The following is a 45103-nucleotide window of genomic DNA, read 5'->3' as shown; positions in this document are numbered from 1 at the left end:
CCTGTGGGGGGACGACCCCCCACACCCCCCGAAGCGCGGAGCATGCATCCTCACTCCGCTAGCGCTCCGTTCCGGTGCATCCTCCGCGCTGCGCGCGCCCGGCCGCTCGCCTGGCGGCTCGCGGCCGTGCGCGCGCGGGCAACCCCCGCGCCTTCACCAAGTTTGAGGGCGAAGAGCGCTCGCGGCCGTGCGCGCGGGCAACCCCCCCCTTTTGGTCGCTGATTGTTTTTGGCTGGCTCTTTGGATAATCGTGGTGTTCGGTGTTTATGGGGGGCCGGTCGTGTTCGTCGTGGCCTGGGGTTGGCCGCCGGTGAGGAAGCCGTATTTCGCGAAGAGCCTTGTGGCGGGCGGCGTCGTCAGCCAGTTCACGAACGTCGTCGCGCGGTCCTCGTGGTCGCCCTTCGCGACCGCCGCCGAGAACGTCGCCACCACGTTGTCGGCCGTGGGAATGGGGACGCTGGACGCCGCCACGCCCGCCGAGCGCAGGTCCGTCACGTAGACCAGACCCGCGTCGGCCTCGCCGGAGCGGACGCGGTCGAGGACCGCCCGCGAGCCGACCTCTTCGGCCGCCCAGCGCGCCGACACCCCGGCGCGGGCGGTGACCTGGCGCGCGTACCGGCCGACCGGCGTCACGGCCGCGCCGACGACCACGCGCAGCCCGGGCCGCGACAGGTCCGCGAGCCCCCGGATGCGGCGCGGGTTCCCCGGGGCGACGGCGATCGTCAGGCCCGTTCCCGCGACGGCACGGCGATGTCCCGTCAGCCGGTCCTGGACGGACGAGTCGAGCGAGCCCTGGTCAGCGGTGACGAGCACGTCCGCGGCGTCCCGCCCCGCGACGTCCGACGCGGCCTCGGCCGAGGGCATGAACCGCGCCGAGATCCGCACGTCCCGATGCGACTGCCCGTACGCCGCGCCCAGCTCGCCGAAGACCTCGGTGAGCGCGGACGACGCGAGGACCGTCACGGTCGTCGGCCCGGACGAGCCGCACGCGGCGGCGGCCGCGACGAGCGGGAGAAGCGACAGGGCGGCGGCGCGGCGACGCCAGCGGGGGGAGTCCGGCATATGGCGTGATCCTAGTTTCCGGGAGCGTTCGCTCCGGTGATTCGCGCGTGCGTGTCAGTGGCGTTCGTTAGGGTCATCGACGCTGGTCCAAACGTCCCGGAGGCCCCCTCATGTCCCTCGACCTCGTCGCGTCCCTGCCCGATGACTGGCGCGCCCGGCTCGAACCGCTGCTCGACCCGATCGGCACCGCCGCGCTGAACGCGTTCGTGGAGCAGGAGTACGAGCAGCAGACCGTCTACCCGCCGCGCGAGGACCTGTTCAACGCCTTCCGGCACTGCGCGTACGACCGCGCGCGCGTCCTGATCCTCGGCCAGGACCCCTACCACGGTCCCGGCCAGGCGCACGGGCTGAGCTTCTCGGTCCGCGACGGCGTGCGGATTCCGCCGTCGCTGCGCAACATCTTCAAGGAGCTGGCCGCCGACCTGGAGGTCCCGCCCGCGCCGACGGGCGACCTGACCCCCTGGGCCGACCAGGGCGTCCTGCTGCTCAACGCGGTCCTGACCGTCCGGGCGGGCGAGGCGGGCTCGCACGCGGGCAAGGGCTGGGAGGAGTTCACCGACGCGGCGATCCGGGCGCTGAACGACAAGCCCCAGCGGGTGGTGTTCGTGCTGTGGGGCGCGTACGCGCGCAAGAAGGCCAAGCTGGTGACGGGCCCGCAGCACGTGGTGATCGAGTCGGCGCACCCGAGCCCGCTGAGCGCGAAGAAGTTCTTCGGGACGCGGCCGTTCAGCGCCGTCAACAAGGCCCTGGCCGACGCGGGCGAGCCCGAGATCGACTGGGACCTGGCGCGCCGCTGACGGTCACAGCGCGAGGCCGACCGCCAGCAGCACGCCGTAGGCGATCTGGAGGCGGCCGGTCTCGCCGAGGACGGGGATGAGGAACGGCCCGTTCGCGCCCTGGAGGATCTTCTGCGTCGGCGGCACCGACAGCGGCGCGGACAGCAGCGCCAGCAGCGCCCACGGGTGCGAGATCGCCAGCGCGACGACGAACAGGAACGGCAGCGCCGTGCAGATCGCGTAGAGCACGCGGGTGTTGCGGTCCCCGAGGACGACGGCGAGGGTCCGCTTGCCGGAGACCTCGTCGGTCGGGATGTCGCGGACGTTGTTGGCGACGAGCAGCGCGCACGCCAGCAGCCCGATCGGGACGGCCGCCGCCCACGCCTCGGCGGGCAGCGTCTCGGTCTGCACGTAGACGGTGCCGACGACGGCGACGAGCCCGAAGAACACGAACACCGACACCTCGCCCAGCGCCCGGTACCCGTACGGGGTCTTCCCGCCGGTGTAGAACCACGCGGCGAGGATCGCGAACGCGCCGACGAGCAGCAGCCACCACGTCGTCACGGCGGCGAGGACGAGCCCGGCGACGGCGGCGACCGCGAAGCAGCCGAGCGCCGCCGCGAGCACCTGCTTGGGCTTGGCGACGCCGGACCCGACGAGCCGCAGCGGCCCGACGCGGTCCTCGTCGGTGCCGCGCACGCCGTCGCTGTAGTCGTTGGAGAAGTTCACGCCGATCTGCAGGATCAGCGCGACGACGGCTGCGAGCACGGCGCGCCACCAGACGGCGTGCCCGGCGCCGAGGGCGACGCCGGTGCCGACGACGACGGGGACGAGGGAGGTCGGGAGGGTGCGGGGCCGGGAACCGGCGACCCATTGGGAGAGCGTGGCCACAGTTACCGTGTTCTCGTTGGACGACAGGGGAGACTACGCCGCCGATTCTTCCGGACGCCGCGCGCCGCTCGGCCGGAGCCGCAGCGACAGCGCGAGTCCGCCCGCGAGGATCAGCGCGGTGACCAGCGCCCCGTCGCGGGCGGCGGCGGCCAGGCCCGCGTCGGCGGCGTGCGCGTCGGCGGCGCGGCGCGGGTCGGCGTGCAGTTCGCGCGCGTAGGTCCCGGCGCTGTGCCGGAGGTCGTGGGCGACGGCGGCCGCGTGCGCGGGCGGCGCGCCGTCGTCGGTGAGTCGGTCGGTGACGGTGCGGCCGAGGCTCGTCGCGAAGACGGTGCCGATGAGGGCGATGCCGAGGGCCGCGCCGATCTGCCGGGCGGTGGACTGCGTTCCGGACGCCTGCCCGGACTGCTCGGGCGGCACGTCGGCGAGGGACGCGTTGGTGAGCTGCGCGGACGTCAGCCCGAGCCCGATCCCGTACAGCAGCATCCACGGGGCGACGCCGAGCCCGCCGGTGTCCGGGGAGATGGTGACGGCGAGGCCGAGGACGGCGGCGACCTCCAGCGCCATCCCGACCTGGACGATGCGGTGCGGTCCGCGCTTGGCGCCCAGGTGCCCGGCGTACCCGCCGGACAGGAACGCTCCCACGGCCAGCGGCAGGATCGCGAGGCTGATCTGGATCGGGGACGTCCCGTGAACGCCGAGCATGAACAGCGGGAGGATGAACACCAGCCCGAGTTCCCCGACGTTGATCAGCGCGGACGCCAGGTTCCCGTTCCGGAAGTTCGGGATGCGGAACAGCGCGAGGTCGAGCATGACGGGCCGTCCGGCGGTGGCGCGGGCGCGTTCCACGAGCACGAGCGCGGCGATCAGCACGGCCCCGAGCGCGAGCACGACGGGGACGGGCGACGGCCCGCCGCGCGGGAAGTCGAGTCCGAAGGTGTGGAACGGCGCGGTGGCGGTCCACCAGCCGTAACTTTGGCCCTCGATGATCCCGCAGACGAGCGCGCCGAGGCCGAGCGTGGCGAGCGCGCCGCCCGCCCAGTCGATCTCGCGCAGCGGGTTGCGGGAGCCGGCGGCGCGGCCGCGCGTCTCGGGCATGAGGACGGCGGCCCCGGCGACGAGCGCCGCGCCGAGCGGCAGGTTGACCCAGAACGCCCAGCGCCACGTGCCGCCGGTGGCCAGGCCGCCGCCGATGAGCGGGCCGAGCGCGGCCATGCCGCTGAGCATCGAGCCCCAGATGCCGAAGGCGATGTGCCGGTCGCGGCCGGTGAACAGCGTGTTCAGCGTGGACAGCGCCGCGGGCATGATCATCGACGCGCCGACGCCCTGGAGCGCGCGCGCCCCGACCAGCGCCGATCCGCTGTGCGCGGCGGCGACGCCGAGGCTGGCGAGCGCGAACACGGCCGTCCCGGCCAGGAACAGGCGGCGGCGGCCGAACAGGTCCCCGGCGCGGCCCGCCGGGATCAGCAGCGCGGCGAACACCAGCGCGTACACCGACGTGACCCACTCGGCGTCGGTGCTGGTCAGCCCGAGGCCGCTCACCATCTGGGGGAGCAGGACCCCGACGACGGTGGCGTCCACGATGATCAGGGAGACGCCGAGGCTGATCACGCACACCCCGAGCCAGCGGCGGCGTGCGGAGGCGGGCGCGACCGGCGAGGTGGGAGGCGCTGTCAGGGTCGTCTCGGGCACGCGTCCAACATACGGCCGGCGGTCCGATGCCCCTCACCGACCCCGTGTTAGGCGGGTTCAGGCGGGATCGGGACCGATCGCGGTGTGCAGCCGGACCTGGCGGACCGGTTCGCCCATGTCCAGGGTGCGGGACGCGCCGTCGGGGGCCCAGCCCGCCGAGCCGAGGAACGCGCGCAAGATCTCGTCGCGCTCGAACACCCAGGTGACGAGCGTCTCGCAGCCGTCCTCGCGCAGCAGGTCGGCGGTGGCGGCGAGCAGGCGGCTGCCGTGCCCGGCGCGGACGTGGGCGGGGTCGACGTGCAGCGCGACGAGTTCGCCCGTGGCGGCCGGGTCGTGGTCGGCGTCCTCGGCGGGGGCGTGCGCGGCGAAGCCGGTGACGAGGTCGCGGTGGACGGCGACGAGCACCCGGTGCCGCGCGGTCGGCGGCGCGGCGACCGACGCGGCCCAGCGCTCCCGCCACGCGGCGCGGGCGTCGTCGCCGGTCACCTCGGCCAGGACGGGCGCGGGCAGCAGCTCCCGGTACCCGTGCCGCCAGGCGCGGACCTGGATGTCGGCGACCGCGGCGGCGTCGGCGCGGCGCGCGGGCCGCACGCCCGCGTCGGGAAGGACGTCCGGTGGGGGCATGGGGCCAGCGTAGGGGGTCAGGCGGGCGCGGTGCGGCGGGCGCGGTAGGCGCGGGTCTTGGTGCGGTTCCCGCAGACGCGCATGGAGCACCACGTCCGGGACCGGTTCTTGGACGTGTCGAGGAACGCCCACGCGCAGGTGCTCTCCGGGCACACCTTGAGCCGGGGCCACGATCCGTCGGCGGCGGACTCCATCAGCGCGGCGGCCAGGCGGCCGAGCCCGGCGCGGACGCCGGTCGCGGCGGGGACGAGCGCGGGCCCGTCGCCCGCGAGCGAGACGGTCAGCGGCAGCCCGGCGAGCACCGCGTCCAGCGCGGGGTGGTCGGCGGGCTCGGGGACGGTGCGGGGGCCGTGGTGCGCGAGCATCGCGGCCCGCAGCCCCTCGCGCAGGTCGAGCGCGGTGTCCAGGTCGGCGGGCGCGGCGGCGGCGTCGGCCGGGACCAGGCCGCGGCCGTGCAGCCAGAGCGCGAGCCGTCCGGGGTCGGTCAGCTCCTCGGTGCCCGCGTCGACGTCGAGCGTGTTGACGAAGTCCCGGAGGAGCAGGGCGGCGGGCGGGCCCGCCGGTTCCGCGGCCGTCATGGTGGCCCCCTCTCGGCAACGGCGAGTTTACCAGGGCGGACACCGGCGTTCCGGGTCAACACCAGCGTTCCGGTTTTGGCGGTTGCCAGGCGAAGACACCATCGTTATGGTTTCACCGGTGTCGACCGGGAAGGAAGCTCCCATGAAAGTCACGAACGTCGTGTACGACTGCACGGACCTGGACGAGATGGCGCGGTTCTGGAGCGCGCTGATCGGGATGAAGGAGACCTCGCGCGACGAGGACTGGATCGACCTGGAGCCGCTGGAGGGCGGACCGATCTTGTCGTTCCAGCTCGTGCCCGAGGGCAAGACCGTCAAGAACCGCGTCCACCTCGACCTCGCCGTCCCCGACGTCACGGCGGCGGCGGAGCGGGCGCGGTCGCTCGGCGCGACGCTCGCGGTGGAGCCCGACCCCGGGCAGGCGTTCCAGGTCTGGCGCGACCCGCAGGGCAACGAGTTCTGCCTCTGCGCCGACTAGCGGCGTGGCGGTCGGGGTCCTGGCGTGTGCGGGGGACGACGTGACGGCGGGGCTCGCGGTCCCCGCCGCCGTTTTCCGGTTCAGCCGGTGTTTCCCCCGGTCAGTCGCGGACGATCTGCGCGAGGACCGTCACGACCCCGACCGCGACCCCGATGGGGACCGCCGTGTCGGGTCTGACCACGGAGAACACCGCCGCGCCCACCGCCGCCAGCAGGATGACGAGGGCACGGGTGCTGAACAGGGGCGCCGGCTCGCCCGAGGGCCGCTCCGCGGAGCGGCCGCCGCGCCGCACGCGGCGCCGGTCACCGGCCCGGCGGACCGTCCGCCGGGGAACGGCGCGCCGGTCGGTCCGGCGCGCCTCGGTCTGGTGTCGCATGGTCGCTCGACCTCCATCCCGGACGGCGGCCCCGTCATGCCCGGGGCCCCGTCTGTGATCAAGGGGATACCCACCGTGCGCGATCCGGTCCGCGACACGCGGAACGATGACCGATCCTTGATCGTTCGGGTTCCCCGTCCCGGGTTGTGCCTGCGACGATGCACGCCATGCGACGACGGGGGACGCGCCGGGCGGTCGTGCGCGCGGCCGCCTGGACCGCCGCGTACGCGCTCGGCCTCGCCGTGCTCGTCCCGGTCGGCGCGTGGACGTGGTGGCAGCGCGCCCCGCACGCGCCCGGCACGAACGCCAACGCGCTGTGGGCCCGCCACCAGTGGGTGGGGGAGACCCACACCGACGCCGAGTACCGCGCGTTCGCCGACCTGCTGCGCCGCGCGCGGATCACCGACGTGTTCTTCCACGCGGGCCCGGTCGAGGCGGACGGCACCGTCCCGCCCGCCAAGTACCGCAACGCCGCCGCGCTGCTGGCCGCGATGCGCCGCTACGCCCCCGGCGTCCGCGCGCAGGCGTACCTCGGGCAGATCCGCGAGGTGGACGGCCACGGCGTCATCGACCTCGACGACCCCGCCGTCCGGAACCGCGTCCTGGCGACCGACGCGACCTTCCTCGACGTCGGCTTCGACGGAATCCACTACGACTTCGAGCCCGTCTACCGCGACGACGGCGCCTTCCTCGATCTTCTGACGCGCACCCGCGCGCTCACGCGGGCGCGCGGGCGCGTGCTGTCGGTCGCGGTGGAGCAGAAGACGCTGTGGGACGGCGTCCAGCCCGTCCTGGACGCGGTCGCCCCGCGCACCGGCCCGCTGCACTACCCGCCGCGCCCCACGGCCCGGTTCCTGCGCGCGCTCGCGGACCGCGCCGACCAGGTCGCGATCATGACCTACGACACCGAGCTGCCCACCCGCTCCCTCGTCGGCCTGCACTACGCGGCGCACACCCGGTGGACGCTCGACCTCATCGGGGACCGCGCCACCGTGTTCATCGGCGTCCCCACCTACCGGCCCGTGACCGGCTGGGCCGAGGACCTGGCGACCGCACTGCGCGGCGTCCGCCGGGGCGTGGACGGGCTGGACGCCCCGCCGACCCGCCCCTACGGCGTCGGGATCTACGCCGACTGGACCACCGGCGCCGCCGACTGGCGCGCCTACGACCGCGGCTGGCCCGCCCCCGGGTAACGCGCCGATCCCCGCGTCCGATGACGGGGCAGGAGACCGCCGCCGTGTCCCCCCGAGCACGGCGGCGGTCTTCAGGACCGCCGCGGAGCCCGCCGACCGGGGGCTGCGGGTCCGCGCCGCCCCCGCGGACCGGTACCGTTCGGTGCATGGCACCGAGCACAACCGCGGACGCCCCGTTCGGGCGGATGCTGACCGCGATGGTCACCCCGTTCCTGCCCGACGGCGGCGTGGACTACGACGGGGCCGCGCGGCTCGCGACCCACCTGGTCGACGAGCAGCGCCACGACGGCCTCGTCGTCAACGGGACCACGGGCGAGTCCCCGACCACCGGCGACGCCGAGAAAGAGCGGCTGCTGCGCGCCGTGGTCGAGGCCGTCGGGGACCGCGCGGTGATCGTGGCGGGCGCCGGGACCAACCACACCGAGCACAGCCTCCAGCTCGCCCGGCAGGCCGAGGCCGCCGGAGCGCACGGGCTGCTCGTCGTCACGCCGTACTACAACAAGCCCCCGCAGGAGGGGCTGATCCGCCACTTCACGGCCGTCGCGGATTCCACCGGCCTGCCGTGCATGCTCTACGACATCCCGGGCCGGTCGGGCGTCCCGATCGAGCGGGAGACGCTCGTCAAGCTCGCCGAGCACCCGCGGATCACCGCCGTGAAGGACGCCAAGGGCGACCTGTTCGGCTCGTCCCGCGTGATGGCGGCCACCGACCTGGTGTTCTACTCCGGCGACGACAACCTGAACCTGGCGTGGCTGTCGATGGGCGCCGCCGGATTCGTCAGCGTGGTCGGACATGTCGTCGGAGCCGACCTGCATGAGATGATCGACGCGTATCGCGCCGGTGACGTGGCGCGGGCGCTGCAGATCCACCGGCGCCTGCTGCCGGTGGTCACGGCCATCATGACCCGTACGCAGGGCGCCATCGCCGTCAAGGCCGCGCTGAACCTGCTGGGCCTCCCGGGCGGCGGCGCCGTGCGCGCCCCGCTGGTGGAGGCCCCGCCGGAGTTCGCGGCGTACCTGCGCGAAGAACTGATGATAGGGGGAGTCAAAGTGCCCGAGGCAAGCATTCCGGAGGTCGACAGGTGACCGCCGCGCGGCGGGAGCCGCGAACGCGCCCGAGCGGCGGGACCGCTCCACCGTCCGTCGTGAGCACCGCCGCGGAGGTACGCGCGTGAGCCATCCCCATCCGGACCTGTCGGCCCCGCCGCCGCTGCCCCCCGAGGGCCTGCGCATCGTCGCGCTCGGCGGGCTCGGCGAGATCGGCCGGAACATGACCGTCTTCGAGTTCGGCGGGCGGCTGCTGATCGTCGACTGCGGCGTGCTGTTCCCCGAGACCGAGCAGCCCGGCATCGACCTGATCCTGCCGGACTTCGAGTACATCAGGGGCCGCCTCGACGACATCGAGGCGATCATCCTGACGCACGGCCACGAGGACCACATCGGCGCGGTCCCGTACCTGCTGCGCGAGCGCCGCGACATCCCGCTCGTCGGGTCGAAGCTGACGCTGGCGCTGCTGGAGGCCAAGCTCACCGAGCACCGCATCAAGCCCGTCACCGACGTGGTGGTCGAAGGCCAGCACCGCGCGTTCGGGCCGTTCGCGTGCGAGTTCCTGTCGGTGAACCACTCCATCCCCGACGCGCTGGCGGTCGCGATCCGCACCCCGGCGGGCCTGGTGCTCGCCACGGGCGACTTCAAGATGGACCAGCTCCCGCTGGACGGGCGGCTCACCGACCTCGGTGGGTTCGCGCGGCTCGGCGCGGAGGGCATCGACCTGCTGCTGTCGGACTCCACCAACGCCGAGGTGCCCGGCTTCGTCACCAGCGAGCGCAACATCGGCCCGGTCATCGACGAGGTGTTCCGGACCGCCAAGGAGCGGCTGATCGTCGCGTGCTTCGCCTCGCACATCCACCGGGTGCAGCAGGTGCTGGACGCCGCGGTCGCCAACAACCGCAAGGTGTGCTTCGTCGGCCGCTCGATGGTCCGCAACATGGGCGTCGCGCGCGAACTCGGGTACCTGACGGTGCCCGAGGACGTCATGGTCGACCAGAAGGAACTGGACGACATCCCGGGCGACCGGCTCGTCCTCGTCTGCACCGGGTCGCAGGGCGAGCCGATGTCGGCGCTGTCGCGGATGGCCAACCGCGACCACCAGATCCGCATCACCGACCGCGACACGGTCATGCTCGCCTCGTCGCTCATCCCGGGCAACGAGAACGCGGTGAACCGCGTCATCAACGGGCTCACCCGGTGGGGGGCGCGGATCGTCCACAAGGGCAACGCGCTGGTCCACGTGTCCGGGCACGCCTCGGCGGGCGAGCTGCTCTACGTCCTCAACATGACCAAGCCCGGCAACTTCATGCCGATCCACGGCGAGTGGCGGCACCTGCGGGCGCACGCCAAGCTCGCCGCGGCGACGGGCGTGCCGGACGAGAACATCGTCATCGCCGAGGACGGCGTCGTCGTCGACCTCGTGGACGGCCAGGCCAGCATCGTCGGCGCGGTCCCGGCCGGGTACGTGTACGTGGACGGCCTGTCGGTCGGCGAGATCACCGAGACGTCCCTCAAGGACCGCCGCATCCTCGGCGAGGAGGGCTTCATCTCGGTCGTCGTCGGCCTGGACACCTCCTCCGGCAAGGTCGTCGCCGGTCCGGAGATCCACGCGCGCGGCGCGGGCATCGGCAACGAGGACTTCGACGAGGTCATCGACCGGATCGAGGCCGCGCTGACCGAGGCGGCGGGCAAGGGCGTCAACGACGTCCACCAGGTCAGCCAGATCATCCGCCGCACGGCGGGCAAGTGGGTGAGCGAGAACTACCGGCGCCGCCCGATGATCATCCCGGCGGTCGTCGAGGTCTGACGGCGCTCCGCCCCGGGCGTGCCGACACGCCCGGGGCGGCCGATCCTCGGCTCGCGCGCCTTCCTTGGCTACGCTCGCCAGCATGGCCACACGTGCGTCCGGTGGGGCGAAGTCCTCCTCCCGTGCCGGGGCCGACCAGGCACGGCGTCCGGCCGGCGACCGGCCGCCCGCCGCGCGCCGGGCCGGCGGCACCCGCCCCAAGGCTGCCCCGAAGACCGGGCCGAAGACGGCGAAGACCGCGCCGAAGGGCGGCGCGCGCACCGCGAACCGCCCGGCCGAGCGCCGGTCCACCGCGTCGGCGAACCCGTTCCTGGCGCTGCTCAGCCTGCTGTTCAAGCTCTACCACCTCGCGGCCGTCGCGGTCGGCTCGGTGTTCCGCGCCTACGGCAACGGCGCGCGCGGCCTGGACGCCGAGCACCAGCGCGACGGGCTCGGCCTGGCGCTGCTCGGCTCGTCCATCGTGCTCGCGTCGGTGACCTGGTTCCGGCCGGACGGCGTCGTGACGCGCGCACTGGAGCAGGTCGCGCGCGGCGGGATCGGCGTGCTGGCGATGGGCCTGCCCGTCCTGCTGGCCGTCCTCGCGTGGCGGACGCTGCGCCACCCGGGCGACGCCGAGGACACCGGCCGCGTCGTCATCGGGCTCACCGCGCTGCTGCTCGGCGTGCTCGGCGTCGTCCACATCGGCGCGGGCGGCCCGTCGCCCGCCGACGACATGGGCGCGGTGCGCGGCGCGGGCGGCGTCGTCGGCTGGCTGGTGTCCGCGCCGCTGGTGACGGCCCTCAGCGCGTGGGTCGCGGTGCCGCTCCTGCTGCTGCTGTCGGGGTTCGGGCTGCTGGTGGTGACCGCGACGCCGATCGCGCGCGTCCCCGAGCGGCTGGCCGACCTGTGGGCCGTCGCGACGCTCCAGCACCGCGCCGCGCCGCCCGGCCCGGCCGAGGACGAGGACGGCGCGAAGCCCAGGCGGCGCCGCCGCGCCAAGCCCGCCGACGACGAGCCCGCGCCCGAGGACGAGCGCGGCACGCACTCGCGGCCCTACGACACCCCGCTGCTGGACGAGAACGGCGAGCCGTCCGGCCGCGAGCTCGCCGACGACCTGTTCGAGCCCGACCCGTTCGGCCCGCCGCCCGTCCCGCCCGCCGACCCCGTCGAGACCGCCGAACCGGCGGACGGGCCGCCCGCGCCGCCGGAACCGCCCGCGCGCCCCGACCTGCCCGACCCGACGCCCGCGCCGCGCCGCACCGAGCAGCTCCCGCTGTCGTCGTCCGGCGAGATCTACGAGCTGCCCGACCCGGGCGAGCTGCGGCCCGGCAGCGTAGCCAAGCCGCGCACCAAGGCCAACGACCAGGTCGTGAACGCGCTGACCGGCGTGCTGGAGCAGTTCAACATCGACGCGCAGGTCACCGGCTTCACCCGCGGCCCGACGATCACCCGCTACGAGATCGAGCTGGGCCCCGCGGTGAAGGTCGAGAAGATCACCGCGCTGACCCGCAACATCGCCTACGCGGTGAAGAGCCCCGAGGTGCGGATCATCTCCCCGATCCCGGGCAAGTCCGCGATCGGCGTCGAGATCCCCAACGTCGACAAGGACATCGTCAGCCTCGGGGACGTGCTGCGCTCGCCCGCCGCGACCAACGAGCACCACCCGATGATCGTCGGCCTCGGCAAGGACGTCGAGGGCCGCACGGTCGTGGCGAACCTGGCGAAGATGCCGCACATCCTCATCGCGGGCGCGACCGGCGCGGGCAAGTCCACCTGCATCAACGGGCTCATCACCTCGGTGCTGATGCGCGCGACGCCCGACGAGGTCCGGATGATCCTCGTCGACCCCAAGCGCGTCGAGCTGACGATGTACCAGGGCATCCCGCACCTGATCACGCCGATCATCACCAACCCCAAGAAGGCCGCCGAGGCCCTGGAGTGGGTGGTGGGGGAGATGGACCGGCGGTACGACGACCTCGCCGCGTCCGGGTTCCGGCACATCGACGACTTCAACAAGGCGGTCCGCGCGGGCAAGCTCACCGCGCCGCCCGGCAGCGAACGCGTCTACACGCCGTACCCGTACATGCTCGTCATCGTGGACGAGCTGGCGGACCTGATGATGGTCGCGCCGCGCGACGTGGAGGACTCGGTCGTCCGCATCACGCAGCTCGCGCGCGCGGCGGGCATCCACCTCGTCCTCGCCACGCAGCGGCCCTCGGTGGACGTCGTGACGGGCCTCATCAAGGCGAACGTGCCGTCCCGGCTGGCGTTCGCGACGTCGTCCCTCGCCGACAGCCGCGTCATCCTCGACCAGCCCGGCGCGGAGAAGCTCGTCGGCCAGGGCGACGCGCTGTTCCTCCCGATGGGCGCGAGCAAGCCGATGCGGCTGCAGAACGCGTACGTCTCCGAGAAGGAGATCCACGCGATCGTCGAGCACTGCAAGCAGCAGATGGAGGCGGTCTACCGCGAGGACGTCACCGACGTCGCGGGCCCCAAGAAGGAGATCGACGAGGACATCGGCGACGACATGGACCTGCTCCTGCAGGCCGTCGAACTCGTCGTCTCCACCCAGTTCGGCTCGACGTCGATGCTCCAGCGCAAGCTCCGCGTCGGCTTCGCCAAGGCGGGCCGCCTGATGGACCTCATGGAGAGCCGCGACATCGTCGGCCCCAGCGAGGGCTCGAAGGCGCGCGACGTCCTGGTCAAACCGGACGAACTACCGGGCGTCCTCGCGGACATCCGCGCGTGAGGTCGTGAGGGGCCCGGCGAACGAGCAGCAACCGAAGGGGGTTCGCCCGCGTGCGCACGGCCGCGAGCGCTAGCGAGTGGCCGGGCGCACGCAGCGCGGAGGATGCACCGCAGCGAGCGCCAGCGAGTGAGGACGCATGCTCCGCGCTGCGGGGGGTGTGGGGGGTTGTCCTCCCACAGGCAACGCACGCACCGCAGCGAGCGCCAGCGAGTGAGGACGCATGCTCCGCGCCGCGGGGGGTGCGGGGGGGTCGACCCCCCGCAAGTAACAATGGGGAATCTTGGACCCTCCGAACGTGTCGGCCGTCGCACAGCGGGCATTCCCGTTCCTAGACTGGCGTCACCGCAGTGGGAGGGAGGCTCTCGTGAGCATCGGTGAGACCTTGGCGGACGCCCGCGAGCAGGCCGGTCTCACCATCGCGCAGGTGAGCCTCCGGACGCGGATCAGGGAGAGCGTGATCCGGTCCATCGAGCGGGACGATTTCGGCGCGTGCGGCGGTGACTTCTACGCGCGCGGCCATATCCGGACGATCGCGCGGGTGGTGGGCGCGGACCCCGAGCCGCTGGTGCGGTCGTACGACGAGGCGCACGGCGGCGCGCCGCAGCCGTCGTCGGCGTCGATGGCGTGGGAGACGGAGGGGCCGCTGGTCCCGTTCCGGGAGCGCCGGACGCCGAACTGGACGGCGGCGATGGGCATCGCGCTGGCGGCGCTGCTGGTGGTGGCGGGCGTGCAGTTCTTCGGCGGCGGTTCGGGCGGGCGGCATCCGGCCCGGCAGGTGGCGGACAAGCCGGTGCGGGCCGCGTCGTCCCCGGCCGCGCCGCGCGCGGCGGGCCCGGTGGCGGCCGCGCCGCGCAAGAACGTCGAGCTGCGGGTGAAGGCGCGCCGGGCGACGTGGGTGAACGTGCGGGGCGACAAGGGCCGCCAGCTCTTCAGCGGGCTGCTGCGCAGCGGCGCGTCGAAGCAGTGGAAGGCCAAGAAGAAGATCACGGTGACGATCGGCAACGGCGGCGGCGTCCGGCTGACGGTGAACGGCAAGGACCTCGGCACACCGGGGGAGACGGGCAACGTCGTCCACCTGGCGTTCACCCCGTCCGACCCCGAGTCCGCCTGAGACCGGGGCTGAACCGCGCGCCCTAGGGTCGGCACAGGCTTCGCCGCCCATTACCTTAGGGGGCATGCCCACACGCCGCACCGTCTCCCTCGTCACGCTCGGCTGCGCCCGCAACGAGGTGGACTCCGAAGAGCTGGCCGCCCGCATCGAGGGCGCCGGTTTCGATCTCACCGCGTCGGCCGACGGCGCCGACGTCGTGGTCGTGAACACCTGCGGGTTCATCGAGGCCGCGAAGAAGGACTCGATCGACACGCTGCTGGCCGCGCACGACTCGGGCGCGAAGGTCGTCGCGGCGGGCTGCATGGCCGAGCGGTACGGCGCGGAGCTGGCGGAGGCGCTGCCGGAGGCGGACGCGGTGATCGGCTTCGACGACTACACCGACATCGGCGCGCGGCTGGACGACGTCGTCGCGGGCCGCCGGCACGCGGCGCACACGCCGCGCGACCGCCGCACGCTGCTGCCGATCAGCCCGGTCGAGCGGCGCGCGTCCGACGTCGCGATCCCGGGGCACGGCGAGGCGCCGGAGCTGCCGGAGGGGCTCGCGCCCGCGTCGGGGCCGCGCGTGCTGCGGCGGCGGCTGGGCGGCGGCCCGGTGGCGCCGCTGAAGCTCGCGTCGGGCTGCGACCGGCGCTGCACGTTCTGCGCGATCCCGGCGTTCCGCGGCGCGTACGTGTCGCGGCCCCCGGCGGAGGTGCTGGCGGAGGCGGCGTGGCTGGCCGGGCACGGCGTCCGGGAGCTGGTGCTGGTCAGCGAGAACTCCACGTCCTACGGCAAGGACCTGGGCGACCTGCGGGCGCTGGAGCGGCTGCTGCCCGACCTGGCGGCGGTGGACGGGATCGACCGCGTCCGCGTCAGCTACCTGCAGCCCGCCGAGCTGCGGCCCGGCCTGATCGAGGTCATCGCGGGCACGCCCGGCGTCGCGCCCTACTTCGACCTGTCGTTCCAGCACGCGAGCGGGCCGGTGCTGCGCTCGATGCGCCGCTTCGGCGACCGGCCGCGGTTCCTGGAGCTGCTGGACCGCGTCCGGGAGCTGGCCCCGGAGGCGGGCGTGCGGTCCAACTTCATCGTCGGGTTCCCCGGCGAGTCCGCCGACGACTTCGAGGAGCTGGCGCTGTTCCTCCAGGAGGCGCGGCTGGACGCGGTCGGCGTGTTCGGCTACTCCGACGAGGACGGCACCGAGGCCGCCGCGCTCGACGGCAAGGTCGACCCCGACGAGGTCGCCCGCCGCGTCGAGGAGCTGACGGCCCTCGCCGACGAGCTGACCGCGCAGCGCGCCGAGGACCGGATCGGGACGGCGCTGCGCGTCCTGGTCGAGGAGAAGGCGGGCGACGGCGCGTTCGAGGGCCGCGGCGAGCACCAGGCCCCCGAGGTGGACGGCACGGTGCTGGTGCGCGGCGCGGGCTTGGCCGTCGGCGACCTGGTGGCGGTGACGGTGACCGGCAGCGACGGCGTCGACCTGGTCGCGGACGTCTCGTGACCGCGGGCGCTCCGGACCCCGTGCAGGGTTCCCCCCGACCGGAGGGCCCGTCCCGTCCCGACTCGGCCGCGCCGAGCCTCTACAACGTCGCGAACCTGCTGACGGTGCTGCGGATCGTCCTGGTCGCGCCGTTCGTGTGGCTGCTGCTCCTGGACGGCACCGGCTGGCGGCTGGGCGCGTTCGCGGTGTTCGCGGTCGCGTCCGTCACCGACAAGATCGACGGGGACCTGGCGCGCAAGCACGGCCTCGTCACCGACTTCGGCAAGATCGCCGACCCGATCGCCGACAAGGCGCTGACGGGGGCGGCGCTGATCACGCTGTCCGCGCTGGGCGAGCTGTGGTGGTGGGTCACGATCGTGATCCTGGTCCGGGAGATCGGCATCACTTTGCTGCGGTTCGTCGTGATCCGGTACGGGGTGATCCCGGCGAGCAAGGGCGGCAAGCTCAAGACGATGCTGCAGGTGTTCGCGATCGGGTTCTTCATCCTGCCCGGCCCGCTCGACCCGGTCCGGTTCGCGCTGATGGGGGCGGCGGTGCTGGTCACGGCCGTGACGGGCGCGGACTACCTCGTCCAGGCGTGGCGGCTGCGGAGCGCCGCGAGGCGGTCCCCGGCCGCGGAGTAGGTTCGGACGCGGAAACGGGAGGGCCGATGGGCGAGATGCGGGTCGAACTGCTCACGGTCGGGGACGAACTGCTCCTCGGCGACGTGGTCAACGGGAACGCGGCGTGGCTGGGGCGGCGGCTGGCCGACCACGGGGTGGACGTCACGCGTAGCGTGGTCGTGGGCGACGAGCTGGACGTGATCGTCGCGGCGGTCGAGAGCGCGCTCGGCCGCGCGGACGTCGTGATCACCACGGGCGGGCTCGGCCCCACCTACGACGACCTGACGCGCGACGCGCTGGCGCGGGCGGCGGGCGTCGAACTCGTCCGCGACCCGGCGCTGGAGCGGCGGCTGCGCGAGCGCGTCGCGGCGGCCGGGCGCGAGCTGCAGCCGATGGCGCTGCGCATGGCCGAGGTGCCGGTGGGCGCGCGGGTGCTGCCGAACTCGGCGGGCAGCGCGCCGGGGCTGCGGATCGAGCTGGGCGGCGGCACGGTGTACGCGCTGCCGGGCGTCCCGTACGAGATGCGGACGCTGGTGGACGAGCTCGTCCTGCCGGAGCTGGAGCGGCGGGCGGGCCTGCCGTCGGTGGCGCGGCGGACGCTGCGCACGGCGGGCGTGTGGGAGTCGGTGATCGCCGGGCGGCTCGCGGACGTGGAGCGGATGGCCGGGGTGAGCCTGGCGTATCTGCCGTCGCCGTCCGAGGTGAAGGTCCGGATCACCGCCGCCGGGGACCGGCCCGAAGCGCTGCTCGCGGACGTCGAGCGGACCGTCCGGGACCTGCTCGGCGACTGCGTGTACGGGGCGGGGGAGGAGGGCCTGGACCGCGTCGTCCACGGGCTCCTGGCCGAGCGCGGGGCGACGGTCGCGACGGCCGAGTCGCTGACCGGCGGCCTCATCGGCGGTGAACTGACCCGGATGCCGGGTTCGTCGGCGACGTACGCGGGCGGCGTCGTGGCGTACGCGACGGAGCTGAAGCACCGGCTGCTCGGCGTCCCCGCGGAGCTGCTGGCCGAGCACGGGGCCGTCCACCCCGAGGTGGCCGCCCGGATGGCCGCGGGCGTCCGGGACCGGCTCGGGGCCGACTACGGGCTCGCGGTGACCGGCGTCGCCGGTCCGGAGTCCCAGGACGGCCGCCCGGTCGGGACCGTGTACGTCGCGGTGGCCGGACCCGGGCCGGAACCGATCGTCGTCGGCCCGCGTCTCCCGGTGGCCGGAACGGGGCCCGAGGCGCGCGAGGTGGTGCGCCGCATGACCGTCGTCCACGGCCTTGACCTGCTGCGACGGGTCCTGCTGGGACTTGACGCCGAGCCCGCGGCGGGGGACGCTCGTCAAGATCCGGAAGAGTAGGGCTGATTACAGCGTTACGTTCCGAGCGAACACGAAATCGACGGTCTGCCATGCCCACCCCCCGGCCGGGTACGGTGGAAGCGGTAGATGGTCCGAACTGAGGGAGGGAGCGAGACGATGGTCCTGCTTCGCCAGCTGCTCGGTGACGTACTGCGGCAGCTGCGGCTGCGCCAGGGACGCACCCTCCGCGAGGTGTCCGCGGCGGCACGGGTTTCCCTCGGATACCTGTCCGAGGTCGAACGAGGGCAGAAAGAGGCGTCGTCGGAGCTGCTGGCTTCGATCTGCAAGGCCCTGGGGGTTCCGCTGTCGCACGTCCTGCGCGAGGTCGCGGACGCGCTGGCCCTCGCCGAACTGCAGCACGAGCCGGTCATGGCGGGCGCGCCCGAGCACGAGCGCATCTCCGCCGAGACGATTCCGGCCACGCCCGAGGAGATCACCGGCGACCTCCGCGCCGACATGGTCGCCGCCTGACGCGGTTCCGCCGCGCGGGGTGCTCGGGGCGGTGCGTCACGCGCCGTGCCCGAGTAAGGCGCGCCTCTGTGGGCGGCCTCACGAGTAAAGGCGGCATACCCGGGCAGGTCTGACGTTGTAACGGAGAGACCGGAACGACGTTGGAAGGAGCCCCACATGGCGGCGATCAAGGGCCCGCTGAGCGAGTCGGCGCAGAAGGTGACGGGGCAGGCGCTGCAGGGGGCGCTGGTCGACCTCGTCGATCTGTCCCTGTTCGCCAAGCAGGCGCACTGGAACCTCACGGGCCGGAACTTCAAGGTCGTCCACGAGCATCTCGACGAGATCGTCGACCTCGCCCGGCAGTCGATGGACGACGTCGCGGAACGGGCCATCGCCATCGGGGTCAACCCGGACGGCCGCGCGCGGACCGTCGCCGACCGCAGCGAGATCCCGCAGCTCGAAGCCGGGTACCTGGAGGACGACAAGGTCGTCGCCGCCGTGACCGACGCGCTCGCGCAGATCATCGCGCGGTTCCGCGAGCGGATCGCCGCGACCGACGAGCCGGACCCGGTCAGCCAGGACCTCCTCATCGGCATCTCCGCCGAACTGGAGAAGCAGCACTGGATGTTCCAGGCTCAGTCATAGGTCTTCCCTCGGTGGCCCTTCGCCTGGCGGCTCAGGGCCATTCGGGAAGACGTGCGAGTGCGCATCGCTTCGCGATCTTCGGAACGGGGCTCGCCTTCGGCTTCGCCCCGTTCCTCAGGGCACGCACTCGCGTGCTGGTACAGGGGGTGGGACGCTTCGGCGTTCCGCCCCCCTGCGTGATTTCGGCTGGTTGGAGCTTCGGCGTTCCGCCCCGTGTGTTTCGATGCTTCGGCGTTCCGCCCTTTGCGCGGTTTGGTGGGAAGGACTCTGCCGTGTCTTTCCTAGCTTGATCAGGGTTCGGGTTGGCAGCGGGGGCACCAGAACGTCACGCGGTCGCCCGCGTCGGAGGACTGGTCGGCGCGGCGGACGGGGGTTCCGCAGCGGCGGCACGGCTGGCCTGCCCGGCCGTAGACCCAGTGCGTGCGGCCGCGCCGCAGGTCGCCGGTGGTGACGTGGCCGTGGCGGGCCTTGTTGGCGTCCAGGAGCCGGTGCGCGAGGTCCACCAGGCCCGGGAGGTCGGGGACGTCGCGGACGGGCGTCCGCGGATGGACGCCGCGCAGGAACAGCAGCTCGGACTTGTAGACGTTCCCGATGCCCGCCAGGAGCCGCTGGTCGAGCACCGCCTCGCCGACCGCGCGATCCGGCCCGGCGGAGAGCCGGGCGACGGCCTCGGCGGCGAGTTCCGGACCCCACGCGGGATCGAGCAGGTCGGGGCCGAGATGGCCGACGACGCGGTCCTCTTCGGCGGTCTTGAGCACGTCCACCATGCCGAGGGACGTCCCCACGGCCGTCCGCTCGGTGTTGCCCAGGACGAGCCGCACCCGGTGCCCGCGCGGCGCGGCCCCCGCCGGGCCGACCCGGAACTCGCCCTCCATCAGCAGATGGACGTGGATCGTGACCCCGCCCTCGATCCGGATCAGCAGGTGCTTGCCGCGCGACTCGACGCCCAGCACCTCCCGGCCGCGCAGATCCACCGCCGCGTACCGGGGCACGCGCAGCTCGGCGCGCGTCAACCGCCGCCCGGCGAGCGCCTCGCGCAGGCGCCGGGCGGTCCACCAGACGACATCGCCTTCGGGCACGCCGTCAGATCACAGGAACGACGGGCTCTCCCAGGCGGCGGGGTCCTCGGTGAGCTTCTGGACGGGTTCGGGCAGCGCGCCCTCCGCGATGTGCTGGAGCGTCACCCGCTCCAGGATTCCGCGCTCGCTGGCGCGCAGCGCGATCCACACCTCCTGCAGGGAGCGGGCGGGGCCCTCGTAGCCGACGTGCTCGGGGCGCTCCCCGCGCACGCCCAGCAGCGGACCGTCGATCGCGCGGATGATGTCGGCGAGCGCGATCTCCCCGGCGGGCCGCGCGAGCCAGTAGCCGCCCTCCGGCCCCCGCTGGCTGCGGACGAGACCGGACCGGCGGAGCTGGCCGAGAATGTTCTCCAGGAACTTTGGCGGGATCTGCTGCGCCTCCGCGAGCTGGACGGCGGTCACCGGATGGTCTCCGGCGACGGCCAGCTCGGCGGACGCGCGCAGGGCGTAGTCGACCCGTGCGGACAATCGCATGCTCGTATTATCCCTTGCCGATCTGACTGGTGTGTCACTGCGCTGCCTGTGTGTGGGGGGCGTCGCGTCATTGTGGGGGGACGACCCCCCACACCCCCCGCGGCGCGAAGCGCCGCATCCTCGCTCGCTGGCGCTCGCTGCGGTGCGGCCCTTCGCGCTGCGTGCGCCCGGCCACTCGCCTGGCGGCTCGCGGCCGTGCGCGCGCGGGCAACCCCCTCCACGTCGCTTAGTGCTGTGCGGCGCACGGCCGCTCGCCTGGCGGCTCGCGGCCGTGCGCGTGGAAGGCCCGGTGACTCACGAGCTCCCTAGCGCGGGGTCGTGCGCGCGGTTCTCCGCGACCTTCTGATGCGGGCTGCGCGGGCGTGAGTCACCTACAGCCCTTGGCGTAGGCCGTGCGTGTGGAGGCCGTGACCCTTGCCTCCCACCGCGCGGTTTTGTGCGCGGGGCTTCCGCAACCTTCTGATGCGGGCTGCGTGGGTGTGAGCCACCTGCAGCTCCTGGCGTAGGCCGTGCGTGTGGAGGCCGTGACCCTTGCTCCCCGGTGCGGGGTCCTGCGCGCGGCCCTTGCAGCCCCTGGTGCGGGCCGCGCGCGGTTCCCTCAGGGCTTGAGCAGTAGTTCGGCGGCGGCGTGGGCGTTGGCTTCGGCCGCGCCGTAGGTCGCGATGTAGGTCGCTCCCTCGGGTTGCCAGACGGGGAGGCCCATCTCGACCAGGACCGCGTCGGGGCGGGCGGTGAGGAGGGCCGTGGCGAGGGCGCGCTGGCCCGCGTGGCGGTGGGCGTCGCGCAGGACGACCACCAGGCCGCGGCCCGTGGCACGTTCCAGGAGGGCGGGCGCCTCCGCCGCGGAACCGGCCGCGGCCACCGTCTCGGCGGCGTCGCCGAGGACCGGGCCGAGGCCCCACGGCGTCGGCCCGACCGCGATGTTGGTGTCCGCCGCGAGCTGCACGACGAGCGGCGGCCCGGCGAAGCCCGGCAGCGTGCCGGTGACGCGCGCCGCGCGCCGTGCCGCGTCGAGTCCGGCCGCCCGGTCCGGCTTCGCGCCCGCCCCCGCCGGGTCGGCGCGCAGCGCGGCGGAGCGCTCCGCCGCGTCGGCCAGCCGCGCGAGCGGCAGCCGTCCGGACCGGACCGCGCCGGTGATCGCGGCGAGGACCGCCGCGACGCTCTCCTCGTGCTCGCGCGGGCCGAGGCACAGCAGGTCCGCCCCGGCGAGCAGGGCCCGCACGGCGGCCTCGGGGATGCCGATCACGCCGCTCGCGCCCGCCATGTCGAGCGCGTCGGTGATGATCGCCCCGGTGAAGCCGAGCCGTTCCCGGAGCAGGCCGGTGATCGCGGCGTGCGACAGCGTCGCGGGGACGCCGCCGGTGACGGCGGGCAGGTTGAGGTGCGCCGTCATCACGGCCCGCGCGCCCGCCGCGACGGCCGCGCGGAACGGGACCAGCTCGCGCCGGTCCAGCAGCTCCAGGTCGGCGTCGACGACGGGGATGCCGAGGTGGGAGTCCTCGACCGTCGCGCCGTGGCCGGGGAAGTGCTTGGCGCACGCCGCGACGCCCGCCTCCTGCAGCCCGGTGACGGCGGCGGCCGCGTGCCGCGCGACGAGTTCCGGGTCGGACCCGAACGAGCGCGTGCCGATCACCGGGTTGTCGTCGGCGGTGTTGACGTCCACCGACGGCGCGAAGTCCACGTTGACGCCGACCTCGGCCAGCTCCGCGCCGAGCGAGCGGTACACGCGGCGGGTCAGCGCGGTGTCGTCCACCCGGCCGAGCGCGGCGTTGCCCGGGTACGGGCTGGCGGACAGGTGGCCGCTGAGACGGGTGACGTCGCCGCCCTCCTCGTCGATCGTGACGATCGGCGCGGCGGCCTCGCGCAGCCGCGCGGTGAGCGCCGCGAGCGCGTCCGGCCCCGGCACGTTGCCGTTGATCGCGAACAGGGTGACGCCGCCGAGGCCGCGTTCCAGCTCGGCCAGCAGCCAGCCGGGCGCGGTCGAACCGGTGAACCCGGGCAGCAGCGCGGCGCGGGCGAGCCGCGCGAGGTCGTCGCTCATCCCTTCACCGCCCCGGCGGTCAGCCCGGACACCATGCGGCGCTGGACGGCGAGGAAGAACACGATGACGGGGAGCGTGAGCAGCGTGGACGCGGCCATGATCGAGCCCCAGGCGTTGCCGTTGTGCCCGAAGAAGTACTGCATCATCATCGGCAAGGTTGCTTTGTCCTGATCGTCAAGGAACGTGAACGCGAAGACGAACTCGTTCCAGGCGGTGATGAAGGAGAAGATGCTCGTCGCGACCAGGCCCGGCGCGACCAGGGGCAGCAGCACGCTGAAGAACACGCGCACCGGCCCCGCGCCGTCGATGGCCGCGGCCTCCTCCAGCTCCTTGGGGACGGCCGCCACGAAGCCGCGCAGCATGAGGATCGCGAACGGCACCGCGAACCCGATGTAGACGAGGACGAGTCCGCCGAGGCTGTTCAGCAGCTCCAGCTTCTTCAGGTCCAGGAACAGCGGGATGACCAGCGCCTCCAGCGGCACCATCTGGACGACCAGCAGCATGATCAGGAACGTCGTCCGGAAGCGGAACCGGAACCGGGCGACGGCGGTCGCGGCGAGGAGCGCCAGCAGCCCGGACACCAGGACGGTGGCGAGCGCGAGGCCGAGGCTGTTGCGGAAGTACGTCCAGAAGGACACCTCGGCGACGTTGTCGTGGAGGACGGAGCTGAAGTGGTCCAGCGTGGGGTGCGCGGGCACGGGGTGCGGCGTGGTGCTGAAGATCTCGTCGTCCGGCTTGAACGCCGTCGAGACCATCCAGAAGACCGGGAACACCGCGGCGACGAAGACGATCACCCCGAGCGCGTTGAACCCGATCGCGCGCAGTTTCCGGTGTTTCATCGGGTCTCCCCCTGCCGCACCATGACCCGCACGTACACGGCGGTGACGACGAGCAGCAGCAGCGTGAGCACGACCGCGATGGCCGAGCCCATGCCGAGCTTCGGATTGAGCGAGCCGAACGCCTCGGAGTAGGCGTAGAGCGACAGGTTGAACGCGTCGCGGTTCGCCAGGCCGGACATGATGAAGAGCTGCGTGAAGACCTTGAAGTCCCAGATGATCGACATGACGATCAGCAGCAGGAAGATCGGCTTGAGGAGCGGGACGGTGATGCTCCAGAACGAGCGCCAGGCGCTCGACCCGTCCACCCGCGCCGCCTCGTACAGCTCGGACGGGACGCTCTTCAGGCCCGCGAGGACCGACACCGCGACGAACGGGCACGCCTGCCAGACGACGCAGATCGTCAGCACGGTGTAGGTGGACAGCGGCGTGGCGAACCAGTTGTGGTCGTCCCAGCCGCCGCCGACGAGCGCGTCCGGCAGCTTGTCCAGCGTCCAGTTGACCAGGCCGCCGGTGGAGCCGAACAGCCAGGAGAAGATGATCGCGGCCGTGACGGGCGGCGTCGCCCAGGCGACGAGCACGCCGCCGGCGACGACGTTGGCCATGCGGCGGCCGAGCTTGTTGAGCAGCAGCCCGATCAGCGTCCCGACCACCATCGTCAGGACGACGGCGACCACGGCGAACAGCACCGTGTGCCGCAGGGTCTGCCAGAAGAACGGGTCGTCGACGATCGTGCGGAAGTTGTCGAGGCCCACCTGTTCGGCGGGTTCGCCGCGGAGCTGGCGCGTGCCGACCTTCTGGAAGGACATGATCCCGATCTGGACGATCGGCCAGAACATGAGGACCGCGATGACCGCGACCGTCGGCAGGATCAGCAGGTACGGTCCCGGGCGGAACCGGCGGCGGGGGCGCGCCGGACCGGGGTCGTCCCGGTCCGGCGCGGTCCGCACCGCGGGAGCGGTGTCGAGCATCGGGTTCCCTACGGGTTCAGGAGGGTGTTGGCCTGCTCGTTGGCCTTCTTCAGCTCATCGTCGACCGACTTGCCCTGCACGATGGCCTTGAGGGCGTTGGGCAGGACCTTCTTGGCCTGCTCGAACTCGCCCCAGCCGGAGCTGATCGGCGCGAACTTGGTGTTGCCCGCGATGTCGGTGAAGACCGCCAGGCGCGGGTCGGAGAACTTCACGTCCGAGCGCATCGAGGAGAACCCGCTGATGTCCGCCCACGCGGCGGCGTTCTTGGCGTTGTTCAGCACGGTGATGTAGTCGAACGCCGCGGCCGGGGCCTTGGTGTCCTTCCAGACCGCGACGTCGGAGCCGCCCGCGAGCGCCGGGGCGTTGCCGCCGTCCTTGGCGGGGATCGGGAAGACGGCCCACTTGTCGGCGTTCTTCGGGGAGATCTTCTTCATCTGGGCGTAGGCCCAGCTCCCGTCGACGTACATGCCGAGCTTGCCGAGCGCGAAGTCGTTCTGCGGGCCGTCCAGCTCGTTCTTGCCGACGTACTTCTCCGGCGCGACCTTCTCCTTGGAGATCAGGCCGGTGTAGTACTCGACGGCCTCCTTGACCTGCGGGGAGTCGAGCTTGCCGACCCACTTGCCGCCCTCCTTGAGGGCGACCTCGCCGCCGTCGCCCCAGATGAAGCTGAGGAGCGCGTTGGTCTGGTCGGTCGGGACGCCGATGCCGGGGACCTTCTCCTGGTCCTGGATCTTCTTGGCGGCGGCGGTCAGCTCGGCCCAGTTCTTCGGCGCGGTCAGGCCGGCCTTGTCGAACCAGTCCTTGCGGTACCAGACGCCGCGCACGCCGCCGTACCACGGCACGGCGTAGGTCTTGCCGTCCGCCTTGTCGTTCTCCAGAGCGGTCTTGTTCAGCGTCTTCGCGTCGGCCCAGCCGGACACCCGGTCGCTGATGTCGTACAGGTTGCCCTGCTCGATGTGGGACTGGACGTCGGTGTTGCCGAGCTCGGTGACGTCCGGGCCCTCGCCGCCCGCCGCGGCCTTCTGGAAGGCGTTGGCGACCTGCGGCCACGGGACGTACTTGATCTGCACGTCCGTGTTCGGGTGCTTCTGCTTGAACTCGGTCTCGACGCCGTCGAGGAACTTCGTCTGCTCGGGCGTCCCGTCGCCCATCATCCAGACCTTGAGCGTCGCCGGGTCCTTGCCCGAACCGGCGTCGTCCTTCTTGTCGCCGCCGCAGGCCGTGGCGGCCAGGGCGATCGCGGTCACCGCGGCCGCAATCTTGATGTACTTCACTGGGGGTTCCTTTCCCGCATCGCCTCGCGTGGCCTCCGGCCCGCGGTGCTTGGTCCACCGGCGCGCGGACCCTTTAGGGTCCAGCCATGCCCGTTTCGTCCTGCACCGCTCGCGGGCGCCCTGCTCGCCGGTCGGCGCTCTGCGCGCTCCGCCACCCGGGGTGCCGGTCCGGCGGGAACGCTTGGCGCGTAAACTAACAAGAAACTTTCCTAAACAAAACCGCTCGTTAGCGGATTGAGACATCGAGGGGTTCCCGCATGGTCCGACGGCCCGGAACGCCCCGCCTGCTGCGGGAGCTGAACGACCGTGCCGCGCTGGATCTGCTCGTCAGCAGGGGTCCGCTGACGCGTGCGCAGATCGGCGAGCACACGGGGTTGTCGAAGGTCACCGCGTCGCAGCTCCTCTCCCGGCTGGAGGAACGGGGCCTGGTCGAGGTGGCGGGCGAGCAGGCCGGGGGTCGGGGGCCGAACGCGGCGCTGTACGCGGTCGTGCCGTCGAGCGCGTACGTCGCGGGGCTGGAGGTCGGGCCGCAGGGGGTCACGGCGGGCGTCGCGGACATCACGGGCCGTGTCGTGACCCAGGTTACCGTCGATCCGGACAAAACGGACGCGCCCGCGCCGCTCGTCCACGACGCCGTCGTCAAGGCGTGCCGGTCGGCGCGCGTCGCGCTGTCCCGGCTCAGCGCGTTCGTCATCGGAACGCCCGGCGTCGTCGACCCGCGCTCGGGCGACGTCCAGTTCGCGTTCGACCTGCCCGGCTGGCACCAGGGCGTCCTCGCCGCGCTCAGCGCCGACCTGCGGCGGCCCGTGACGCTGGAGAACGACGTCAACCTCGCCGCCGTCGCCGAACGCGCCTACGGCGCGGCGCGCGACGCCGAGGACTTCGCGCTGGTCTGGCTGGACCGCGGCATCGGCCTGTCGGTCACGCTCGGCGGGCGGCTGCACCGCGGCCGGTTCGGCGGCGCGGGCGAGATCGGCTACCTGCCGGTGCCCGGCGCGCCGCTGCCCGTCGGCGCGGCCCGGCGCGCGCCCGGCGGCGGCGAGGGCGTCACCGAGTCCACCTCGTGGGGCATCCCGGCGCTGGCGGGCGGCTACGGGTCGCTGGTCGGCGCGGACGCCGTCCGGCGGCTCGCGCACGCGCACGGCATCGCCGAGCCGACCGCCGTCGAGTGCGTGCGGGCCGCCGCCGCCGACGAGGACCGGGGCGGGGCGTTCCTCGACGAGCTGGCCGACCGCATCTCCTACGGCGTGACCTCGGTGAACATCGTGCTCGACCCCGGGCTCGTCGTCCTGTCGGGACGGCTCGGCCGCGCCGGGGGGCGGCCGCTGGCGGCCCGCATCGAACGCGTCGTCGGCCGGATCAGCCCGACCCGGCCCGCCGTGGCGGTCAGCGAGGTGGACGGGTCGCCGGTGCTGCGCGGCGCGCTGCACGCCGCGCTGGAACAGGCCCGCGACGAGGTGTTCAGCGCGGACTAGTCCAGCGCGGGCTGGTTCAGCGCGGGCTGGTTCAGCGCGGACTGGTCACGCGCGGACCGAGGAAGGGCCGCGTCCTCCGCCTGCGGGTGCGGAGGCCGCCGCCCGACTCTGGGGACGTCGCCGCCCCGCGTCCGGTTTACCGCGCCGGTTCCGCCCTGCCGGTGTCGGCCACGGCGGTGCGCCTTGGGTCGTGCATCGCGCGGTCGAGGACCGTGCGGCTGATGATCTGCAGCCTGCGCCGCCGCGCGGCGGCGAGCCGTGCCGTCGGTGTCATGTGCGACTCCCGTTCCGCGGCGGGCGTTCCCCGGCCCGCCGCAACCCCGTACCCCTCGATCGTCGCAGGTGGCGGGCGGGGCCGAATCCGCCCTGAGGATGAACCGCGGGTGCGACCTCGGGCCGATCCGGGCGGGACATAATGATCGAGAGCACCGCACGGCCGCCCGCCGTGCCGACCGGGGCGCGCCGCGCGCCCGCTGGAGGGGAAGGCCCGCATGCTTCGTGACCGGTTGCGGCGGCTCGTGCAGCGGCCGGGCAGCGCCGACACCGCGCCGCTGTCGGCGGTCGCGGCGGCGGCGGGCCGCCGGGAGGACGCGGTCCGGGACCTGGCCGACGACGAGCTCTCCGCCGCCGTCGCCGGTCTGCGCGCGGGTGGTCTGACCAGCGACGACGATCTCGCGGAGTTCTGCGCGCTCGGCCGCGAGGCGGCGCGGCGGACGCTGGGGGAGCGGCCGTTCGACGTCCAGCTCGTCGGGGTCCTCGCGCTGCTGTCCGGGCGCGTCGCGGAGATGGCGACGGGCGAGGGCAAGACGCTCGCCGGGGCCGTCGCCGCCGCCGGGCACGCGCTGCGCGGGCGGCGCGTCCACGTCCTGTCCGTCAACGACTACCTCGCGCGCCGCGACGCCGAGTGGATGGCGCCGCTGCACGCGCTGCTCGGCGTCACGTCCGGCTGGGTCGGGCAGGAGTCCACGCCGGACGAGCGGCGCGCCGCGTACGCCGCCGACATCACCTACGCGCCGGTCAGCGAGGTCGGGTTCGACCTGCTGCGGGACCGGCTGGCCGTCGAGCCGGACGCCGTCGTGCTGCCCGAGCCGGGCATCGCGCTGATCGACGAGGCCGACTCGGTGCTGGTGGACGAGGCGATGGTCCCGCTCGTCCTCGCCGGGTCCGTCGCGGACGCCGAGCCCGTCCCGGCCTACGCCGACCTCGCGCGGCGGCTGCGGCCCGGCCGCGACTACGCCACCGACGAGGACGCGCGCAACGTCCAGCTCACCCCGGCGGGCGCGCGGGCCGTGGAGGCGGCGCTGGGCGGGATCGACCTGTACGCCGTCGAGAACCTGGACACGCTGACGGCCGTCAACCTGGCGCTGCACGCGGAGGTGCTGCTGCACCGGGACGTGGACTACATCGTCCGGGACGGCGCGGTGAAGCTGATCAGCGAGTCCCGGGGCCGCGTGGCGCTGCTCCAGCGCTGGCCGGACGGGCTGCACGCGGCCGTCGAGGCGAAGGAGGCGCTGACCGCGTCGCCGGGCGGCGAGATCCTGGACTCGGTCACGGTGCAGGAGCTCATCGGCCGGTATCCGGTGCGGTGCGGGATGACGGGCACGGCGATGGCCGTCGCGGGGCAGCTCCGCGAGTTCTACGGGCTGGAGATCGTCGTCGTGCCGCCGAACCGGCCGTGCGTGCGGGAGGACGAGCCGGACCGGCTGTACGCGACCGCCGACGACCGGGACGTCGCCGTCATCGAGACGATCGCGGCCGCGCACGCCGCCGGGCGGCCCGTGCTGGCCGGAACGCTGGACGTCGCCGCGTCCGAACGGCTCGCGCGGCGGCTGCGCCGCGCCGGGCTGGAACCGGTCGTCCTGAACGCCAAGAACGACGCGGGCGAGGCCGCCGTCATCGCGGACGCCGGGGCGTACGGCGCGCTGACGGTCTCCACGCAGATCGCGGGGCGCGGCACCGACATCCGGCTCGGCGGCGCGGACGGCGCGGACCGCGACCGCGTCGCGGCGGCGGGCGGCCTGCTCGTCATCGGGACGGGCCACTACCACAGCAGCCGTCTGGACGATCAGCTCCGGGGCCGCGCGGGACGCCAGGGCGATCCCGGCGGGTCGGTGTTCCTGACGTCGCTGCAGGACGATCTCGTCACCCGGTACGCGCCCGACGAGACGTACAAGGGCGAGACCGGCGACGACGGCCTGATCACCGACAAGGGCGCGCACTGGATCACCGGGCACGCGCAGCGCGTCGCGGAGGGCGTGGACCTGGAGATCCACCGCAACACGTGGCGGTACAACCACCTGATCGGGCTGCAGCGCGCGGAGGTTCTGGCCGAGCGCGACCGCGTCCTGCGCGGCGACGCGGGCGACTCACTCCTGCGCACGCGCGCCGCCGACCACCACGCGTCTCTGGTGGACGCCGCCGGTGCGGCGGCCGTCGCCGCAGCGGCCCGCACGCTCGTCCTGTACCACCTCGACCGGGTCTGGTCCGACCACCTGGCGTTCCTCGCCGAACTGCGCGAGGGCATCCACCTGCGCTCCCTCGGCCGCGGCCTGGACCCCCTGGTCGAGTTCAACCGCGAGGCCGTCCCCGCGGGCAAACGCCTGCTCCCCACCGCCCGCGACAACGCCGTCGCCGCCTTCACCACCCTCACCGCGGGCCCGGACGGCATCGACCTCGCCGCCGCGGGCGTCCAACGCCCCTCCGCGACCTGGACCTACATCGTCCACGACAACCCCTTCGGCACCCTCGACGAACGAGCCTTCCGCGGCCTGGTGACCCTCCTCTCCCGCAAACGCCGCTGACCGAGGTCACGGGACGACGACGTACTCGTCCAGACTCCGAGCAACTGCACCCACCGAACACCCATCCCCACGGGGTCCGGTTGTTGTGAGGGGTTGGGTGGGGGTGAGGGGGCAATAACCGGTGGCGGGGGGGGGTGTCGGTGGATTTCGTTGGGGTTGTGGAGGGTGTCGGGCGGGGGGTGGATCTCGCCGGGGTGGTCGTCATCGCCGGCGGCGGGCTGCTGGTCTGCGGCGTGTTCGGGTATCGGGCCGTGCGCGCGGGCGGTCGCTCCGTCGATTACCGGGGATTCCGGCAGAGTCTCGGGCGGGCCATTCTGCTCGGGCTGGAGATCCTCGTCGCGGGCGACATCATCCGGACGGTCGCGGCGACGCCGACGCTCAACAGCGTCGCGGTCCTTGCCGCGATCGTGGCGATCCGGACCGTCCTCAGCTTCTCGTTGGAGGTCGAGTTGACGGGGCGGTGGCCGTGGCAGGGGCGGTCGCGGGGGTGAGACGGCGCGGTGGGCGGGGCGGTGTGAAGTAGATTTGGGGGTATGACCGCGTCCCCGCCCCCCACCGTCGCCGACGAGCTGCGCGGCGTCGGGCTGCGGGTGACCGCCGCCCGCGTCGCGCTGGTCGAGACCGTCCGCGCGGGCGACCATCTGGACGTCGAGACGATCGCGCGGGGCGTGCGCGAGCGCGTCGGGCATATTTCGCTGCAGGCCGTGTACGAGGCGCTGCACGCGCTCACGGCCGCCGGGCTGCTGCGCCGCATCGAGCCCGCGGGCAGCCCCGCCCGGTACGAGGGGCGCGTCGGGGACAACCACCACCACCTGGTGTGCCGGAGCTGCGGGACCGTCCGGGACGTCGACTGCGCGGTCGGCCGCGCGCCGTGCCTGCACCCGTCCGACGACGGCGGCTTCCTGGTGGACGAGGCCGACGTCACCTTCTGGGGGCTGTGCCCCCGCTGCCGCCCGCAGGACGCCTGACCGGCGCCCGGGCCGCGGACGGCCCGGACACCGGCGTGCTCAGGCCAGGTCGAACCGGTCCAGGTTCATGACCTTGTCCCACGCCGCGACGAAGTCCGCCACGAACTTCTCGCGCGCGTCGTCGGCCGCGTACACCTCCGCGACGGCGCGCAGCTCGGAGTTCGAGCCGAACACCAGGTCGGCGCGGCTGCCCGTCCACCGGACCGCGCCCGAGCCGTCCACGCCCTCGAACGTCTCGGCGTCCGCCGAGGTGGGCCGCCAGGTGGTGTCGAGGTCGAGGAGGTTGACGAAGAAGTCGTTCGTCAGCGTTCCCGGCGCGTCGGTGAGGACGCCGAGCGCCGACCCGCCGTGGTTCGCGCCGAGCACCCGCAGGCCGCCGACCAGCACCGTCATCTCCGGCGCGCTGAGCGTCAGCAGGTTCGCCCGGTCGACGAGCAGGAACTCGGCGGGCAGCCGCTGGCCCTTGCCGCGGTAGTTGCGGAAGCCGTCCGAGGACGGTTCGAGCGCCGCGAACGACTCCACGTCGGTCTCGTCCTGCGCCGCGTCGGTGCGGCCGGGCGTGAACGGCACCTCGACGGGGTGGCCCGCGTCGGCGGCGGCCTTCTCGACGGCGGCGGCCCCGGCGAGGACGATCAGGTCGGCCAGCGAGATCCGGACGTCCCCGGTCTGCGCGTCGTTGAACCCGCGCCGGACGTCCTCCAGCGTCCGCAGCACCGTCGCGAGCCGGTCCGGCTCGTTGACCTCCCAGTCCTTCTGCGGCTCCAGGCGGACGCGCGCGCCGTTGGCCCCGCCGCGCTTGTCGCCGCCGCGGAACGTGGACGCCGACGCCCACGCCGTCGTGACGAGCTGGGACACCGTCAGCCCCGACTCCAGCACGCGCCGCTTGAGGTCCGCGATCTCCGCCGGCCCGACGAGCGGGTGCGTCACCGGCGGCAGCGGGTCCTGCCACAGCAGCGTCTCGGCCGGGACCTCCGGGCCGAGGTAGCGGGCGACGGGGCCCATGTCGCGGTGCGTCAGCTTGAACCAGGCCCGCGCGAACGCGTCCGCGAACTCGTCGGGGTGCTCCAGGAACCGCCGCGAGATCGGCTCGTAGACGGGGTCGAAGCGCAGCGACAGGTCGGTCGTCAGCATCGTCGGCGCGTGCCGCTTCGCCGGGTCGTGCGGGTCGGGGACGGTGCCCGCGCCCGCGCCGTCCTTCGGCCGCCACTGCGCCGCGCCCGCCGGGCTCTCGAACAGCTCCCACTCGTAGGCGAACAGCGTCTCGAAGAAGCTGTTGTCCCAGGTCGTCGGGGTGGGCGTCCAGATGCCCTCCAGCCCGCTGGTGATCGCGTCGCCGCCCTTGCCGGTGCGGAACGAGCTCTTCCAGCCCAGGCCCTGCTCCTCCAGCGGCGCGGCCTCCGGCTCGGGGCCGACGTTGTCGGCGGGGCCCGCGCCGTGCGTCTTGCCGAAGGTGTGGCCGCCCGCGATGAGCGCGACGGTCTCCTCGTCGTTCATCGCCATGCGGCGGAACGTCTCGCGGATGTCGCGCGCGGCGGCGATCGGGTCCGGGTTGCCGTTCGGGCCCTCCGGGTTGACGTAGATCAGGCCCATCTGGACCGCGCCGAGCGGGCTCTCCAGGTCGCGGTCGCCGGTGTAGCGCTCGTCGCCGAGCCATGTCGTCTCCGGGCCCCAGTAGACGTCCTCGTCGGGCTCGTAGACGTCGGCGCGGCCCCCGGCGAACCCGAACGTCTCGAAGCCCATCGACTCCAGGGCGACGTTGCCCGCGAGGACCAGCAGGTCCGCCCAGGAGAGGTTCTTGCCGTACTTCTTCTTGACGGGCCACAGCAGCCGCCGGGCCTTGTCGAGGTTGGCGTTGTCGGGCCAGCTGTTGAGCGGGGCGAAGCGCTGCTGCCCGGACCCGGCGCCGCCCCGGCCGTCGCTGATGCGGTACGTGCCCGCGCTGTGCCACGCCATCCGGATGATGAACGGCCCGTAGTGGCCGAAGTCGGCGGGCCACCAGTCGTGGGACGTCGTCAGCGCCTCGGCGATGTCGCGCTTCACGGCGGGCAGGTCGAGGCTCGTGAACGCCGCCGCGTAGTCGAAGTCCGCGCCGAACGGGTCGGTGACCGGCGGGTTCTTGGCCAGGATGCGCAGGTTCAGCCGGTTCGGCCACCAGCCGCGGTTGCCGCCGCCCTGGGTGGGGTGCGGGGCGCGCGCGTGCGGGACGGGGCAGCCGTCCGCGCTCTCGTCGTTGGTCCGGTAGACGTTGGTTTCGTTGTCGGACATGTCGGTCCTTTCGGGGGCGGAGCGCATCACGGGGATGGGGAGCAGCCGGGGCACAGGCCCCAGTAGACGATCTCGGCCTCGTCGATCGCGAAGCCCCGGTCGTCGGCGGCGGTCAGGCAGGGCGCGGCGCCGGCGCGGCAGTCGGCGTCGGCGATGGCCCCGCACGACCGGCACACGATGTGGTGGTGGTTGTCCCCGACCCGCGACTCGTAGCGGGCCACGAGGCCGGAGGGCTGGACGCGCCGGACCAGGCCGGCGGCGGTGAGCGTCCGCAGCGAGTCGTACACGGCCTGGTGGGAGACCTTGGGCAGCCGCCCGCGCACGGCGTCGATGATCGCTTCGGTGTCGGCGTGCGGATGGGCGTGGACCGCGCTCAGTACCGCGACCCGTGGGCGGGTCACGCGCAGCGCGGCGTCGCGCAGCATCCGGCGGAAGGCCGAGTCCGAGGACACGTTCCTCAGACTCGCTCAGTTTCTGGAACCAGTCAAGATTACGGAAAGGGCGAGATTCCCGGGACGGGACGGACGTCAGGCGCGCAGCCGCAGCCCGCGCGGCGTCGGATGGAAACCCGCCGCCTCCAGCGCCGCCGCCAGCGGGGAGTCACCGATGGCCGCGCCGTCCGCGCGCTCGACCGTCAGCTTGCCGAGCGCGCCCTCGCGGACGGCCAGCGCCAGCGCGTCCACCGCCGGTTGCAGGACCGCAAGATCGTCCTCCCAGGTCAGCAGCGTCTTGCCGCCGCGTTCGACGTACAGGACCAGACGGCCGTCCGCCAGCACGACCAGCGCGCCCGCCTTGCGGCCCGGCTTGTGCCCCGACACCGCCTCGCCCGGCCGCTCCGGCCACGGCAGCGCCGCCCCGTACGGGTTCGCCGGGTCGGCGGCGGCCAGCACCAGCGCACGCGCCGCCGGGGGCGCGGCGGGCGTCTCCCACAGCGCGCCGAGGTCGGCGGGCGGCCCCGGATCGGCCGCCGGGCGCAGCGCGCGCAGCCGGTCCACCGCGCCGGGCAGCGCGAACTGCGCCGCGCCCAGACCCTCCACGAAGTACCCCCGGCGGCAGCGGCCGCTGTCCTCGAACGCCCGCAGCACCGGGTACACCGCCGCGAACCCGCCCGGCGCGCGCTCCGCCGCCACCGCGCCCCGGATGACGATCCCGTACCGCTCCAGCAGCGCCTCGGCCAGCGCGTGCGCGCGCGGCGTCGGCGCGGTCTCCCGCTCCGGCACGACCCACCAGCGCCCGGCGGCGGCGGGCGGGCCCGTCCGCGACGGCAGCACCGGGCGGCCCCGCCGCGTCGGCCGCGCCCGGTGCGCCGGACGGCCCGCGCCGAGCGCCGCCCGCAGCGGGGCGAGGGTGTCGTTGGTGAGGCGGCCCGCCCACACCAGGTCCCACACGGCGGTCAGGAGTTCCCGGTCGTTCGCCGTCGCCCGCTTCCGCACCCGGTCGGACAGGGCGCGGAAGAACAGCGCGCCGCCGTCGCCGAGCACGTCCAGCACGGCCTCGTGGACGGGCGTCAGCGTGATCTCGCCCGGCTCGGCCAGCAGCAGCGGCGCGGTGTCGGCCAAATACAGCGACACCCAGCCGTCGCCGCCCGGCAGCGCGCCCTGCCCCGCCCACACGACCTCGCCCGCCGACGTCAGCTCGTCCAGCAGCGCGGGGGAGTACCCCGGCACGCGCGACGGCAGGATCAGCGACTCCAGCGCCGACGCGGGCACCGCCGCGCCCTGCAACTGCTCCACGGCCTGCACCAGCGCGTCGATCCCGCGCAGCCGCGACCCGCCCGCGATCCCGTGCCACACCGGCAGGAACCGGCCCAGCGCCTCCGGCGGCGACGGCTCCACCTCCGCGCGCAGCCGCGCCAGCGACCGGCGGCGCAGCGTCCGCAGCACGCCCGCGTCGCACCACTCGCCGCCCAGCGGGCCGCGCGCCGCCTCGGCGGGCAGGAACTCGCCCGCCACCACGCGGCCCGCGCCCGCCAGCCGCCGCAGCACCTCCCCGACCACCGCGACGCCCAGCCCGAACCGCGCCGCCGCCTCCTCCGCGCGGAACGGCCCGTGCGTGCGCGCGTACCGGGACACCAGGTCGCCGAGCGGATCGGCCACCGGCTCCAGGAACGCCTCCGGGACGCCGACCGGCAGCGGCGCGCCGAGCGCGTCCCGCAGCCGCCCCGCGTCCTCGATCGCCGCGACGTGCTCGACCCCCGCGACCCGGACGCGGATCGCCCGCCGCGCCGTCACCAGCTCGCCCAGCCACCCGGTCGGGTCCGCCGTCGCGCGCTCCGCGACCTCGGCCGCCGTCAGCGGGCCGAGCGCGCGCAGCAGGTCCGCCACGCCCTCCACGTCGCGGGCGCGCCGGTCCTCCGCGAGCCGCTGCAGCTCCCGCTCGGTGTCGACGACGACCTCGGCGTCCAGCAGCTCCCGCAGATCCGCCTGGCCGAGCAGCTCCGCGAGCAGCGCCGAGTCCAGCGCGAGGGCCTGCGCGCGGCGCTCCGCGAGCGGCGAGTCGCCCTCGTACATGAACGCGCCGACGTACCGGAACAGCAGCGACCGCGCGAACGGCGACGGCTGCGGCGTCTCCACCTCGACCAGCCGGACCCTCCGGCCCGCCAGATCCCGCATCACCTGGACCAGGCCCGGCACGTCGAAGACGTCCTGAAGGCACTCGCGCATCGTCTCCAGCACGATCGGGAACGACGGGTACCGGCTCGCCACCGCCAGCAGCTGCGCCGCGCGCTGCCGCTGCTGCCACAGCGGCATCCGCCTGTCGGGGCGGCGGCGCGGCAGCAGCAGCGAGCGCGCCGCGCACTCGCGGAACCGGGCCGCGAACAGCGCCGAGCCGCCCAGCTCGTCCACCACGACGCGCTCGATCTCGTCCGGGTCGAAGACGGCCAGGTCCAGGTTCGGGGGCTCGTCCATGTCGGGGACGCGCAGCACGATCCCGTCGTCGGCGTGCATCGCCTGCGCGTCCACCCCGTACCGCTCGCGCAGCCGCCCCGCGATGGCCAGCGCCCACGGCGCGTGGACGCGGCCGCCCAGCGGGGAGTGGACGACGAGCCGCCAGTCGCCCAGCTCGTCGCGGAACCGCTCCACCACCAGCGTCCGGTCGTCGGGGACGTGCCCCGTCGCCTCCTTCTGCTCCGCCAGGTACGCCACCAGGTTCCCGGCCGCGAACGCGTCCAGCCCCGCCGCGCCGACCCGCTCCCGCGCCCTCTCCGCCGGCAGCCGCGCCAGCTCCCGGGTGAACGCGCCCAGCGCCCGGCCCAGCTCCGCCGGACGGCCCAGCGCGTCGCCGTGCCAGAACGGCAGCTTGCCCGCCTGCCCCGGCGCGGGCGACACCAGCACCCGGTCCGGCGTGATGTCCTCGATGCGCCACGAGCTGGCCCCGAGGACGAACACGTCCCCGACGCGCGACTCGTACACCATCTCCTCGTCCAGCTCGCCGACCCGCGACGACTTCTCACCGACCAGGAACACCCCGAACAGGCCACGGTCGGGGATCGTGCCGCCGCTGGTCACCGCGAGCCGCTGCGCGCCCGGCCGGTCCCGCAGGACGCCCGTCACCCGGTCCCACACCAGGCGGGGCCGCAGCTCGCCGAACTCGTCGCTCGGGTAGCGGCCCGCGAGCATGTCGAGGGTGGCCTCCAGCGCCGAGCGCGGCAGCGTCGCGTAGGGGGCGGCGCGTTTGACGACGGTCTCCAGCCCGTCGACCGTCCACTCCTCCAGCGCCACCATCGCCACGATCTGCTGCGCCAGGACGTCCAGCGGGTTGCGCGGGTACCGCAGCTCCTCGATCAGGCCCGCGCGCATCCGCTCCGCGACGACCGCCGTCTGCACCAGGTCGCCCCGGTACTTGGGGAAGATCACGCCGTGCGACACCGCGCCGACCTGGTGCCCCGCGCGGCCCACCCGCTGCAGGCCGCTCGCCACCGAGGGCGGCGACTCCACCTGGACGACCAGGTCGACCGCGCCCATGTCGATGCCCAGCTCCAGGCTGGACGTGGCGACGACGGCGGGCAGGCGGCCCTGCTTCAGCGCGTCCTCGATGCCCGCGCGCTCCTCCTTGGACACCGATCCGTGGTGGGCGCGGGCGATCTCGGCGGGGACGCCGGCCGCCGCGCCCGCCTGCGCCATCACCTCGGCGGGGGCGGCGAGGGCGCGGGCCACGTCGTCGGGGCCGATGCGGGCCGGACCGTCGCTTTCGACGGCCGTCGCCCGCTCGTAGGCCAGCTCGTTCAGCCGCCCGCACAGCCGCTCCGCGAGCCGCCGCGAGTTCGCGAACACCAGCGTCGACCGGTGCCCCTCGATGAGGTCGAGGACGCGGTCCTCCACGTGCGGCCAGATGCTGCGCTGCCTTGGGTCGGCCGCGCCCGCGTCGTCGGTGAACGCGGCGACCTCGCCCATGTCCTCCACCGGGACGACGACGTCGAGCGCGAACTCCTTCTCCGACGGCGGCTGCACCGTCCGCGCCGGGCGCGGGCCGCCGAGGAACGCCGCCACCTCGTCCACCGGGCGGACCGTCGCCGACAGGCCGATGCGCTGCGCGGGCCGCTCCAGCAGCGCGTCCAGCCGCTCCAGCGACAGCGCCAGGTGCGCGCCGCGCTTGGTGCCCGCGACGGCGTGGACCTCGTCCACGATGACGGTCTCCACGCCGCGCAGCGCCTCCCGCGCCTGCGCGGTGAGCAGCAGGAACAGCGACTCCGGCGTGGTGATCAGGATGTCCGGCGGGCGGGTGGCGATGCGCCGCCGCTCGTCGGCCGGGGTGTCGCCGGAGCGGATGCCGACCCGCACGTCCGGCTCGGGCAGGCCCAGCCGCCGCGCCGCCTGCCGGATGCCGGTCAGCGGCGCGCGCAGGTTGCGCTCGACGTCCACCGCGAGGGCCTTCAGCGGCGACACGTACAGGACGCGGCAGCGGCGCCTCGGGTCCTCCGGGACGGGCTCGGCGGCCAGCCGGTCCAGCGACCACAGGAACGCCGCGAGCGTCTTGCCGGAGCCGGTCGGGGCGACGACGAGCGTGTTCTCGCCCTCGGCCACCGACTCCCACGCCCCGGCCTGCGCCGCCGTGGGCGCGGCGAACGCGCCCGCGAACCACGCGCGGGTGGCGGGGGAGAAGCGTTCGAGCACGTCGGCGGCCATGTCCTCCATCCTGCCCGCCGGGTCTGACAGAACGTGACGAGGTGACCGGGGTCACGTTGTAAGTGGACGCTTTTCGTCGGCAGGGTGGGGGCGGACCGTTCTGGGAGCCGCCGCATGCCGTACGTCCTGCTCGTCGTCGGAGCCGCGCTGGCGCTGGTCGCCGCGAACGCGCGGTGGCCCCGCAGCGCGGGATTCCTGCTGGTGCCCAGCTTCTTCAGCGGGTGGCTGGCCACCGAACTCGCGCCGCATCTGCTCGTGCTGGAGGCCGTCGCGCTCGCCGCGCTCGCGGTGTCGGGCGGGCTGGCGGGGTGGGCGGGATGGTGCGGGCTCGCGCTCGGGATCGTCGCGACGGCCGGGACGGTCGCGACGATCGTCCTGTCCCGGCGGACGGTCGTCACGCTGCGCGACTGCGGGATTCCCCGCGAGCTGCACCACGGCGCGTCCCGGTATCCGCGCTCGCATCTCGCCGTGCCGCCGCTGTGCTTCGTGCCCCGGCGCGGCGTCCGCGTCGACCGGAACGTCGTCTACTGGGAAGAGAAGCGGCTGCGGCTCGACGTCTACCGGCCCGCCGCCGACGGCGAGCTGCGCCCTGGTCTCCTCCAGATCCACGGCGGCGCGTGGGTCGTCGGCGACAAGCGCGAGCAGGGACTGCCGCTGCTCAACCACATGGCCGTCCACGGATGGGTCGGGTTCAACGTCAACTACCGGCTCAGCCCGCGCGCGACCTGGCCCGACCACATCGTCGACCTCAAGCGGTTCATCGCCTGGTACCGCGAGCACGCCGCCGAGTACGGGGCCGACCCGGATTTCCTGTGCGTCACCGGTGGGTCCGCCGGGGGACACCTCGCCGCGCTCGTCGCGCTCACCGCCGGAGATCCCGAGTACCAGCCGGGTTTCGAGGACGCGGACACGAGCGTGCGCGCGGCCGTTCCGTTTTACGGGATCTACAACCTGGTCGATCCTGGGCCGTGGCGCGTCCCGATGGGTGCGACGGGGCTGATGCGCAAGCTCGTGTTCAAGCGCTCGCTGCGGGCAGATCCGGAGCCGTTCCGCCGCGCGTCCCCGGAGATGCGCGTCCACGCCGACGCGCCGCCGTTCTTCGTGATCCACGGAACCCACGACTCGCTGGTACCGGTGGCCGAGGCCCGGCGCTTCGTCACGGCCCTGCGCGCCGCGTCCGCCAACCCGGTCGCCTATGCGGAGATGCGGGGCGGCCAACACGCGTTCGACGTCTTCCCGTCGTACCGCTCGGCGCGGGTCATCGAGGCGGTGGAGCGCTACCTCACCGGTGTCCACCGCGAAGAGCGCACGCAAGATCCTTCGTAGCCCGGGACGCACGGCCGACGCGGTACCGGTGGTTCACGGCCGTGCGCTCCGGGGGACGCACGGCCGGACGCGGTACCGGTGGCTCACGGCGTGCTCGGGGCGCACGGCCGCGAGCCGCCAGGCGAGCGGCCGGGCGCGCAGTGTGAGGGGTCCAGGGGGTCCGCCGCCGCGGATAGGTTGAACAGGTGAGGCTCACACAGTTCTGGGAACGGATGAACGAGCAGTTCGGCGAGAACTACGCCGCGAGCGTGGCGAAGGACCAGGTGCTCGCCGAGCTGGGCGGCCGGACGATCGAGCAGGCGTTCGCCGAGGGCGAGTCGGCGAAGAGCGTGTGGCGGGCCGTCGTCGCGTCGTTCGACGTCCCGCCGCGCCTCCGCTGATCCGTCCGCCTCAGTCCGCGATGCGGTGCGGGACGAACGACGACGTGTCGTCGGTGATGAGCCCGGCCGTCTCGCGGATGCCGAGGCCCGCGGACTCGTCCGCGACCATCCACGCCCCGAGCACGGGATGCTCGCCGTCGAACTCCGGCAGGGCGTGGAACTGCTGGAAGACGTAGCCCTCCCGCCCGTACTCGCCCTCGGTGCGCTGCTCGCGCCCGTCCGGCGTGACGATCCGCATGCTGGCCCCCTCCCGGCCGAGCAGCGGCTTCTGCACGTAGGACGTCAGGTTCCCCGGCGTGTTCAGATACGCGGGCAGCAGGTTCGGATGCCCCGGGAACAGCTCCCACAGCAGGACCAGCAGCGCCTTGTTGGACAGGACCATCTTCCAGATCGGCTCGATCCACGCGGTCGGGGCCGCCGGGACGTTCCGCCCGAACGGCTCGGCGACGATCCACTCCCACGGGTACAGCTTGCAGAGCGTCCGGATCTCCGCTTCGGCGAGGTCCACGAACCGTCCCCGGCGCGCGTCCCAGCCGATGTCCTCCATCGCGATCCCGACGCCGGGCAGGCCCGCCTCCTCGGCGGTCCCCTGGAGGTAGGCGATCGTCATGACCTCCTCGCCGGTCTCGTCCTCGGTCGTCCACGCGAAGTGCGCGGGGCCGGGCGCGAGCGACGGGGCGATCTCCTTCCAGCGGTCGACGAGCCGTTCGTGGACGGAGTTCCACTGGTCGTCGCCGGGATGGGTGTCCTGCAGCCAGTACCACTGGACGACGGCGCTCTCCACGAGCGACGTCGGGGTGTCGGCGTTGTACTCCAGCAGCTTCGCCGGGCCGACGCCGTCGTAGCAGAGGTCGAACCGCCCGTACAGGTGCGGGTCGCGCCGCCGCCAGGACGCCTCCACCAGCGGCGCGGCCCAGTCGGGGATGCCGAGCACCCCGTACCGGCCGGTGGTGACGACGTGCTCCACGGCCTGGAGGCACATCCGGTGGAGTTCCTCGACGGTCTCCTCCAGGGCCAGGACCTCGTCCATCGAGAAGACGTAATGCACCGACTCGTCCCAGTAGGGACGGGGGAGATGCGCCGGATGCGCCGTCTCGTGGAACGCCAGGCCGTGCTCCTCGACCTTCTCGGCCCAGCCGTCGCGGGGGACCGACCGCTCGCGCCGCATCGTCAGCTCCCGCTCCGGCCGTGGCTGCCGAACCCGCCGCGGCTCAGCGTCGTGCCCGAGCCCGACTTGATCTTCCCGCTGCGCGGGCCGACGACGCTGCCGCCCGAGACGTAGCCGCTGCCCGTGCGCTTACCGCCGTAGTACCAGAAGTACCGGCCGTAGCCGACGGTCCCGTTGTTGATGTCCGAGCGGTTGCAGTAGCTGTCGGGGACGACGCGGTAACCGCCCTTGGTGTTGGTGAAGCCGCCGCGCGAGTCCCGGTCCACGCACCACGCGGTGGTCGACTTGGAGCTGCACGCGACGAGCGTCAGGGACAGGGCGCTCACCATGCCGATCTTCACGGCCCGGGAGCTGAGCCTGCGGGCGGGGTCCTGAGGGGGCAACGGGAACACGTCCTTCGCGACGGGGGGCCGGCCTTGGGTTTCGTGACCGGTTCGACGGACGAGGACCCCGATCCGGTTCACTTCCGGTGTATCGGATTCACCCCGGAACGGGGAGATGCGCATACAGGTCCATCGGGTCGGCGGTCGCCGGCAGGTCGCTGACCTGGCCGTCGCCGACCTCGACGACGCGCCACGCGCCGTCCGTCCGCCGCGCCAGGTCCGTCGTGACGAACCGGCAGCCGAGGGACCGGACGGCGGGCGCGACGGTCGTGAGGTCCGGTTCCCGGACCGTTCCCGGCGTGTCCGGATGCGGGCCCACCAGGACCGGCTCGCCGTCCACCCACCACACGCGGACCTCGCCCCGGCCGTCGAACTCCTCGAACTCGCGGACCACGACGCCGCCCGCCAGGAACTCCGCCTGCAGCGCGATCATCGCCGCCGCGACCGCGCGGAGGGCCGCCGGGTCCTTCACGTCCGGGACGAAGCACGCCGTGTCCCACTCGTGCTTGCGCGACTTGACGTAGTCCTTCACCACGCCGGGGCCGGGGCGCAGCGGGCCCGCCAGCTCCGCCAGGTCGCCGGGGTCGCCGCCGGGCGGGACCGGCCGCCACACGCTCGCCGGGGTCAGGCCCGCGAACGTGTCGTGCCAGCCGGGCAGCTCGTGGGCGCGGCGGTAGTCCTCCGGGTGCGCGAGCAGGACCGTTCCGCGCCGCCTCAGCGCCGCGGCGAGCGCCGCGTACGCCCCGCCCGGCAGCATCCAGCCGCGGTACCAGGCGTGCCCGAGGTCGCGGGGGACGGCGCGGACGGCGGCGTCGGCGTCCCCCGCCAGCAGCGCGTCGTGGTCGATGACGGCGTGCTCGCCGTAGTGGTCCCGCACGGCCGCCGCCTCGCGGGCGAAATGGGGGTCGACGCGCCGGGGACGGAGCGGGTCGACGCAGAAGAGTACGGTCAGCGTCACGGCGAAACCCTCCGGGGACGACACGCGTCGGCGTCAGCGTACGGTGTCGAACCGTGTCGCGCACGGAGATTCGCGGGCGAATCGGGACACGCGGCCATGATCGAACGGATGTTCGGTACGCTGTCACGCGACGCGGCGTTATCCACAACCGCCCCACCGGCTCGAAACTGTCGGCGGCTCCTCGTAACGTCGCTCCCGACACCGCCGCCACGGGCCGGGCGAGAGCCACCGGGCCGGCGAACAGCACAGACGAAGGGGCACACCTCATGGCAGCGAACGACCGGGAGAAGGCTCTCGAAACCGCCCTGGCCCAGATCGAACGGCAGTTCGGCAAGGGCTCGGTCATGCGGATGGGCGAGGAGGCGCGCGCGCCCGTCGAGGTCATCCCGACCGGCTCGATCTCCCTCGACATCGCGCTCGGCATCGGCGGCCTGCCGCGCGGGCGCGTCGTGGAGGTCTACGGGCCGGAGGGCTCCGGCAAGACGTCCATCGCCCTGCACGCGGTGGCCAGCGTCCAGCGCAGGGGCGGCATCGCGGCCTTCGTGGACGCCGAGCACGCGCTCGACCCCGAGTACGCCGCCAAGCTCGGCGTCGACATCGACGCGCTGCTGGTCTCCCAGCCCGACACCGGTGAGCAGGCGCTGGAGATCACGGACATGCTGATCCGCTCCGGCTCGATCGACATCGTCATCATCGACTCGGTCGCCGCGCTCGTGCCGCGCGCCGAGATCGAGGGCGAGATGGGCGACAGCCACGTCGGCCTGCAGGCCCGGCTGATGTCGCAGGCGCTCCGCAAGCTGACCGGCGCGATCAACCAGACCAAGACCACCGTGATCTTCATCAACCAGCTCCGCGAGAAGGTCGGCGTGATGTTCGGCTCGCCCGAGACCACGACGGGCGGCAAGGCGCTGAAGTTCTACGCCTCGGTCCGGCTCGACGTGCGCCGCATCGAGACGCTCAAGGACGGCACGGAGGCGGTCGGCAACCGCGTCCGGGTGAAGGTCGTGAAAAACAAGATGGCTCCGCCGTTCCGGGTGGCCGACTTCGACCTGCTCTACGGGCAGGGCATCTCCCGCGAGGGCGGGCTGATCGACCTCGGCGTCGAGCACGGCTTCGTCCGCAAGTCCGGGGCCTGGTACACCTGCGACGGCGACCAGCTCGGGCAGGGCAAGGAGAACGCGCGCAACTTCCTCAAGGCGAACCCGGACATGGCCGACGGGATCGAGAAGAGGATCAAGGAGAAGCTCGGGATCGGGCCGAAGGTCGACAAGGAGGCCGCCGGGACCGCCGGCTCCGCCGCGCCGGCCGACGCTCCCGCCGCCCCGGCGGCGCCCGCCGCGCCCGCGCCGCGCAAGGGGCGGGCGGCCAAGGCCGCGGCGGCGGATTCCTGACGGGATTCTGGTGATACGGGTGACTCCTGACAGTGCGTGAGCGATGATCGCAGGAGTGGGACGGCGGCGCCCCTCCCGGTGCCGTGCGCACGGCGGCCGGGACTTCCCCGGCGGCGCCGCCGCTCACGACGGGCACCGCCGCCCACCACCCGGAGGCACCCGTGCCCGCTGACGAGCTTCCGCCGCCCGCCGACCCTGAGTCGCCCGGCAGCCCTGTGCCGGAGGGCGAGGGGGCGATCGAGCCGGGCGAGGCGCTGGATGTCTTCCCGGAAATCGGGGTGGGTGCGTCATCTGCTCCGGCCGTAGATCAGGAGACAGGTGGTCCGCCCGCCGAAGGCGGCGGGCCGGGGCCTGAGGCGGGTGACACGGCCGCGCCCGCGGTCGGCACGCCCTGGAACCCGAGCGCTGACGGCCCGTTCGCCCACCTCACCGACCGATCCGGACGCGCCCCGGAGAACCCGTTCGCCGACCTGGCGGCCCCGACACGCCCGGGCACCGAGGCGGCCCCGTTCGGACACCTCGCCCCGCCGCGCGAACCGGGCACGGGACCGTCCCCGTTCGCCCATCTGGCGACGGCCTCCCGCAACACCGCACCAACTCCGGGCGTGGTGCCTCCCGCCACGCCCACACCCGAGAACGCGCCACCTCCGGAAAAAACGCAGCCGCACAGCCAACGCTCCGCACAAAAGCCGCTGCCCGCAGAACCCGGCACGGCGAGCAGGGCTGAACGACGCAGCGCCTCGTTCGACGCATCCCCAGGCGCGCCGAATCCCTGGTCCGAACCGGCCCGCCCTGTCGACCCCAGCGCGGCCGACGACACCGACGCCGGACCAACGACATCGACAGGCCCCGCAAGCAAGACCGCCCGGCCCCGGAAACCGCGTTCCGCCGTCCGCAAAGAAGTCTCGTCGGACGAAGGCGACACGGAAACCCGGACCGACGAGCCCCGAACCAGGACGCCGCGCCCCGCCAAGCGCCAGACGCGGCGCACTGAATCAGACCGGTCCGGATCGAACGGCGGGGGATCGCGCCGGACCGGACCGAGCGGTGAGGAGCCAGGTCGGTCCGGGGCGAGCGGCGAGGGATCGCGCCGGGCTGGATCGAGCGGCAACGGTTCAGGCCGGGATGAATTGAACGGCGAGGGGTCAGGCCGGGCTGGGTTGAACGGCGAGGGATCGCGCCGGACCGGATTGAGCGGCAAGGGTTCAGGTTGGTCCGGATCGAGCGGCGAGGGATCGCGCCGGGCCGGGTCGAGTGGCGAGGGGTCAGGCTCGGGCGGGTCGAGTGGCGTGGGGTCGGGTCGGG

38 protein-coding genes are annotated in these 45103 nt (G+C 73.8%); 19 read left to right on the top strand and 19 right to left on the bottom strand.

Annotation, left to right across the window (positions count from 1 at the left end; translation table 11 throughout):
* Positions 1-264: 264 nt before the first annotated feature.
* Positions 265-1062 carry a substrate-binding domain-containing protein gene (locus G339_RS0126110; RefSeq protein ID WP_019634019.1) on the bottom strand — a complete coding sequence of 266 codons (798 nt, stop codon included), beginning with the start codon at positions 1060-1062 and terminating at the stop codon, positions 265-267.
* 110 nt (positions 1063-1172) lie between these two features.
* On the opposite strand from G339_RS0126110, the gene G339_RS0126105 reads away from it, so the two are divergent.
* Positions 1173-1859 carry a uracil-DNA glycosylase gene (locus tag G339_RS0126105; RefSeq protein ID WP_019634018.1) on the top strand — a complete coding sequence of 229 codons (687 nt, stop codon included), beginning with the start codon at positions 1173-1175 and terminating at the stop codon, positions 1857-1859.
* 3 nt (positions 1860-1862) lie between these two features.
* Here the strand turns inward: G339_RS0126105 and G339_RS0126100 are convergent, their stop codons facing one another.
* From G339_RS0126100 to G339_RS0126085, 4 genes are read right to left on the bottom strand one after another with little or no spacing between them, the layout of a single operon-like run.
* Positions 1863-2729: a 1,4-dihydroxy-2-naphthoate polyprenyltransferase gene (locus G339_RS0126100; protein ID WP_019634017.1), complete on the bottom strand. Its 867-nt coding sequence runs from the start codon at positions 2727-2729 to the stop codon at positions 1863-1865.
* A 33-nt stretch (positions 2730-2762) separates the two neighbouring features.
* Complete coding sequence (locus G339_RS0126095) at positions 2763-4418, bottom strand: MFS transporter (RefSeq protein WP_240489909.1); 1656 nt, start codon at positions 4416-4418, stop codon at positions 2763-2765.
* A 57-nt stretch (positions 4419-4475) separates the two neighbouring features.
* On the bottom strand, positions 4476-5042 hold the full coding sequence (locus G339_RS0126090) for a GNAT family N-acetyltransferase (RefSeq protein WP_033324366.1): 567 nt from the start codon (positions 5040-5042) through the stop codon (positions 4476-4478).
* 17 nt (positions 5043-5059) lie between these two features.
* Positions 5060-5620 (bottom strand): CGNR zinc finger domain-containing protein, encoded by a 561-nt coding sequence (locus G339_RS0126085; RefSeq protein WP_019634014.1) that lies wholly within the window; start codon positions 5618-5620, stop codon positions 5060-5062.
* Positions 5621-5762: 142 nt separating this feature from the next.
* Here G339_RS0126085 and G339_RS0126080 point away from each other — a divergent pair, with 142 nt between their 5' ends.
* Positions 5763-6098: a VOC family protein gene (locus tag G339_RS0126080; RefSeq protein ID WP_019634013.1), complete on the top strand. Its 336-nt coding sequence runs from the start codon at positions 5763-5765 to the stop codon at positions 6096-6098.
* Positions 6099-6198: 100 nt separating this feature from the next.
* Here G339_RS0126080 and G339_RS0126075 read toward each other — a convergent pair whose 3' ends face one another.
* Positions 6199-6474 (bottom strand): hypothetical protein, encoded by a 276-nt coding sequence (locus G339_RS0126075; RefSeq protein ID WP_019634012.1) that lies wholly within the window; start codon positions 6472-6474, stop codon positions 6199-6201.
* A 167-nt stretch (positions 6475-6641) separates the two neighbouring features.
* Between G339_RS0126075 and G339_RS0126070 the strand changes: the two genes are divergently transcribed.
* The 10 genes from G339_RS0126070 (at position 6642) to G339_RS0126025 (ending at position 18882) form a co-directional block, all read left to right on the top strand.
* Positions 6642-7667, top strand: a complete 1026-nt coding sequence (locus G339_RS0126070; RefSeq protein ID WP_240489908.1) for a glycoside hydrolase family 18 protein — start codon at positions 6642-6644, stop codon at positions 7665-7667.
* Between the two features lie 146 nt (positions 7668-7813).
* Positions 7814-8752 carry a 4-hydroxy-tetrahydrodipicolinate synthase gene (gene dapA, locus G339_RS0126065; RefSeq protein WP_157408009.1) on the top strand — a complete coding sequence of 313 codons (939 nt, stop codon included), beginning with the start codon at positions 7814-7816 and terminating at the stop codon, positions 8750-8752.
* An 85-nt stretch (positions 8753-8837) separates the two neighbouring features.
* Entirely contained in the window at positions 8838-10523 is a 1686-nt protein-coding gene (locus G339_RS0126060) for a ribonuclease J (protein WP_019634009.1), read from the top strand.
* Positions 10524-10605: 82 nt separating this feature from the next.
* The gene (locus G339_RS0126055) at positions 10606-13251 is read left to right on the top strand and encodes an FtsK/SpoIIIE family DNA translocase (protein ID WP_019634008.1); all 2646 of its coding nucleotides are present in this window, start codon (positions 10606-10608) and stop codon (positions 13249-13251) included.
* A gap of 364 nt (positions 13252-13615) precedes the next feature.
* Positions 13616-14362 (top strand): helix-turn-helix domain-containing protein, encoded by a 747-nt coding sequence (locus tag G339_RS0126050; RefSeq protein ID WP_019634007.1) that lies wholly within the window; start codon positions 13616-13618, stop codon positions 14360-14362.
* A gap of 64 nt (positions 14363-14426) precedes the next feature.
* Positions 14427-15839 (top strand): 30S ribosomal protein S12 methylthiotransferase RimO, encoded by a 1413-nt coding sequence (gene rimO / locus G339_RS0126045; RefSeq protein WP_019634006.1) that lies wholly within the window; start codon positions 14427-14429, stop codon positions 15837-15839.
* On the top strand, positions 15836-16462 hold the full coding sequence (gene pgsA, locus G339_RS0126040) for a CDP-diacylglycerol--glycerol-3-phosphate 3-phosphatidyltransferase (RefSeq protein ID WP_019634005.1): 627 nt from the start codon (positions 15836-15838) through the stop codon (positions 16460-16462). The genes rimO and pgsA overlap by 4 nt, the downstream gene beginning before the upstream one ends.
* A 26-nt stretch (positions 16463-16488) precedes the next feature.
* Positions 16489-17787, top strand: coding sequence for a competence/damage-inducible protein A (locus G339_RS0126035; protein ID WP_019634004.1), 1299 nt, complete (start codon positions 16489-16491; stop codon positions 17785-17787).
* Between the two features lie 117 nt (positions 17788-17904).
* On the top strand, positions 17905-18258 hold the full coding sequence (locus G339_RS0126030) for a helix-turn-helix domain-containing protein (protein WP_019634003.1): 354 nt from the start codon (positions 17905-17907) through the stop codon (positions 18256-18258).
* Positions 18259-18414: 156 nt separating this feature from the next.
* Positions 18415-18882 carry a Dps family protein gene (locus G339_RS0126025; RefSeq protein WP_019634002.1) on the top strand — a complete coding sequence of 156 codons (468 nt, stop codon included), beginning with the start codon at positions 18415-18417 and terminating at the stop codon, positions 18880-18882.
* 290 nt (positions 18883-19172) lie between these two features.
* Here the strand turns inward: G339_RS0126025 and G339_RS0126020 are convergent, their stop codons facing one another.
* The 6 genes from G339_RS0126020 to G339_RS0125995 all read right to left on the bottom strand — a co-directional run bounded on the left by G339_RS0126020 (position 19173) and on the right by G339_RS0125995 (position 25557).
* Positions 19173-19961 carry a DNA-formamidopyrimidine glycosylase family protein gene (locus G339_RS0126020; RefSeq protein WP_019634001.1) on the bottom strand — a complete coding sequence of 263 codons (789 nt, stop codon included), beginning with the start codon at positions 19959-19961 and terminating at the stop codon, positions 19173-19175.
* 9 nt (positions 19962-19970) lie between these two features.
* A complete protein-coding gene (locus G339_RS0126015) occupies positions 19971-20435 on the bottom strand; it encodes an RrF2 family transcriptional regulator (protein ID WP_026341786.1) in 465 nt (154 codons plus the stop codon).
* Between the two features lie 598 nt (positions 20436-21033).
* Complete coding sequence (locus tag G339_RS0126010) at positions 21034-22476, bottom strand: glycoside hydrolase family 3 protein (RefSeq protein ID WP_019633999.1); 1443 nt, start codon at positions 22474-22476, stop codon at positions 21034-21036.
* Positions 22473-23315, bottom strand: a complete 843-nt coding sequence (locus G339_RS0126005; RefSeq protein WP_019633998.1) for a carbohydrate ABC transporter permease — start codon at positions 23313-23315, stop codon at positions 22473-22475. The genes G339_RS0126010 and G339_RS0126005 overlap by 4 nt, the downstream gene beginning before the upstream one ends.
* Positions 23312-24283, bottom strand: a complete 972-nt coding sequence (locus G339_RS0126000; protein ID WP_019633997.1) for a carbohydrate ABC transporter permease — start codon at positions 24281-24283, stop codon at positions 23312-23314. Before G339_RS0126000 ends, G339_RS0126005 begins: the two co-directional genes overlap by 4 nt.
* Positions 24284-24291: 8 nt before the next feature.
* A complete protein-coding gene (locus G339_RS0125995) occupies positions 24292-25557 on the bottom strand; it encodes an extracellular solute-binding protein (RefSeq protein ID WP_019633996.1) in 1266 nt (421 codons plus the stop codon).
* 257 nt (positions 25558-25814) lie between these two features.
* Here G339_RS0125995 and G339_RS0125990 point away from each other — a divergent pair, with 257 nt between their 5' ends.
* Positions 25815-27032, top strand: a complete 1218-nt coding sequence (locus G339_RS0125990) for an ROK family transcriptional regulator (RefSeq protein WP_019633995.1) — start codon at positions 25815-25817, stop codon at positions 27030-27032.
* Between the two features lie 136 nt (positions 27033-27168).
* Here G339_RS0125990 and G339_RS39150 read toward each other — a convergent pair whose 3' ends face one another.
* Positions 27169-27306 (bottom strand): hypothetical protein, encoded by a 138-nt coding sequence (locus G339_RS39150; RefSeq protein WP_019633994.1) that lies wholly within the window; start codon positions 27304-27306, stop codon positions 27169-27171.
* A 217-nt stretch (positions 27307-27523) separates the two neighbouring features.
* Between G339_RS39150 and secA2 the strand changes: the two genes are divergently transcribed.
* The 3 genes from secA2 (at position 27524) to G339_RS0125970 (ending at position 30801) form a co-directional block, all read left to right on the top strand.
* Positions 27524-29833, top strand: coding sequence for an accessory Sec system translocase SecA2 (gene secA2, locus G339_RS0125980; protein WP_033324362.1), 2310 nt, complete (start codon positions 27524-27526; stop codon positions 29831-29833).
* 140 nt (positions 29834-29973) lie between these two features.
* A complete protein-coding gene (locus tag G339_RS0125975) occupies positions 29974-30324 on the top strand; it encodes a DUF1622 domain-containing protein (protein WP_026341784.1) in 351 nt (116 codons plus the stop codon).
* Positions 30325-30366: 42 nt separating this feature from the next.
* Positions 30367-30801 (top strand): Fur family transcriptional regulator, encoded by a 435-nt coding sequence (locus G339_RS0125970; protein WP_019633991.1) that lies wholly within the window; start codon positions 30367-30369, stop codon positions 30799-30801.
* Positions 30802-30840: 39 nt separating this feature from the next.
* Here the strand turns inward: G339_RS0125970 and katG are convergent, their stop codons facing one another.
* From katG to G339_RS0125955, 3 genes are all read right to left on the bottom strand, one after another.
* A complete protein-coding gene (gene katG, locus G339_RS0125965; protein WP_026341783.1) occupies positions 30841-33066 on the bottom strand; it encodes a catalase/peroxidase HPI in 2226 nt (741 codons plus the stop codon).
* Positions 33067-33092: 26 nt separating this feature from the next.
* Positions 33093-33491 (bottom strand): Fur family transcriptional regulator, encoded by a 399-nt coding sequence (locus G339_RS0125960; protein ID WP_019633989.1) that lies wholly within the window; start codon positions 33489-33491, stop codon positions 33093-33095.
* Positions 33492-33593: 102 nt separating this feature from the next.
* Entirely contained in the window at positions 33594-38192 is a 4599-nt protein-coding gene (locus G339_RS0125955; protein ID WP_019633988.1) for an ATP-dependent helicase, read from the bottom strand.
* A gap of 114 nt (positions 38193-38306) precedes the next feature.
* On the opposite strand from G339_RS0125955, the gene G339_RS0125950 reads away from it, so the two are divergent.
* Positions 38307-39518: an alpha/beta hydrolase gene (locus G339_RS0125950; RefSeq protein ID WP_019633987.1), complete on the top strand. Its 1212-nt coding sequence runs from the start codon at positions 38307-38309 to the stop codon at positions 39516-39518.
* Positions 39519-39703: 185 nt separating this feature from the next.
* Positions 39704-39898, top strand: coding sequence for a DUF3046 domain-containing protein (locus G339_RS0125945; protein WP_026341782.1), 195 nt, complete (start codon positions 39704-39706; stop codon positions 39896-39898).
* Positions 39899-39908: 10 nt separating this feature from the next.
* On the opposite strand, the gene G339_RS0125940 is transcribed toward G339_RS0125945, so the two are convergent.
* The 3 genes from G339_RS0125940 to G339_RS0125930 all read right to left on the bottom strand — a co-directional run bounded on the left by G339_RS0125940 (position 39909) and on the right by G339_RS0125930 (position 42407).
* A complete protein-coding gene (locus tag G339_RS0125940; RefSeq protein ID WP_019633985.1) occupies positions 39909-41066 on the bottom strand; it encodes a glutathionylspermidine synthase family protein in 1158 nt (385 codons plus the stop codon).
* A gap of 2 nt (positions 41067-41068) precedes the next feature.
* Positions 41069-41449 (bottom strand): hypothetical protein, encoded by a 381-nt coding sequence (locus G339_RS0125935; protein ID WP_240489907.1) that lies wholly within the window; start codon positions 41447-41449, stop codon positions 41069-41071.
* Between the two features lie 97 nt (positions 41450-41546).
* On the bottom strand, positions 41547-42407 hold the full coding sequence (locus tag G339_RS0125930) for an ATP-grasp domain-containing protein (RefSeq protein ID WP_019633983.1): 861 nt from the start codon (positions 42405-42407) through the stop codon (positions 41547-41549).
* A gap of 266 nt (positions 42408-42673) precedes the next feature.
* On the opposite strand from G339_RS0125930, the gene recA reads away from it, so the two are divergent.
* On the top strand, positions 42674-43798 hold the full coding sequence (gene recA / locus G339_RS0125925; RefSeq protein ID WP_019633982.1) for a recombinase RecA: 1125 nt from the start codon (positions 42674-42676) through the stop codon (positions 43796-43798).
* Positions 43799-45103 lie beyond the last annotated feature (1305 nt).

Source organism: Actinomadura atramentaria DSM 43919, assembly GCF_000381885.1.
GTDB classification, from domain to species: Bacteria; Actinomycetota; Actinomycetes; order Streptosporangiales; family Streptosporangiaceae; genus Spirillospora; species Spirillospora atramentaria.
Note: the sequence above shows the minus strand (reverse complement) of the source record. Positions and strands in the feature narration are given on the sequence as shown.

Bases quoted from the DNA above. Each gene is read 5' to 3' on its own strand.
- G339_RS0126110 (WP_019634019.1), bottom strand. From the start codon at position 1,062: ATGCCGGACTCCCCCCGCTGGCGTCGCCGCGCCGCCGCCCTGTCGCTT.
- G339_RS0126105 (WP_019634018.1), top strand. From the start codon at position 1,173: ATGTCCCTCGACCTCGTCGCGTCCCTGCCCGATGACTGGCGCGCCCGG.
- G339_RS0126090 (WP_033324366.1), bottom strand. From the start codon at position 5,042: ATGCCCCCACCGGACGTCCTTCCCGACGCGGGCGTGCGGCCCGCGCGC.
- G339_RS0126085 (WP_019634014.1), bottom strand. From the start codon at position 5,620: ATGACGGCCGCGGAACCGGCGGGCCCGCCCGCCGCCCTGCTCCTCCGG.
- G339_RS0126080 (WP_019634013.1), top strand. From the start codon at position 5,763: ATGAAAGTCACGAACGTCGTGTACGACTGCACGGACCTGGACGAGATG.
- G339_RS0126075 (WP_019634012.1), bottom strand. From the start codon at position 6,474: ATGCGACACCAGACCGAGGCGCGCCGGACCGACCGGCGCGCCGTTCCC.
- G339_RS0126070 (WP_240489908.1), top strand. From the start codon at position 6,642: ATGCGACGACGGGGGACGCGCCGGGCGGTCGTGCGCGCGGCCGCCTGG.
- dapA (WP_157408009.1), top strand. From the start codon at position 7,814: ATGGCACCGAGCACAACCGCGGACGCCCCGTTCGGGCGGATGCTGACC.
- G339_RS0126055 (WP_019634008.1), top strand. From the start codon at position 10,606: ATGGCCACACGTGCGTCCGGTGGGGCGAAGTCCTCCTCCCGTGCCGGG.
- rimO (WP_019634006.1), top strand. From the start codon at position 14,427: ATGCCCACACGCCGCACCGTCTCCCTCGTCACGCTCGGCTGCGCCCGC.
- G339_RS0126035 (WP_019634004.1), top strand. From the start codon at position 16,489: ATGGGCGAGATGCGGGTCGAACTGCTCACGGTCGGGGACGAACTGCTC.
- G339_RS0126030 (WP_019634003.1), top strand. From the start codon at position 17,905: ATGGTCCTGCTTCGCCAGCTGCTCGGTGACGTACTGCGGCAGCTGCGG.
- G339_RS0126025 (WP_019634002.1), top strand. From the start codon at position 18,415: ATGGCGGCGATCAAGGGCCCGCTGAGCGAGTCGGCGCAGAAGGTGACG.
- G339_RS0126015 (WP_026341786.1), bottom strand. From the start codon at position 20,435: ATGCGATTGTCCGCACGGGTCGACTACGCCCTGCGCGCGTCCGCCGAG.
- G339_RS0126010 (WP_019633999.1), bottom strand. From the start codon at position 22,476: ATGAGCGACGACCTCGCGCGGCTCGCCCGCGCCGCGCTGCTGCCCGGG.
- G339_RS0126005 (WP_019633998.1), bottom strand. From the start codon at position 23,315: ATGAAACACCGGAAACTGCGCGCGATCGGGTTCAACGCGCTCGGGGTG.
- G339_RS0126000 (WP_019633997.1), bottom strand. From the start codon at position 24,283: ATGCTCGACACCGCTCCCGCGGTGCGGACCGCGCCGGACCGGGACGAC.
- G339_RS0125990 (WP_019633995.1), top strand. From the start codon at position 25,815: ATGGTCCGACGGCCCGGAACGCCCCGCCTGCTGCGGGAGCTGAACGAC.
- G339_RS39150 (WP_019633994.1), bottom strand. From the start codon at position 27,306: ATGACACCGACGGCACGGCTCGCCGCCGCGCGGCGGCGCAGGCTGCAG.
- secA2 (WP_033324362.1), top strand. From the start codon at position 27,524: ATGCTTCGTGACCGGTTGCGGCGGCTCGTGCAGCGGCCGGGCAGCGCC.
- G339_RS0125970 (WP_019633991.1), top strand. From the start codon at position 30,367: ATGACCGCGTCCCCGCCCCCCACCGTCGCCGACGAGCTGCGCGGCGTC.
- katG (WP_026341783.1), bottom strand. From the start codon at position 33,066: ATGTCCGACAACGAAACCAACGTCTACCGGACCAACGACGAGAGCGCG.
- G339_RS0125960 (WP_019633989.1), bottom strand. From the start codon at position 33,491: ATGCTGCGCGACGCCGCGCTGCGCGTGACCCGCCCACGGGTCGCGGTA.
- G339_RS0125955 (WP_019633988.1), bottom strand. From the start codon at position 38,192: ATGGCCGCCGACGTGCTCGAACGCTTCTCCCCCGCCACCCGCGCGTGG.
- G339_RS0125950 (WP_019633987.1), top strand. From the start codon at position 38,307: ATGCCGTACGTCCTGCTCGTCGTCGGAGCCGCGCTGGCGCTGGTCGCC.
- G339_RS0125940 (WP_019633985.1), bottom strand. From the start codon at position 41,066: ATGCGGCGCGAGCGGTCGGTCCCCCGCGACGGCTGGGCCGAGAAGGTC.
- recA (WP_019633982.1), top strand. From the start codon at position 42,674: ATGGCAGCGAACGACCGGGAGAAGGCTCTCGAAACCGCCCTGGCCCAG.